This is a genomic window from Palleronia sediminis, from assembly GCF_004358695.1.
Lineage (GTDB): Bacteria > Pseudomonadota > Alphaproteobacteria > Rhodobacterales > Rhodobacteraceae > Palleronia > Palleronia sediminis.
The window spans coordinates 1-45,160 of the sequence record NZ_SNAA01000022.1; the positions used below are offsets into that span (position 1 = coordinate 1).

Consider the following 45,160-nt stretch of genomic DNA (forward strand, 5'->3'; position numbering starts at 1 on the left):
GGTCGCGGGCTGCCGGGGCGGCCGTGCCACCCGCACGGCCTGCGGGGCCGCGACCGCGGGGGCCGGTGCGGGGGCCGCGGCGGGCCTGGGGTCGGGGATGACGGGCGCCGTATCGGCGGCGGTGCGGCGCAGGGTGGGCCGCAAGCCGCAGGCCAGTTTCTTGTCGTCGGTCACGCGCGGCACCCAGATCACCGTCGGCCCCTGCCCCGCGCGCACATAGGCGCAGCCGCGGCTGTCGACATATTGGCGCGAGGTATAGCTTTCGGGCGGGAACTCGGCCGGCTGCGGCGCCTCGCTGAGGCGTTGCGCGAGGCCGGGGCCGGCGACAAGCGCCGCTGCCGCCGCGATGACGAGCGTTCTTAACATTGGCGTCCCCCCCAGGACCGTTGTATCGCCCCAAAATGGCCCATCCGGGCCGCCGGGGCAAAGGCTTACTTGGTGCCGAACATCCGGTCGCCCGCATCGCCGAGGCCCGGCACGATATAGCCCTTTTCATCGAGCCGTTCGTCCAGGGCGGCGGTGACGATCCGTACGTCGGGATGCGCGTCCTTCATGCGGGCCACGCCTTCGGGGGCGGCCAGCAGGCACAGGAACCGGATATCGGTCGCGCCGGCCTCTTTCAGCCGGTCGATGGCGGCGACCGACGAGTTGCCCGTGGCCAGCATCGGGTCGACCGCGATCACCACGCGCCCGTCCAGATCGCCCGGAACCTTGAAATAATACTCCACCGGGGTCAGCGTCGCCTCGTCGCGGTAGAGCCCGACAAAACCGACCCGCGCCGAGGGGATCAGGTCGAGCATCCCGTCGAGCAGCCCGTTGCCCGCGCGCAGGATCGAAATCAGCGCGAGCTTGCGGCCCGCCAGCACCGGGGCGTCCATCGGGCAGATCGGCGTTTCGATCCGCCGGGTCGTCATCGGCAGGTCGCGCGTCACCTCATAGGCCAGTAGCTGGCTGATCTCGCGCAGAAGCTGCCGGAACACCGCGGTCGAGGTGCCCGCCTCGCGCATGATCGACAGCTTGTGCCGGACAAGCGGATGCTCCACGACCTGGAGGTGTTGGGTCATCGGGCGATCCTTTCCAGCAATTCGCGACGGGTGTCCTCGTCGCAGAAGGCCGCGCGGGCCGCAACCTCGGCGATGCCGGCGAAAACCGCGTCGTCCCAGTCCAGCGCGCGGGCCAGCGACTGGTGCTCGCGCGTCATGGTGGTGCCGAAGAACGGCGGATCGTCGGTCGAGACGCAGAGCTTGACGCCTGCCGCGTGCAGCCGCCCGATCGGGTGTTCGTCGAGCGTGCGGAACAGGCCCAGCGCGATGTTGGATCCGGGGCAGACCTCGAGCACGATGCCCTCGTCCACGAGCCGCTCGATCAGCGCCGGATCCTCGATGGCGCGCACGCCGTGGCCGATCCGGCTGACCCGCAACCAGTCGAGCGCGGCCGCCACGTTGCCCGGCCCGCCCCATTCGCCCGCATGGGTGGTCAGCCCCAGCCCCGCCTCGCGCGCATGGTCGAAGGCCCAGGCGAAATCGCGGGTCCGCCCCGCCGATTCGTCGCCCCCCATGCCAAAGCCGGTGATGAACCCGCCCGCCGTCTCGGCCGCGCAGCGCGCCGTTTCGCGCGCGGCCTCGGGGCCGAAATGGCGGATGCAGGTGACGATGCCGCGGGCCTTGATGCCATGCGCGGCCTCGGCGCGGGCGGCGGCGTCCTCCATCGCGGCGAGATAGTCGCGCCAGGCCGACAGGTCGCGGCCGCCGCAAAAATCGGGCGACAGGAACAGCTCGGTATAGATGACGCCATGCTCGGCGCTGCGGGTCAGCACCTCGAACATCAGCGCGCCGAAATCCTCGGGCGTTTCCAGCAGCTCGCAGGCCTGTTCATAGACCCGCAGGAAATCGACGAAACCGCTGTAATTGTAGCGACCCGCCGCGTCGAAAAGATGCGAGATATCGCGCCCCTTGCGCGCGGCGAGCCCCTTCATGAAGGCCGGCGGCGCCGCGCCCTCGAGATGGAGGTGAAGCTCGATCTTGGGCTGGTCTTTCACAGGAAACTCCTTCCGGGCCCGTGCGCGGGCAGCTCGAGATGGGCGGCGATGCTGGCCGCGACATCGACAAAGGCGACATGGCCGAGCGGCCCGGCCCCCTGCCCCGCCACCAGCACCGGCACCCGTTCGCGGGTGTGGTCGCTGCCGCGCCAGGTCGGGTCGTTGCCATGGTCGGCGGTGATCGTCAGCATGTCGCCCGGCCGTAGCCCGGCCAGCAGGCGCGGTAGCCCGGCGTCGAACCATTCGAGATGGCGGGCATAGCCCTCGACATCGCGGCGATGGCCGAAAACGCTGTCGAACTCGACGAAATTGGCGAATGTCAGGCTGCCCGGCTCGGCGGTGTCGAGCCGGTCGACCAGCGCCTCGAACAGGCGGGAATCGGGGCCTTTCACGGTGGTGTCGATCCCGCGCATCGAAAAGATATCCCCGATCTTGCCGATGGCGTGAACCCGCCGCCCCGCCCCCTGCGCATGATCGCAAAGCGTGGGCGCGGGCGGCTCGAGCGCGAAATCGGCGCGGTTCGCGGTGCGGGTGAACCCCGACTCCTCGGTGCCGGCAAAGGGACGCGCGATGACGCGCCCGACCCGCATCGCGTGCAGGCGCGGCGCGATGGCGCGGCAGAGGTCCAGCAACCGGTCGAGCCCGAACCGGTCCTCATGTGCGGCAATCTGGAACACGCTGTCGGTCGAGGTATAGCAGATCGGCCAGCCGGTCCGCATATGGGCCGCGCCCTCTTCGTCGATGATGTTCGTCCCCGAGGCGAGGCGGTTGCCGAGAATGCCCTCGGTGCCGGCAAGCCGCGCGACCTCGGCCACGAGATCGTCGGGAAAGCACGGCTCGGCATTCGGGAAATAGGTCCAGGCCCAGGGCAGCGGCAGCCCCGCCAGTTCCCAATGCCCGGTGGGCGTGTCCTTGCCGGGCGAGGCCTCGGTCGCCGCCCCCCAGCGCCCGCGCGGCGCGGCGCCCATGCCCGGCGGCACCCTGCCCGACGCGAGTTCAACCGCGCGGCCCAGCCCCAGCGCATCCAGATGGGGCAGGTCGAGCGGCCGGTCGGTCCCGGCCAGCGCCTTGGCGATATGGCCCACGGTATTGGCACCAGCATCGCCGAAATCGGCGGCGTCGGGCGCGCCGCCGATGCCGACCGAATCGAGCACGACGAGAAAGGCGCGCCCGGTCATGCCACCCGCTCCAGCAGCAGGTCGCCGCGGGGCGCCGCGCCCTCGCCCATGACGATGGCCGCGCGCACCGCCGCTTCGGCGTCACGGGCGGCCTCAGGCGTGGCGGCATGGATGCGCGCCAGCGTGTCGCCCTGCTCGACTCGCGTGCCGATGCGGGCGATCTGGCTCAGCCCGACCGAGGGGTCGATGCGGTCGCGCTCGCGCCGGCGGCCGCCGCCCAGCCCGATCACCGCGCGGCCCAGCGCGGCGCCGTCGATGGACGCGACGCAGCCCGCGTCACCGGCCGTCACGGTATGCACCACGGGGGCCGCGGGCAGGCGGTCGGCCCAGCGGTCGGGGAAATCGGACGGCCCGCCCTGCGCCGCGACCATGCGCCCGAACCGCTCGGCCGCCGCGCCCGAGGCAAGCGCGTCGTCGATCCGCGCGCGCCCCTCGTCGGCATCCCCGGCCAGCCCCGCCAGCACCAGCGCCTCGCCGCCGAGCGCGACGGTGACCGCGCGCAGGCGGGGGCAGGCTGCGACGCCGGTCAGCACCTCCATCGCGGCGATGACCTCGAGCGCGTTGCCGCAGGCCGGCGCAAGCGGTTCGTCCATCGCGGTGAGCCAGGCGACCGTGGCGCAGCCCGCCGCCTGCGCGGTATCCACCAGCGCGCGGGCCAGGGCGCGGGCGGCTGCGAGATCGCCCATGAAGGCCCCGCGCCCCACCTTGACGTCGAGCACCAGCGCCCCCAGCCCGGCGGCGAGCTTTTTCGACAGGATCGACGCGGTGATGAGGTCGAGTTGGTCGACCGTGCCGGTCACGTCGCGGATTGCATAGAGCCGCCGGTCGGCCGGCGCGATCCCGTCGCCGGCCGCGACGATGGCCACGCCGCAGGCACGCATCGTCGCGCGGAACGCATCGGCGGACAGGTCCACCGCGAGGCCCGGGATCGCCTCGAGCTTGTCGAGCGTGCCGCCCGTATGGCCCAGCCCCCGCCCCGAGATCATCGGCACCGCCGCCCCGCAGGCGGCCAGCGCGGGGGCCAGCACCAGCGACACGCAATCGCCCACCCCCCCGGTCGAGTGCTTGTCGACCACGGGGCGCCCGAGATCGGACCAGTCGAGCCGCGCGCCGCCGCCGGCCATGGCGCGGGTCAGTGCCACGCGCCCGGCCTCGCCCAGCCCCGGACCGCGGCAGACCCCCATGGCGAATGCACCGGCCTGCGCGTCGCTCACCGTCCCGTCGGCCAGCCCGGCGGCGAACCCTGCCAGCGCCTCGGGCGCCGGGGTCTCGCCGCGGCGCAGGGCGGCCAGCAGGTCGGCCGTGGTACTCATTCCCGGTCCATGTGGCCCGCGCCGAAGGCGCCGGGCAGCAGCGCGCCTACGCTTGTCTCGCGGCGGGCGCCGCGGGTCGTGGCCAGCGTCACCGGCACGTCGGCGCCCGCGAACTCGGCGAGTTTCTGGCGGCACCCCCCGCAGGGCGGCACCGGCTCGGGGCTGTCGGCGATGACGGCGACGGCGGCAATGTCGCGCGCCCCCGCCGCGACCATGGCCGCGATGGCGCCCGCCTCGGCGCAGCTGCCTTCGGGATAGGCCACGTTCTCGACATTGCAGCCCGTGAACACCTGCCCCCCGGCGGTGCGGATGGCCGCACCCACCCGAAAGCCGGAATAGGGGGCATGGGCGTTTTCGCGCACCCGCGCGGCGGCATCGATAAGGTCATCCATGGGCGCGAAACTGCTATGGCCGCCGCGCAGTGGCAAGGGGAACCGCACCCCCGCCGGGCCGTTGGGCGCAGACAGAGGGAGAGAGCCATGACCGACAGCACCAAGAAGGACCCGATGGGCGCCGCCACCTTTCCGGTTGCGGGCGCCGTGGTCGAGGGGGGCGACCCCAAGGCCGACGAGCCCATGACCGAGGTTCAGGCCGCAAAACTGCGCGAACTGACCGAAAAGACCGACGAGCCCTTCGACGCGAACCTGACCCGCGGGCAGGCCGAGGCGCGGATCGAGGCACTCGAGGATCGCGCGGACGACTGAAGCGCGGCGCGGAACCGGGCGGGGCGTACGGCGTTGACGCGCGGAACAGACGGAGAACCCCAATGCCCGCCGACAAGACCGACAACGACGCCCTGAACGCCCCCAAGACCGAGGCGCCCGGCAATGCCGACAAGCCCGTGGACGACTGGGTGACGGGCGACGAACGGATGACCGGGGCGCAGGCTTCGTATCTCAAGACGCTTTGCGAGGAGGCGGGAGAAGAGTTCGACCCCTCCCTGTCCAAGGCCGATGCCTCGAAACGGATTGATACACTTCAAGGCAAAACCGGACGCGGCTGACCTCGCCAAGCCGGTTTCGGCGCTGTAAACCTCCCCCGGACATGAACCGGGAGGGGTTTTATTTGGAACGGGACTCGAACGCGAACCTGCGCGCCGCCGCGCTGGACTATCACCGCCATCCCAGACCCGGAAAGCTCGAGGTGCGCGCCACCAAGCCGCTGGCCAACGGGCGCGACCTTGCACGCGCCTATTCGCCCGGCGTGGCCGAGGCCTGCCTCGAGATCGTGCGCGACCCGAAAACGGCGCGCGACGTGACCACGCGCGGCAACCTCGTCGGCGTCGTCACCAACGGGACGGCGGTTCTGGGGCTCGGCGATATCGGCGCGCTCGCCTCCAAGCCCGTGATGGAAGGCAAGGCGGTCCTGTTCAAGACCTTCGCCAATATCGACTGTTTCGACATCGAGCTGAACCAGTCCGACCCCGAGAAACTGGCCGAGATCGTCTGCGCGCTGGAGCCGACCTTCGGGGCGATCAACCTCGAGGATATCAAGGCGCCCGACTGCTTCATCGTCGAGCGGATCTGCCGCGAGCGCATGAACATCCCGGTGTTCCACGACGACCAGCACGGCACGGCCATCGTGGTGGGCGCGGCCGCGGTGAACGCGCTGCGGCTGGCGGGCAAGGCGTTCGAGGATATCAGGATCGTCTCGACCGGCGGCGGCGCGGCGGGCATCGCCTGCCTCGACATGCTGCTCAAGCTGGGGGTGCAGCGGCGCAACGTCTGGCTCGTCGATATCGACGGGCTGGTGCATGACGGGCGCACGGACCTGAACGAGCAAAAGGCCGCCTATGCCCAGCCCGAGGGGCCCGCGGGGCTCGGCGACGTGATCGAGGGCGCGGACCTGTTCCTGGGCCTGTCCGGCCCCGACCTTCTGACCCCCGAAATGGTCAAGCGCATGGCCCCGCGGCCGATCATATTCGCGCTGGCCAACCCCAACCCCGAGATCGCGCCCGAACTGGCGCGCGAGGCCGCGCCCGATGCGATCATCGCCACGGGACGCTCGGATTTTCCCAACCAGGTCAACAACGTCCTGTGTTTTCCCTTCATCTTTCGCGGCGCGCTCGACGTGGGGGCGACGACGATCAACGACGAGATGAAGATCGCCTGCGTCGAGGGGATCGCGGCGCTGGCGCGGCAATCCTCCTCGGCCGAGGCGGCGGCCGCCTACCAGGGCGAAAAACTGAGTTTCGGGCCGGATTACCTGATCCCCAAGCCCTTCGACCCGCGGCTGATGGGCATCGTGGCCAGCGCCGTCGCCCGCGCCGCCTGCGAGACCGGCGTGGCCGAACGCCCGATCGAGGATATCGCGGCCTACAAGCGCAAGCTCGACGGCTCGGTCTTCCGCTCGGCGCTGATCATGCGCCCCGTCTTCGAGGCCGCGGGCACCACCGAGCGCCGCATCGCCTTCGCCGAGGGCGAGGACGAACGGGTGATCCGCGCGGCCCACGCCATGCTCGAGGAAACGACCGACCGCCCGATCCTCATCGGCCGTCCCGATGTCGTCGCCCAGCGGGCCGAGCGTGCGGGCCTGTCCATCGAGGTCGCGCGCGATTTCGAGATCGTGAACCCCGAGAACGACGCGCGCTATCGCGAATACTGGGGCACCTATCACGAGATCATGCAGCGCCGCGGCGTCACGCCCGATATCGCCAAGGCGATCATGCGCACCAACACCACCGCCATCGGCGCGGTGATGGTCCATCGCGGCGAGGCCGACAGCCTGATCTGCGGCACGTTCGGGCAGTTCCAGTGGCACCTGAACTACGTCTCGCAGATCCTCCAGACGCCCCGCCAGCACCCCGTCGGTACGCTGTCGCTGATGATGCTGGGCGACGGGCCGCTCTTCATCGCCGATACGCAGGTCAACAACGTGCCCACCCCCGCGCAGATCGCGGCCACGGCCATTGCCGCGGCGCGCCATATCCGCCGCTTCGGGATCGTGCCGCAGGTGGCGCTGTGTTCGCATTCGCAATTCGGCAACTCGAATTGCGACAGCGGCGTGCGGGTGCGCGGCGCGCTCGAGATCCTCGATTCCGAGCCGCGCGATTTCGCCTACGAGGGCGAGATGCATACCGATGCCGCGCTCGACCGCGAGATCCGCGAGCGGATCTTTCCCGGCTCGCGTCTCGACGGGGCGGCCAACTGCCTGATCTTTTCAGGGATCGACGCGGCCTCGACCGCGCGCAACCTGCTGAAGATGAAGGCGAACGCGCTCGAGATCGGGCCGATCCTGATGGGCATGGGCAACCGCGCCCATATCGTGACGCCCTCGATCTCGGCGCGCGGGCTGCTCAACATGTCGGCCATCGCGGGCACGCCGGTCGCGCATTACGGCTGATCGGGGGGACCGGGGCGCAGCGGCGTGAGCACCCCGTCCTCGAGCAGGAACAGCCGCTCGCACGGGGCCTCGCCGCCGCATTCGGCGGCGGGCGCCTCGATCCGCAAAAGCCGCCGGGTCTGCGCGGCGACCGCCCCCGCGAACCCGGTAAAGACGTGGCGGAACCGCCCGTCCGGCATCGCCTCGTAGAGCGAGCGGCGGCACATCCCGTCGCGGCACAGCTCGTCGGCCAAAGGGGCGCAGTCGATGGCCCCGTAATCCAGCGCGATATCCATGCCGTGCCGTCCGTCGAGGTCGATCGCCGCGACGAAATCCGCCCCCCGCGCCGCCTGCCCCCCGGCGGCCGCGCATTGCGCGCGGATCCAGGCAAAGACCTCGGCCGCGGGATCGGCCACGGGCTGCGTGCCCGGCCGCGGGCAGAGGTCGAGCGCCGCGCTCAGGATCGGCGCCGACCCGGCCAGCGGCATACGCAGGGCCTGCCGCGCGTCGCCCTGCCCCACGGCCAGCACGGCGCGGCGCCCGGTGCCCAGCGCCTCGACCAGCGCGGGGCCGGTCCGCATGTCCCAGCCCGCGCGATAGCTCAGCCCGTCGGGGCCGGGCGTCATGCGCAGGCTCGCGACCGCCTCGCCGCCCACGCGCACGCGCACTGTCCGCACCCCCTCGCCGGGCAGGGGCCGCGCCGTCGTCAGCAGGACATGGCGCGGCCGCTCGGCGTCGCAGCCGATGGCAAAGCAGAACGGGTTGACCGGGTCGCGGCCCGAACAGACCTGCGCGCCGGTGAGCGCGGCATCGCGGTCCCGCTCGACCAAAGTCCAGGCGGACTGGGCCGCGGCCGGTTGCGCGGCGCAAAGCGCGAGCGCCAGACAGAACATGCGCCACGTCTTCATGGGCGGCGACCCTTTCGATTGCGTTAACCTGCGGTCGGGCCCGCCGGCCCGGCTTGCCGCATCGCGACCGGGGGCATAACACCATGTCAGACAGGGAGGGGAAACCGATGTCTTACGCCGATGTCTATGCCGCATGGCAGGCCGATCCCGAAGGCTGGTGGATGGAACAGGCCCGCCGCATCCACTGGCACCGCTTTCCCCGGACCGCGCTGGATGCCAGCCGCGCGCCCCTTTACGAATGGTTCCCCGACGGGCTGACGAACACCTGCTACAACGCCGTCGACCGCCATGTCGCCGCGGGCCACGGCGCGCAGGCCGCGCTGATCCATGACAGCCCCGTGACCGGCACCAAGAGAACGATCACCTATGCCGAGTTGCAGACCCAATGCGCGGCGCTGGCCGGGGCATTGGCGGCACGCGGCGTGGGCAAGGGCGACCGGGTGGTGATCTACATGCCCATGGTCCCCGAGGCGGTGGTGGCCATGCTGGCCTGCACCCGGATCGGCGCGATCCACTCGGTCGTCTTCGGCGGGTTCGCCGCGGACGAACTGGCCAAGCGGATCGACGACGCCGAACCCAAGGCGGTGATCGCGGGGTCGTGCGGGATCGAGCCGTCGCGCGTCGTGGCCTACAAGCCGCTTCTGGACCGCGCCATCGCGCAGGCCGCGCACAAGCCCGATTTCTGCATCGTGCTGCAACGCGACGCCTTGCGCGCCGAGATGACCGAGGGGCGCGATATCGACTGGCACGCGGCGCTGGACGGCGCCACCCCCGCCGATTGCGTCTGGGTCGAGGGCAACCACCCCGCCTATATCCTCTATACCTCGGGCACGACCGGCAAGCCCAAGGGCGTGGTGCGCCCGACCGGCGGGCATCTCGTGGCGCTCAACTGGACGATGAAGGCGATCTACGACACCGACCCGGGCGAGGTCTTCTGGGCCGCCTCCGATGTCGGCTGGGTCGTGGGCCACTCCTATATCGCCTATGCGCCGCTCATCCACCGCAACACCTCGATCGTGTTCGAGGGCAAGCCCGTGGGCACCCCCGATGCCGGCACCTATTGGCGCGTGATCGAGGAACACGGGGTGCGCAGCTTTTTCACCGCGCCCACGGCCTTTCGCGCGATCCGCCGCGAGGATCCCGAGGCGGCCAAGCTGGCCAAATACGACATTTCGGGGCTGCGGGCGCTCTATCTCGCGGGCGAGCGTGCCGATCCCGACACGATCCAATGGGCGCGCAAGGTGCTGGGCGTGCCGGTCTACGATCATTGGTGGCAGACCGAGACCGGCTGGACCATCGCGGGCAACCCCACCGGCATCGAGAAGCTGCCCGTCAAGATCGGATCGCCCACCCTGCCCATGCCCGGCTACGATGTGCGCATCCTCGCGCCCGACGGCACCGAACAGCCTCAGGGCGAGCTGGGCGCCATCGCGATCAGGCTGCCGCTGCCGCCCGGCACCTTTCCGACGCTCTGGAACGCCGAGGACCGCTATCGCGAGGGCTATCTCTCGGCCTTTCCCGGCTTTTACGAGACGGGCGACGCGGGGATGATGGACGAGGACGGCTATCTCTGGATCATGGCGCGGACCGACGACGTCATCAACGTGGCGGGGCATCGCCTGTCGACCGGGCTGATGGAGGAAGTGCTGGCCACCCATCCCGACGTCGCCGAATGCGCGGTGATCGGCGTGCGCGACGCACTCAAGGGGCAGGTGCCGATGGGCTTCGTCTGCCTGTCCAAGGGTATCGACCGCCCCGAGGACGAGATCCGCGCCGAGCTGGTCGAGCTGGTGCGCGATCATATCGGCCCGGTCGCGGCCTTCCGGCTGGCGGTGGTGGTGGACCGGCTGCCCAAGACGCGCTCGGGCAAGATCCTGCGCCGCACGATGGCCTCGGTGGCCGATGGCGAGGCGGTCGCGGTGCCCGCAACGATAGACGACCCCGCCATTCTCGACGAGATCGCGGCACGGGTCAAAACGCTGGGCTATCCGCAGGGCTGAGCCGCCCGCGCCACGCCTTATCGCCCGGTCGCCGCATCCTCGGCGCCGGGTTCCGGCCGGTTCGATGATATGGGAAAGAGAGGCGGCGCCGCCAGTTTGGCGCGAGTCCCTCAGGGACGGGGCGTCACCCCCGGCCGTCGATCCCACCGGTGAGATCCGTGGCAGCCATGTCCGGGTCGTCAGGCCGGACGGGCCTTCCGCGGTCTCGCTGATCTTCCACTTGCGCGCAGCCCCGGTCTAGCAGCACTTCCTTGCCATTCGGTGAACGCCGCGCGCGCTTTCTCTTCTCTTTTCCAAATACCCATCCGACGCCGCGATCCGCACCCCCGCCGGAAACCGGGCGCCGTGGCGTCAGTTCACGACCTCGTCGCGGCCCACGCCCCACAGCGCCGTCTTGGGCGCCCAGCCGCCCGCGCCCTCGTGGCGGATCTCGCACCAGTCGCGGGTGCATTCCTCGACCCGCGCCAGCGCCCCGCGCCGGGCCATGGCGACCGCGCTTGCGCCCATGTCGGGGCGTGCGCGCAGGGCCAACTCGTCGGCATCGACCATCACGGTGCGCACCCCCGACAGCAGCGCGTAATGCACCCAGCCGCCCTGCCCGTCGCGATCCTGCACGCGGCGCCAATGCCCGTACTCGGCCGTGATCTTGAGCGGCAGGTCGCGGGCGCGATAGATCCAGTCGATGCGATGGCTCAGCGACGGGCCGCGCCGCACGTTGCCCTCGGCCGCCTTGAGCGACACGTAGCGCGGCAGCGGCAGGTTCGTCACCGGGCCGCGCACGTCCTGCGCCCATGCGAGATTGGTCCAGAAAAGGATGATCGCGGCGAGGCATACCGCCCCGCGGGAAAGGATGCTCATGCGTGTCCTGCCTGTTTTCGCCGTCATCGCGGCCTCTGCCCTCGACCCGGTTCGACGCGCGCCCTCGTGGCTCTTGTGCCGGGTTCTCGTAGCGGACAGTTTGCCGCAAGGCCCCGTATCTGAAAAGCCGCCAGAGGATCGTCGATGCCGCCCCGCCGCCTGACTGTTGTAATTTCACGCCAGTTGCCCGCCGGAGTCGAAGCGCGCTTGACCGATCTGTTCGACGCTGAATTGCGCGCCTGCGACTCGGCCATGACGCGGGCCGAGCTGATCGCCGCGGTCGAGCGTGCCGACGTGCTCGTGACCACGATCACCGACCGGATCGACGCGGGGATCCTGGCGCGGGCGGGGCCGCGGCTCAAGCTGATCGCGCAGTTCGGCGCGGGGGTCGACAATCTCGACGTGGCCACCGCGCGGCAGCGCGGCATCCTCGTGACGCATACGCCGGGCACGACTGTCGACGACACCGCCGACATGACGCTTGCGCTGATCCTCGCGGTGACGCGGCGCATCCCCGAGGGCCTTGCCGCGATGCAGGCCGGGGCCTGGCATGGCTGGTCGCCGACCGCGTTCCTGGGCGGGCGCATCGCGGGGCGGCGGCTTGGCATCCTGGGGATGGGGCGGATCGGCACGGCGGTCGCGCGGCGGGCCCGCGCCTTCGGGATGGCGGTGCATTACCACAACCGCACGCCCGCCCCCGAGCAGGTGACCGGTCCGCTCGGCGCGGTCTGGCACGACAGTCTCGACCACATGATTTCGCGGGTCGACGTGATCAGCGTGAACTGCCCGCACACGCCCGCGACCTTTCACCTGATGAACGCCCGGCGCATCGCGCTGATGAAGCCCGGGGCCGTGATCGTGAACACCTCGCGCGGCGAGGTGATCGACGAGAACGCACTTGTGCGCGCGCTCGAGGCGGGGGCCATCGCGGGGGCGGGGCTCGACGTGTTCGAGCATGGCACGCCGCTCAACCCGCGGCTGCGCAGCCTGCCCAATGTCGTGCTCTTGCCGCATATGGGCTCGGCCACGCGCGAGGGGCGGCGCGAGATGGGCGAGAAGGTGCTGCTCAACATCAAGACATTCGCCGACGGGCACCGCCCGCCCGACCTCGTCGTGCCGTTTCGCGGCTAGGCCCATGCCGCAGCGCGGAACAACATGCCGCGGGGCAGCGTTGTCATGGGCCGATACAGTCAGGGGGGCGCGCGATGAACTGGGATCAGATCAAGGGCAACTGGAAACACTTCAAGGGCACGGCCCGCGAACGATGGGGCCGCCTCACCGATGACGAGGTCGACCAGGCCGCAGGCGAACGCGAAAAGCTCGAAGGGCTCGTCCAGCGCAAATACGGCAAGACCAAGGAAGAGGCCCGGCGCGAGGTCGACGGCTGGATCGCCGACCAGAACTGAGCGCGCGCGCCGCCGGGGTCAGGCCCCGGTGGCGATGCGATGCGCCTCGGCCGCAAAGGCGCGCGCCATCGACTCGCGGTCGGGCGCGGCGAGGGCCTCGACCCGAAAGCCGCCCATGGGCTGGCCGTTTTCGGAATAGGCGACCTCGCCCGCGATGCGGCCCGTCGTCGTGTCCAGCGTCGTGACGGTGACGCGGACCACGCCGGTCCCACCCATGTTGAGCTGGCTGGCGAATGCGTCGAGCATCGCGAACCTCAGCGTGCGCTCGAACCCGGCCCCGCCGGGCGAACCCGCGACCTGGATATCCCGAATCCAGTTCGTTCCGATACCCGGCCGGACGCCGAAGGTGCCGCCCGTGGGCAGCGTCTCGACGCAGGCGGTCAAAAGCCCGGCGGCGGTCAGGGTGACGAATCCACGACGCTGCATGGGAAACCTCGTTCTCTCAGGGGTGCCGCGCAGCGGCGTTCGGGCGACCTTTTAGCACGGCCCGGACGCGGCGGGCCAGCCGCAACCGTGTCCCGGCGGACTCAGCGCGGCACGCGTCGGCGCGCGGGGGATCGCGGAGGGGCTGCGCCGTGCTAGTCTCGGGCCAACGAAAAGAGCAACGGCACGAGCGGTAGCCACATGAAGACCGGCGCGGCGGGCATCTTTGTCATGGCCTGGTCGCAGACGCGGCTGGACGGGCTGCGCGATGCGCCGCGCGACGCGCTGCGCCGGGGGGCCGAATGGTCCTGGACGGGCGAGGCGCTGCGCCTCGACGGCCCCGGCGCGGTGCTGCCGCTGGGCGATCCGCTGGGCGCGGCCGATGCGCGGGCGCGGGCGGGCGCGGCGGTGCGCGCCCTGCTGCGGCGCGTCGATGCGCCGTCCCGCGCCGCGCGCCCCCGGATGCCGGACGAGGCGGGCGACGATCCCGAGGGCGTCTTTCGCGTGACCGACGGGCGCCGCGTCTTCCCCGCCGCGCTGATCGAGGGGCGGCGCGGGCCGCTCGTCGTCTTTGCCGAGGGGCTTCCGCCGCGGGGGGCGCCGCTCTGGGTGGTCGATCCGCCGCAACGGCGGCGCGCGGCCTTGCACGGGGCCGAGGACCGCGTCATCTGTTTCGCGCGCGGCACCCGCATCGCCACGCCGCGCGGCCCCGTGGCGATCGAGGTGCTGCGCCCCGGCGACCGGGTGCTGACCCATGACGACGGCCCCGCCGAGGTGCTCTGGGCGGGGCACCGTGCCGTGACGGGCGCGCGGCTGCTGGCCATGCCCGCGCTGCGGCCCTTGCGCCTGCGCGCGAGCGGTCTTGGCGACGGTCTGCCCGAGGCCGATCTGCTGGTCTCGCCCGATCACGCGATGCTCATGCGCGGCGCCGAGGCGCGGGCGCTTTTCGGCACGCCCGAGGTGCTGGTGGCTGCCGCCGATCTGCGCGACGACGATGCCGTGACCGGGGCCGGGCCGCTGCATTCGGTCGTCTATCACCACATCCTGCTGCCGCCTCACGGCATCGTCTGGGCCAATGGCGTCGCGTCCGAAAGCTTCGACCCCGCCCGCCTGCCCGCGCAGGCCGTTCCGCGCGACCAGGCGGCGTCGCTGGCGCGGGCGCTGGGCGGGGATGCGGCGAATTATGGCCCGCCCGCGCGGCGCGTGCTGGACCCGTTCGAGGCCGCGATCCTGCGCGCCGGCCCCACCGGGGCGGGGCCGGGGCGGCGCGCCTTTCGCGCCGCGCGTTGACACGGGCGGGCACGGCTGTATAAGCCGCCCCTCATTGGTGTTGGTGGCCCCCGCAAGGGGATGCCTGTCGGCCGAAAGGCAGAGGACAACGCCCTTCTACATCGCAGAAGGAGATCAGCCGTGACCAAACGCACGTCTGCCAAGTACAAGCTCGACCGCCGCATGGGCGAGAACATCTGGGGCCGTCCGAAAAGCCCCGTGAACCGCCGCGAATACGGCCCCGGCCAGCACGGCCAGCGCCGCAAGGGCAAGCTGTCGGATTTCGGCGTCCAGCTTCGCGCCAAGCAAAAGCTCAAGGGCTATTACGGCGACCTGACCGAAAAGCAGTTCCGCCGCATCTATGGCGAGGCCGAGCGTCGCCGCGGCGACACGGGCGAGCTGCTGATCGGCCTGCTGGAGCGGCGCCTCGACGCGGTCGTCTACCGCGCCAAATTCGTGCCGACCGTCTTTGCCGCCCGCCAGTTCGTGAACCACGGCCACGTCATGGTGAACGGCCGCCGCGTGAACATCCCCTCCTACCAGGTCAAGGAAGGCGACGTGATCGAGGTCCGTCAGAAATCCAAGCAGCTTGCGCTGGTGCTCGAGGCCGCCGGCCTGCCCGAGCGTGACGTGCCGGATTATCTCGACGTCGACCACTCCAAGATGACGGCGACCTTCGTGCGGACGCCGGGCCTGTCGGATGTGCCCTACCCGGTGCAGATGGAGCCGAACCTCGTCATCGAATTCTACGCCCAGAACTAAGGGCGTTCCGATCCGCGATCACGGGGGGCCGGGCCGAAAGGTCCGGCCCTTTCGCTTGGCCGGGGTGTCGCCGCGCGGCCCGGCGGGCGGCCGCCGCGGCACGACGCGTCTTTCGCGCGCCGCCGCAGCCCGCTAAGGAGGGCGCAACCCCCGGAGACCGCCATGAGCCACGCCATAGATCCCAAGCCCGGCATTCTCGAGATCGCCCCCTATGTCGGCGGCGCGAGCCATGTCGAGGGCGTCCAGAACATCGTCAAGCTGTCGTCCAACGAAAACCCCGCCGGCCCGCCCGAGGCGGTGCGCGAGGCGCTGCGCCGGACCTTTCACCTGCTCAACCGCTACCCCTCGTCGGACCACCTGTCGCTGCGCACCGCCATCGGCGAGACCTACAAGCTCGACCCTGAGCGGATCATCTGCGGATCGGGCAGTGACGAGATATTCACCCTGCTCTGCCAGGCCTATACGGGCCCCGGCTCCGAGGTGATCCATACCGAGCACGGGTTCCTCATGTATCGCATCTGCGCGCTGGCCGCCGGCGCCACGCCGATCGAGGTGCCCGAGCGCGAGCGCAAGGTCGATGTCGACGCCATCCTCGAGGCCGTCAATTTCCGCACGCGGATCGTCTTTGTCGCCAACCCCGCCAACCCGACCGGCACCATGCTGGGCACGACCGAGATCGCGCGGCTGGCCGGATCGCTGCCCGAGCATGTGCTGCTGGTGCTCGACGGGGCCTATGCCGAATATGTCGACGGCTACGACGCCGGGGCCAAGCTGGTCACGCGGCGCGAGAATGTCGTGATGACGCGCACCTTTTCCAAGATCTACGCGCTGGGCGGGCTGCGCATCGGCTGGGCCTACGGCCCCGAGCGGGTGATCGACGTGCTGAACCGCGTGCGCGGGCCGTTCAACCTGGGCCATACCCAGCTTGCCGCGGCCGAGGCCGCCGTGCGCGAACACGATTTCGTCGAACGCAGCCGGACCGAAAATGCGCGGCTGCGCACCTGGCTTGCCAAGGCGCTGGCCGAGCTCGGCGTGATGTCGGACACCTCGACGGCGAATTTCATTCTCGCCCGCTTTGCCACCCCCGACGAGGCCGATGCCTGCGAGGCGCATCTGCGCGCTGACGGCATCCTCGTGCGCAAGGTCGGCGGCTACAAGCTGCCCAACTGCCTGCGGATCACCATCGGCGACGAGGCGTCCTGCCGCCGGGTCGCCCATTCGATCGGGCAGTTCAAGGGGTCCGACGGGTGATCTATGACCGGGTCTGTTTCATCGGTCTGGGGCTGATCGCGGGGTCGATGGCGCTGGCGCTGCGCGAGGCCGGGCTCGCGCGCGAGATCGTGGGCACCGCGCGCTCGGCGCGCACCCGCGAGGTGGCACTGGCGCGGGGGCTGTGCGACCGCGTGACCGCCACCGCGGCCGAGGCCGTCGACGGCGCCGATCTCGTGGTGCTGGCCGTGCCGGTGGGCGCAATGGGCGCCGTCGCTGCCGAGATCGGGCCGCATCTCGCCCCCGGTGCGACGGTGACGGATGTAGGCTCGGTCAAGCGCGCGGTGATCGACGCGGTCGCCCCGCATATCCCCGAGGGTGTGCATTTCATCCCCGGCCACCCGCTGGCCGGCACCGAGCAATCGGGCCCCGAGTCGGGCTTCGCCGCGCTGTTTCGCAACCGGTTCTGCCTGCTCATCGACGAGGGCGCCGAGGCCGGGGCGCTCGACCGGCTGACGCGGTTCTGGCAGGGGATCGGCGCGCGGGTCGAGACGATGGAGGCCGACCATCACGACCTCGTCCTTGCCGTGACCAGCCACACGCCACACCTGATCGCCTATACGATGGTCGGGGTGGCCGACGATCTCGGCCGCGTCACCGATAGCGAGGTCATCCGCTATTCGGCCGCGGGGTTTCGCGATTTCACGCGGATCGCGGCCTCGGACCCGGTGATGTGGCGCGACGTGTTCCTTGCCAACAAGGATGCCACGCTGGAAATCCTCGGGCGGTTCACCGAAGAGCTCTTCGCGCTGCAACGCGCCATCCGCACCGGCGACGGCGCGCAGCTCGAGTCCTATTTCACCCGCACCCGCGCCATCCGCCGCGGCATCGTCGAGGCCGGGCAGGATACCGACGCGCCCGATTTTGGCCGCGGCGCCAAGACCTGAGCGGGCCGAACGCTCAGACCGGGTCCTTGTGGATGATGACCTGCGCCTGCGGATAGCGGCGCAGGATCGCGCGGTGCAGCTCGGCGCCGATCTCGTGGGCGTCGCGCAGGGTGAGATCCCCGTCGATCTCGACATGCAGGTTCACGAAGACCCGGCTGCCCGCGGTCCGCGTCTTGAGGTCGTGAAAGCCGCGCAGCCCCTCGATGCCGGCGGCGATCTCGGCCACGCCCGCGATCATCTCGTCGGGCGCGGCGCGATCCATCAGCGCGTCCCACGCCCCCGCCCCGATCCTGAGCGCGCCCACCGCCAGCATCGCCGCGGCCCCCAGCGCGATCACCGAATCGAGCGCGCCGAGCCCGAAGGCCAGCGACGCCCCCAGCGCCACGATGGCGCCGAGATTGGGAACGAGATCGCCGAGGTAATGCAGCCGGTCGGCCAGAACAACGCGGTTGCCCGTCTGCCGCGCCACCCGCGTCTGGTAGGCGACGAGCCCGGCGGTCAGCGCGACCGACAGCGCCATGACCGCGATCCCCGCACTCTCGCGCGCAAGGGGGGCGGGGTCGCCCAGCCGCAGCAGCGCCGCCATGGCGATGGCGGCGGCCGAGACGAGGATGAACACGCATTGCCCCAGCGCGGCCAGATCCTCGGCCGAGGAATGGCCGAAGGCATGGTCGTCGTCGGGCGGTCTCTGGGCATAGCGCACGGCCGCCAGCCCGCCCAGCGACACCATCAGGTCGAGCCCGCTATCGGCCAGAGACGCGGCCACGGCGAGCGAGCCGGTGACGCCATAGGCCCAGAGCTTGGCCGCGACGAGGATCGCGGCGACAAGCACCGAGGCGCGCACGGCGCGCAGGTTCAGGCGGTCGGCCGACATGGGCGGGCGTCTAGGCGGGACGGCGGCGCCGCGCAAGCCCGGCCCGCCGAACGCGAAACGGCGCGCCATGGGGCGCGCCGTCCGGTCGTGTCGTCGATCGTTCCGGCGTCAGTGGACGCTGACGGGTGCGAGATCGTTCTGCCGCGCCACCACGAAGGCGAGCTTGCGGTCGCGCACCAGCGCGAGGCGGTCGCCATTGGCGGCGTGGACGGCATAGAGCTCGGTCAGGTCGCCGGCCTGTTCGCGCAGCTCGTCGGGCAGTTCATCCACGTCGACGGAGCGGACATAGACGATATTGTCGCCGTTCTCGGCGAAGAGATCATAGGCTTCGTTCATGTCAAACCCCTTTACTGGTCGCGACCGGAGGGCCGGTCGATCTGGATGGTCCGCACGACGGACTCGGGCTCGGAGCGGTGGAGATCCACGTGCAAAAGCCCGTTTTCGAGCCGCGCTCCCGATACCTCAACGCCGTCGGCCAGCACGAAGGTCCGCTGGAACTGCCGCGCCGCAATGCCGCGGTGCAGGAACAGGCGGTCGTCCTCGGGCTCGGACTGGCGGCCGCGCAGGACGAGCTGCCGATCCTCGACGGTGAGCGACAGGTCCGTTTCGGCGAAACCGGCAACGGCCAGCGTGATCCGGTAGGAGGTCGGATCGACCTGTTCGATGTTGAAGGGTGGATAACCGCCCGCATCGGATTTGGCGGTTCGTTCGACCAGCCGCTCGAGCTGCTCGAAGCCGAGCAGGAACGGATGGGATCCGAAAGCCATCTTTGTCATCTGTATGTCCTTTTTACAAAGCGACGCATCACGCGGTCGGTCCCGTTCGCGGCAACCGTCCTCGTAAGGGAAATATGGGGAGCTGGCCCTTTCCGCGCAAGCCCCGCGCGCAAGGCCCGAGCGTGGCGCGGGCACCCGGCGGCGGGGCCGGGTATTTGGAAAAGAGAAGAGAGACAGGCGCGGCGCGAGGCGCTGGACCGCGGCGCGCGGCTGGGGCAATCTGCGCGCATGAACGCGAACCCGCCCAACGATCCGCACCGGCTCGACCACGAACAGATGCTGCGCATCCGCCTCGGCGTGCTCAAGCGCGAGCATCGCGACCTCGACGAATCGGTGGTCGCGCTGCAGGAACAGGGGCGGGCCGACATGCTGACGCTGCAACGGCTCAAGCGCCGAAAGCTCGCGCTGAAGGACGAGATCGCCCGGATCGAGGACGAGCTTTTCCCCGACATCATCGCCTGATCCACGCGAGGCAGGGGTGCGGCCGGTCCGGCCGCGGCGCAATACGGAAAGGGACGGGCGGATATGGGCGAGGTCGAGGTCGGAATCATCATGGGCAGCAAGTCCGACTGGCCCACCATGCGCCACGCGGCGGATATTCTCGACGAGCTGGGCGTGGCCCACGAGACGCGCATCGTCTCGGCCCACCGTACACCCGACCGGCTGTGGAGCTATGGGCGCGATGCCGCGGGCCGCGGCCTCAAGGTCATCGTCGCGGGCGCCGGGGGGGCGGCGCATCTGCCGGGGATGATGGCCTCCAAGACGCGGGTGCCGGTGATCGGCGTGCCGATCCAGACCCGCGCCCTGTCGGGGGTCGACAGCCTGTATTCCATCGTCCAGATGCCGCGCGGCTATCCGGTGGCGACCATGGCCATCGGCGCGGCGGGGGCCGTCAATGCGGGGCTGATGGCGGCCGCCATCCTTGCCGTTCACGATGCGGCGCTGGCCATGCGGCTCGAGGCTTGGCGCGCGGCGCTGAGCGCCTCGATCCCCGAAACCCCCGAGGAGCAGGCCGATGAGTGACGCATTGCCGCCCGGCGCGACGCTGGGCATCCTGGGCGGCGGGCAGCTTGGCCGGATGCTGGCCATGGCGGCGGCGCGGCTGGGGCTCAAGACCTGCGTGTTCGAGCCCGCCGGCGATTGCCCGGCAAGCCATGTCGCGAACCACCATTTCCGCGCGGCGTTCGACGATGCCGAGGCGCTGACCCGTTTCGCCGATGCCTGCGACGTCGTCACCTTCGAGTTCGAGAACATCCCCACCGCCGCGCTCGACGCGATCGAGCGGCGCGTGCCGATCCGCCCCGGTCGCGAGGCGCTGCGCATCAGCCAGGACCGCCTGACCGAAAAGAACTGGCTGCGGGATCTTGGTCTTGCCGTGGCGCCCTTTGCGCCGGTGGACGATGCCGAGAGCCTGCGCGCGGCGCTCGACCGGATCGGGGCGCCCGCCATCCTCAAGACGCGGCGGTTCGGCTATGACGGCAAGGGGCAGGCACGGATCGCGACGCCCGACGATGCCGGCGCCGCGCTGGCCGCGATGGCCGGGGCGCCCGCCATCCTCGAAGGGCATGTGAGCTTTGCGCGCGAGATCTCGGTGATCGGCGCGCGCGGGCTCGACGGGGCGGTGGCCTGTTTCGATCCTGGCGAGAACCTGCACGAGGGCGGCATCCTGCGCACCACCACCCTGCCCGCCGCCCTGCCCCATGCGCGGGCGACCGATGCCGTGCTGATCGCGGGTCGCATCCTCACGGCGCTGGACTATGTCGGCGTGCTGGGGGTCGAGCTTTTCGTGACCGACACGGGGCTCGTCGTGAACGAGATCGCGCCGCGCGTCCACAATTCGGGCCACTGGACACAGGACGGTGCCACCATCGACCAGTTCGAGCAGCATGTGCGCGCCGTCGCCGGCTGGCCGCTGGGCGACGGGCGGCGCCATTCCGACATGGTGATGGAGAACCTGATCGGCGACGATATCGCCCGCCTGCCCGAAATCGCGCGCGACCCCGCGGCGGCGATCCACCTCTACGGCAAGGCCGAGGCGCGGCCGGGCCGCAAGATGGGGCATGTCAACCGCCGCACCGGCCCCGCCGCCTGACCGGGCGCCGCGCCCGCCGCCCCTGCGCGCGCCCCGCGCATGAAAAAGGGCGCGCCCCGAAGGACGCGCCCCGATCGTTCGGTCGGATGACCGGACGGCTGATTACATCATGCCGCCCATGCCGCCCATGCCGCCCATGTCGGGCGCGCCGGCGCCTTCCTTCTGCGGCTTGTCGGCGATCATCGCCTCGGTCGTGATGAGCAGGCCGGCCACCGAGGCCGCATCCTGAAGCGCGGTGCGCACGACCTTGGCGGGGTCGATCACGCCGAACTTGAACATGTCGCCATATTCTTCGGTCTGGGCGTTGAAGCCGAAGGACTTGTCGGTGGATTCGCGGATCTTGCCCGCGACGACCGACCCGTCGACGCCCGAGTTCTCGGCGATCTGGCGCAGCGGCGCCTCGAGCGCGCGGCGCACGATCGAAATGCCGACATCCTGGTCGCTGTTGGCGCCTTCGAGACCGTCGAGCGCCTTGGCACCCTGGATCAGGGCGACACCGCCGCCGACGACGACACCTTCCTGCACCGCGGCGCGGGTGGCGTTCAGCGCGTCGTCGACGCGGTCCTTGCGCTCCTTCACCTCGACTTCGGTCATGCCGCCGACGCGGATGACGGCGACGCCGCCGGCCAGCTTGGCGACACGCTCCTGCAGCTTTTCACGGTCGTAATCCGAGGTGGTTTCCTCGATCTGCTGCCGGATCTGGGTGACGCGCGACTCGATCTCGGCCTTGTCGCCGTGACCGTCGACGATGGTCGTCTCGTCCTTGGTGAGCGAGATGCGCTTGGCGGTGCCCAGCATGTCCATCGTCACGTTCTCGAGCTTCATCCCGAGATCTTCCGAGATCACCTGGCCGCCGGTCAGGATCGCGATGTCCTGCAGCATGGCCTTGCGGCGATCGCCGAAGCCCGGCGCCTTGACGGCCGCGACCTTGAGGCCGCCGCGCAGCTTGTTCACGACGAGCGTGGCCAGGGCTTCGCCCTCGACATCCTCGGCGATGATGAGCAGGGGCTTCTGGCTCTGGATCACCTGCTCGAGCAGGGGAACCATCGGCTGCAGCGACGAGAGCTTCTTCTCATGCAGCAGGATCATGCAGTCTTCCAGCTCGGCGACCATCTTGTCCGAGTTGGTGACGAAATAGGGCGACAGGTAGCCGCGATCGAACTGCATGCCCTCGACCACTTCGGTCTCGGTCTCGAGGCCCTTGTTCTCTTCGACGGTGATGACACCCTCGTTGCCGACCTTCTGCATCGCGTCGGCGATCTGGCGGCCGATCTCGGCCTCGCCGTTGGCGGAGATGGTGCCGACCTGCGCGACCTCGTCGGAGTTCTCGACCTTGCGGGCCGCGGCCTTGATGGCCTCGACGACCTTGGAGGTGGCGAGGTCGATGCCGCGCTTGAGATCCATCGGGTTCATGCCGGCGGCGACCGACTTCAGGCCGCCCTGGATGATCGCCTGGGCGAGAACGGTGGCGGTGGTGGTGCCGTCGCCGGCCTCGTCATTGGTGCGGGAAGCGACTTCCTTCACCATCTGCGCGCCCATGTTCTCGAACTTGTCCTCGAGCTCGATCTCTTTCGCGACCGTCACACCGTCCTTGGTGATGCGGGGCGCGCCGAACGATTTCTCGATGACCACGTTGCGGCCCTTGGGGCCGAGTGTCACCTTGACCGCGTTGGCCAGGGTGTTGACACCGCGCAGCATGCTGTCGCGGGCCTTGGTTTCGAACTTGACGTCCTTGGCAGCCATAATGCGTGCTCCTCGTCGTTAAGTTAAGCTTGCGGAAATTCGGCGGGTGCCGGGGATCAGGCGGCCTTGGAGGCCGCGTCGCCCGAGATGATCCCGAGGATGTCGGATTCCTTCATGATCATCAGCTCTTCGCCGTCGACGGTCACTTCGGTGCCCGACCACTTGCCGAACAGGATGTGATCGCCGTTCTTGACGCCCATGGGGATCAGCTCGCCGGAATCCTTGCGGCTGCCTTCGCCGCAGGCGACCACAACGCCCTCGGCGGGCTTTTCCTTGGCGCTGTCGGGGATGATCAGGCCGCCCTTGGTCTTCTCGTCGGACTCGACGCGGCGAACCAGCACGCGGTCGTGCAGAGGGGTGAAAGCCATCTTGAACGCTCCTTGGTTCATGTCTGTCTGGTGTTGGCACTCACACTGAGAGAGTGCCAATGACGCCGATCTAGGGACCGCCCGGCGGCGTGTCAACGGGGGCGTGATCGCCGCGCGGCGATATTTCCGCCCGGCCGCGCGGGCTCAGCCCGTAGACGCCGCGCGACACCCGTTCGAACCAGCCATAGTGATTGTCGGCCAGCATCCGCGTCGCCGCCGCGACCCCCGTCGCGCGCGCCAGGTCAGCCCCGCGCGCGGGCCCCGCGCAAAGCGCGCGCGCCAGCCGGATCGCGTCCTGCCGATAAGCCGTGACCAGCCCCCGCCGCTGCCCGCCGCCGGTGTTCGGGTCGCCCTCGAGCCGCGCGAATTCGCGCAGGAGCCGCCCCGTGCGCGCGGGAAAGCGTCGCGGCGCATAGGGCGCGGGGTCGCACAGCACGGTCACCAGCCCGTCGGCGGCACGCACGGTCATCATCCCCAGCCCCAGCCGCCGGCATAGTGCCAGATTGGCCTTTTGCGCGCGCCCCTTGCCCGGCGGCACGGCAAGATAGACGTGATCGCTGAGCGCCTGCCGCGCCACGCCCTGGTGCACCAGCGCCAGCGAAAAGGCGCATTTGAGCTCGACCAGCACGGGCGGCTCGGCGCCGCGGCAGGCGACCACGTCGACGGCGCCGACCTCGCCCTTGACCTCGTAGCCCTGCGCCTGGAGGAACGCCTTGACGGGCGGATAGAGGTCGGTTTCGCGCAGGGACATGCCGCCTGATAGCCCGCCCGTGCGCCGCGAAAAAGCGCGCAGGGCGGTGACAAGGACCGGGCGCGTCCATATAAGCGCGCGCGATTGCAGTTTTCCGGGACAAACCGACATGACCACCCTCGTTTTCGGCCACAAATCCCCCGACACCGATTCCACCGGCTCGCCCATCGTCTGGGCCTGGTACCTGACCGAGATCCGCGGCCACACCGCCGAGGCGGTGCTGCTGGGCGACCCCAACACCGAGGCCGCGTGGATGCTGTCGCGCTGGGACCTGCTGCGCCCGCGCATCATCGATACGCTCGAGCCCGAAACGCCGGTCGTCATCGTCGACACCAACAACGCGGCCGAGCTGCCCGACACGATCGGGCAGGCCGACATCCAGGCGATCATCGACCACCACCGCCTGACCGGTTCGCTGCAGACGCGGGGGCCCATCGACATCACGATGCGTCCGCTGGCCTGCACCGCGACGATCATGCACGACCTGATGGGCGAGGATGCCGCGCGGATGCCCGACGAGATCAAGGGCGCCATGCTGACCTGCATCCTGTCGGACACGCTCGAGTTCCGTTCGCCCACCACGACCGATGCCGACCGCGACCTGGCCGAGCGCCTGGCCGAGGATCTCGATATCCGCATCCCTGCCTATGCCGCCGAGATGTTCGCGGCCAAGTCCGACGTCTCGGCCTTTTCGGATGTCGAGCTTCTGCGCATGGATTCCAAGGAGTTCGAGACCGGCGGCGTGACCATGCGCGTCTCGGTGCTCGAGACCACGTCGCCCGACACGATCCTCGCGCGCAAGGACGCGCTGGTCGCCGCGATGGAGACGGTCAGGACCGAGGACGGCGTCGACGAGGTGCTGCTTTTCGTGGTCGATATCCTCGAGGGGCAGGCGACGCTGCTGGTGCCCAACGACCGCGTGCGCAAGATCGCCGAAAAGAGCTTTTCGACCGTCTGCGGCGCGGACACGGTGGTTCTGCCCGGCATCGTCAGCCGCAAGAAGCAGATCATCCCCAACCTCGCGGTCTGAGCGCCGCACCCGTCCGCCTGCGCGGATTGCGGGCGGGGCATGGGTATTTGAGAAAGAGAAGACGGGGGCGGCGCGAGAAATCGGCCGCCCTTAGTCTTTCGTCAAGATTCGGCCGGCATGATCGGTCCCGCGGTACAGGCTGGGGAGCCGATGACCGCAAGAGGAGACGCCGCTCCGCCGGACGCCAGGCTCGACCGATCCGGCGGGGCGTGCGCTCCCCCTGTATCTTCTCTTTCTGAAATACCCATGGCGCGACGGGCCGGGCCTTTGCACCGCGCGCCGCTTCGTGGCACGAGGGCGGCTGGTTTCCCCTTTGCGAAAGCGCGCGCGACATGACCCGAATCGTCCCCTCCCTCGCCGAGATATCGGGCCAGTACGACGCCCTGTTCTGCGATCTCTGGGGCTGCGTGCATGACGGGATAAGGGCCCACCCGGAGGCGGTGGCGGCGTTGCAGGCGTTCCGGCGCGGCGGCGGGGTCGTGGTGCTGCTGACCAATTCGCCGCGCCCCCGCGCGGGCGTGGCCGAGCAGGTGGCCGGGCTGGGCGTGCCCGACAACGCCTGGGACGCCATCGCCACCTCGGGCGACGCGGCACGCGCGGCGATGTTCCGCGGGGCGGTCGGCCGGCGCGTCTATCATATCGGCGAGCCGCGCGATCTGTCCTTTTTCGAGCCGATGGGCCTTGTCGGCGATCCGGTCGAGATCCGGCGCGTGCCGCTGGACGAGGCCGAGGGCATCGTCTGCACCGGCCTGTTCGAGGCCGACCAGCACCCCGACGCGCTGCGCCCGCAGCTCTTGTCGGCCAAGGCGCGGGGGCTGACGCTGCTCAACGCCAATCCCGATATCGTCGTCGACCGGGGCGAGACGCGCGAATGGTGCGCGGGCGCGGTGGCGCGGCTTTACGACGAGATGGGCGGGCCGACGCTTGCCTTCGGCAAGCCGCACCCGCCGATCTATGCGCTGGCGCGCGACCGGCTGGCCGAGGCCGGCGGCGGCGAAATCTCCGACGACCGCATTCTCGCCATCGGGGACGGCATCGCCACCGATATCGCGGGCGCCATGGGCGAAGGAATCGACGCGCTTTTCGTCAGCGGCGGGCTCGCCGCGGCCGAGACCGGAACGACGGAGGCGGGGCCCGATCCCGACCGGCTGGCCGACTGGCTGAAGGCGCAGGACTGGGCGCCGCTCTACGCCATCGGCAAGCTGGGCTGAGCGCGCGCGATGCGCGGCGATCGGCCCGCGCGGGGCCGCGGCGACGCCCTTGCACCCGTGGGGCGGCGGGGCTATCCGGCGGCCATGCGACGGCTCCGCTCCTTTCGGGATCTCGACGACACCGATCGCGGCGCCAGCGCCGCCATCGGCAATTTCGACGGCGTGCACCTGGGTCACCAGGCCGTGATCGCCCGCGCCGCCGCCGTTGCGCGCGACCGCGGCGCGCCGCTGGGCGTCGTCACCTTCGAGCCGCATCCGCGCGAGGTCTTCGCGCCCGACGCCCCGCCCTTTCGCCTGACCGGGCCCGATACCCGCGCGCACCGGCTTGCGCGGCTGGGGGTCGACCGGCTTTACGAACTGCCCTTCGACGCGGCGATGATCGCGCTCAGCCCCGAGGATTTCGCGCGCGAGGTTCTGGCCGAGGGGCTGGGCCTTTCCCATGTCGTGATCGGGCGCGATTTCCGGTTCGGCAAGGGCCGCGCGGGCGGGGCCGACGAGCTTGTCGCGCTGGGGCGCGACCTGGGCTTCGGGGTCACGGTGGCCGATCTCGACGATGCCGATGGCGAGGCCATTTCGTCGACGCGCATCCGCGCCGCGCTGAGCGCGGGCGAGCCGCGTCTGGCCGCGCGGCTGCTGGGCCATCTGCACCGCATCGACGGCCCGGTGATCCATGGCGCGAAACGCGGCCGGGCGCTGGGCTATCCGACCGCCAACATGGCGATGGAGGGGCTGCACCTGCCCCGGCTGGGGGTCTATGCCGTGCGGGTCGACCTGCTGGACGGGCCGCAGGCGGGGGCCTATGGCGGTGTCGCCTCGCTCGGGGTGCGGCCCATGTTCGGCGAGAACGCCCCCAATCTCGAGACCTTCCTTTTCGATTTCGACGGCGATCTCTACGGGCGCGAGCTGTCCGTGGGGCTGGTCGAGTTCCTGCGCGGCGAAGAGCGGTTCGACAGCGTCGAGACGCTGGTCGCGCAGATGGACCGCGACGCGGCGCGGGCGCGCGCCATACTCGCCGCGGATTCCGCGTGACGCGGCGGCCCCGCCCCCGGCGCGGGCGCGACCCGATCCGGCGCGATGTCGGCCGCCCCCGCTTTTGGGAGACGGTGCCCCTGGCCGAGATGACGCCCCCCGAATGGGAGGCGCTATGCGACGGCTGCGGCAAGTGCTGCCTCAACAAGCTCGAGGACGAGGACACGGGCGAGATCGCCCTGACGCGCGTCGCCTGCCGGCTGTTCGACGACGCGACCTGCCGCTGCGCGCAATATCCCGTGCGGCGGCAATTCGTGCCCGAATGTGTCTCGATCTCGGCCGAGAGCCTGCCATCCATCGCCTATTGGCTGCCGCAGACCTGCGCCTACAGGCTGCTGCACGAGGGGCGCGAGCTGTTTCACTGGCATCCGCTGATCTCGGGCGATCCCGAAACGGTCCACGCCGCCGGGGTCTCGGCGCGCGGCCTCACGGTCCCCGAGTTCGAGGTCGACGAAGAGGATTGGGAGGATCACATCATCGAGGAGCCGACCTGATGTATTTCGCCTCGGACAATGCGGGCCCCGCCCATCCGCGCGTGATCGAGGCGCTGGCGGCGGCCAATGACGGCTATGCCATGCCCTATGGCGTCGATGCGTCGATGGAGCGGGTGCGCGACCGGCTGCGCGAGATCTTCGAGGCGCCCGAGGCGTCGGTGCATCTCGTGGCGACGGGCACCGCCGCCAACGCGCTGGCGCTGGCCTGCATGACCCGGCCTTGGGAGACGGTGTTCTGCACGCGCATGGCCCATATCGAAGAGGACGAATGCGGCGCGCCCGAGTTCTACACCGGCGGCGCCAAGCTGACGCTGGTGGACGCGCCCGACGGCATGATGACGCCCGACACGCTGGCCGCGGCGGTCGATCCGCTGATGGGGCGCGCTGTGCACAACGTCCAGCCGGGGCCCGTATCGCTGACCACCGTGACGGAACGCGGCTCGGTCTATCCGCTCGACCGGATCGCGGCGGTGGCGGACGCGGCGCGCGCGCGGGGGCTCAAGGTGCATCTCGACGGCGCGCGATTCGCCAATGCCTGCGCCGCGCTGGGTTGCACCCCGGCCGAGCTGAGCTGGCGCGCGGGCATCGACGCGTTGAGCTTTGGCGGCACCAAGAACGGGCTACTGGGTGTCGAGGCGGTGATATTCTTCGATCCCGCCGTCGCGCGCGAGTTCGAGCTGCGGCGCAAGCGCGGCGGGCACCTGTTCTCGAAGCACCGCTATCTTTCGGCCCAGATGGAGGCGTATCTGGCCGATGACCTCTGGCTGACGATGGCGCGCAGCGCCAATGCCGCCTGCGCGCGGCTCGTCGCGGGGCTGAGCCGGCTCGATCATGTCACGCTGCTGCACCCGGCCGACGCGAATATCGTCTTTTGCCGCTTTCCCCGCGCGCTGCATCGTCGCGCGCATGAGGCGGGCGCGGCGTTCTACTCTCTCGACCCCATCGAGGGCGAGGGCGACGCCCGTGCGCGGCTGGTCTGCGACTGGTCGGCCAGCGACGAGAACACCGACCGGTTCCTGTCGCTGCTGGCATGATTGATCCGTAGGCCGGGGGCGGAACGCACGACTCCCGCGGGCGCGACCGGGTCGCGCGGGGCCTCGGGCGTCATTTTCCTGCGCAGGCCGCCATGCCGACTTGCCTTATCCGTCAAAAGCATAGCCCCTGATTCGCGGATCCGAACGCTTTTACCCATACTAAAAGTTCTTGACGGGACGGCATTCTCCCGCTCAAAGTTTTAGTCATGGTAAAAGTTTCACCCACTCCGACCCAATCCGTCCTCGGCGCGGCACTCAGAAAACGGCGCAAGAGCCTCGCCCTGCCGATGCAGTCGGTGGCCGATGGGACGGGTCTTTCGGTCGGGTTCATCAGCCAGGTGGAACGCGGGCTGACGACGCCATCGCTGTCGTCCCTCGTCGCCATCGCCGAGGTTCTCCAGACGCCGATCTCGGAGTTCCTCAGCCAGCCCACCGCCCATGGCACGACGCGGCAGGGCGACCGGGTCCAGTATTCCGTCGATACCGAGGGGCCACGCTACGAGCGGCTCTCGTCCAGCTTTCCGGGCTCGAAACTCTATTCGGTCATCATGCACGAGCCGCCCGGCCACCGCGCCGAGCCCATCAGCCACCGCGGCGAAGAGATGTTCTTTGTCCTAAGCGGCGAGGTCACGGTCGAGATCGAGGGCAAGGTCGAGATCCTGAAAGCCGGCGATTCCAAGCATTTCGACAGCACGCGGGTCCATTCGACCTGGAACCACACGACCGAGACGGTCTCGATCCTGTGGGCCGGCACGATGGACATATTCGGCGACGCCCCCGCACCGATCCACAACAGCACCTCGGTCAACGAGGACGATCCCACACATCCAGCAGGAGACTAGAATGACCAGAACGACCCTACTGGCCGCGACACTGACCGCGGCGACGGCCCTCACGCCGGTCTTCGCGCAAAGCGTGCTGCGCCTCGACGAAGTCGCGGTGGGCGAGCTCGACCCGGCCAAGGCCTCGGACTACGCCGACAGCATCCTGATGTTCAACGTCTACGACACGCTCGTGCTGCCCAAACAGGGCGAGCCCGGCCACGAGGGGCACCTGGCCGAAAGCTGGGAAGTGGACGGCGCGACCTACACGTTCACCCTGCGCGACGGCATCGCGTTCCAGTCCGGCAACCCGCTGACCGCCCAGGACGTCGTCTATTCGCTCGAGCGGATGCAGGCGGTCGGACAGGGGCTGTCGCATCTCTTCGGCGGTGTCGCGGCCGAGGCGGTCGACGAGAAGACCGTCCGCTTCACCCTCGAAGAGCCCTATGCGCCCTTCGTCGCGTCGCTGGTGCGCCTGCCCATCGTGGACAAGGCGCTGGTCGAGCAGAACGCCACCGAACAGGACCCCTGGGGCGAGGCGTTCCTGTCGGGCAACGCCGCCGGAACCGGCGCCTACCGCGTCACCGCGCACAACCCGCAGGCCGAGACGCGCATGGCCCGCAACGAGGATTATTTCGGCGAGATCAAGGACGCCGCCCCGGACGAGGCGGTACTGCGCTACTCGCTCGAGGCCGCGACCGTCCGCACCCTGCTGGCGCAGGGCGAGCACGATATCTCGAGCCAGTGGTTGCCGCCCGAGGTGATGCGCGCGCTGGCCAATGACGGCGCGCAGCTTTTCACCGAAAGCGGCACCGGCGCCTTCTACATCAAGCTGAACACGGCCAAGCCGCCGCTCGACCACGTGAATTGCCGCCAGGCGCTCGCCCATGCCTTCGACTACGGCACCGCGCTGCAAATGGTCGCGATCACCGAGGACGTATCCTCGGGCTCGGCCCCGACCGGCGCGATCCCGGTGGGCATGTTCGGCGCCAACCCCGCCGAAGAGGCCCTGGCGCGGGACATGGACAAGGCGCGCGAATACCTCGCCGACTGCCCGACCCCGCCGGAGGACTGGGATCTCGAGATCTCGTGGATCGCCGAGGTGCCGCTCGAAGAGCGGTTCGCCCTGCTGATGCAGGCCAATTTCGCCGAGCTCGGCATCTCGAGCAAGATCGAGACCCTGCCCTGGGCGCTGTTCACCGAGCGCGTGGCGAGCCCCGAGAACACGCCGCATATCAGCCAGATCTTCGTGAACGCCGTGACAGGCGACCCCGATACCCTGCTCTACGGCATGTACCATTCCTCGACCCCCGGCACTTGGCAATCGCCGGAATATCTCGACGATGCCGAGGTCGATGCGGCGCTCGAAGCCGGCCGCCGCGGCCCCGGCGAGCAGGAGCGCGAGGAGGCCTATTCCGCGCTCAACGACCGGCTGATGGAGCTTGCGCCGACGATCTACGGCTATGACCGGCAATCCGTCTTTGCCGCCTCGGATCGCGTCAGCGCCCCCGCCCTTTCGGACCCGTCGCAGGCCTTTGGCGTCGATGGCATGGGGTTCAGCTTTCGGCTGATGGAAATGACCGACTGAGCCGGTCCGCCGCGCCTGCCGGGTCCGCGCCCTTCCGCGCGGACCCGGACCCTGACCCCCAATCCGGGATAGCCCCATGTCCTCTGTCTTTCGCATATTGCTGAGACGGCTCGGAATCTCCGTGATCGTGCTCATCGGTGTCTCGATGCTGATCTTCGCCATCGCCCGCGTCATTCCGGGCGATCCGGCGCGGATCGCGCTCGGGCCCAACGCCACGGCCGAGCAGGTGGCGGCCATCCGCACCGAGATGCATCTCGACGAGCCGATCGTGGCGCAGTACGGCCATTTCGTGACCGACGTGCTGCGGGGCGATCTCGGGACGTCGCTTTATACGAACCGCCCGGTCACGCAGGACATCGTCGAGTTCCTGCCCGCGACGCTCGAACTGGTGATCTTTGCCGGGCTCCTGATGGTCGCGCTGGGCCTGCCGCTCGGCATCCTCGCCGCCCGCCACCGGGCACGCTGGCCCGATCACGTCGTTCGCGTGCTCACCCTGCTGACAGTTTCGGCCCCCAGCTTTGTCTGGGCGGTGATCCTGATGCTGGTCTTTGCCTTCTACCTGCCGCTCTTTCCCGTGGCCGGCCGCATCGACGACAGCTACGAGATCGCCCGCGTCACCGGCTTTCTGACCGTCGACACGCTGATCGCGGGCCGCTTCGACGCCTTTCTCGACGTGCTGCACCACCTCGTCCTGCCCGCCGTGGCGCTGGCGCTGTCGGGTATCGGGCAGGCCGCTCGGTTGACCCGCGCCAACATGGTCGAGACATACGACAAACCCTATATCGAGATGGCGCAGGCCTATGGGTTCGCGCCGGGCAGGATCGCACGGCGCTATGCGTTCAAGCCGTCGCTGATCCCGTCCCTGACCATCATCGGGCTCGATTTCGCGGCGATGCTGGGCAATGCCTTTCTGGTCGAGGCCGTCTTTGCCTGGCCGGGCCTGTCGCGCTACGGCGTGGCCGTGATCCTGCGCAAGGATCTCAACGCGATCATGGGCACCGTCCTCGTCATCGCCCTGACCTTTCTCATCATCAACATCATCGTCGATCTGTTGATCGCGTTCCTGAACCCGCGCATCCGCCATTCGACGAGGGCCGCCACATGACCCGCGCCCTGCGTATCCTCGCCTCGAACCCGCTGTCGCTGATCGGGCTGATCCTCGTGTCGGGCATCGTCCTCGCCGCGCTGCTGGCGCCGTGGATCGCCCCCTTTCCGACGCATAACTCGGCCGTCATCGACTTTGCCCATGCGAACCAGGCTCCGACGGCGCGCAACTGGATGGGAACGGATCTCGTCGGGCGCGATATCTTTTCGCGCATCCTCTACGCCTACCGGATCAGCCTCGGGCTGGGCATCGTCGTGCTGGTCATCGCCACCCCGATCGGCACGGTCGTCGGGCTGCTCGCGGGCTACCTGGGCGGCTGGACCGAAAGCGTCCTCATGCGGCTCGTCGATGTCTTTCTGTCGATCCCGCCTCTGGTGCTGGCCATCGCCGTGCTCGGCGTGCTGGAGCCGACTTTGACCAATGCCATGATCGCCGTCACCGTCATGTGGTGGCCGTGGTATGCGCGGCTGGTCTATTCCATCGCCCGTTCCGAGCGCGAAGAGGGCTACGTGCTGGCCGCCGAGGTCATCGGCGCGCCCACCCCTCATATCGTCTTTCGCGAGATCCTGCCCAACTGCCTGCCGGCGATCATCACCAAGATGACCCTCGACATGGGCTTTGTCATCATCATCGCCTCGTCGCTGTCCTTTCTCGGGCTCGGCGTGCAGCCGCCGACCCCGGATCTCGGCTCCATGGTGGCCGAGGGCGCGCGCTACCTGCCCGACAGCTTGTGGATGACCGTCTTTCCGGGGCTCGCCATCCTGCTTGCCGTCTTCGGCTTCAACCTGCTGGGCGACGGGCTGAGGGAAGTGCTGGGGGTGGACGAATGACCGATCTTCTCGACATTCGCGGCCTGACCCTCGGGTTCAGGGGGCTGAACGGCTATACCGAGGTGCTGCACGGCATCGACCTGTCGATCGCGCGCGGCGAACGCGTGGCGCTGGTGGGCGAAAGCGGCTCGGGCAAATCCGTCACCGCGCGGATCATCCTCGGCCTTTTGCAGGAAACCCGCACCGCGCGAGTCGCGGGCCGGGTGAATTTCGACGGGCGCGATATCTCGTCCATGCGGGCGCGGCCGCGCGCCGCGCTGCGCGGAACCGACATGTCGATGATCTTTCAGGATCCGACATCCTCGCTGAACCCGACCTTCACCATCGGCCGCCAGTTCGCCGAGGTCATGCGCCGCCGCGAGGCCGGGCTGAGCCAGAAGGCGTGCGAGGCCCGCGCGACCGCAATGCTCGAAGAGGTCTCGATCCCCGATCCGGCCCGCGTCCTCTCGGCCTACCCGTTCCAGCTATCGGGCGGCATGAACCAGCGGGTGATGATCGCCATGGCGCTGGTCAACAATCCCAAGCTGCTGCTGGCCGACGAGCCGGGCACGGCGCTGGACGTGTCGGTTCAGGCCCAGACCCTGACCCTGATGCAGGATCTCGTGGCCCGGCATAACACGGCCGTCCTTCTCATCTCGCACAATCTCGGCGTGGTGCGCGAGTTCGCGGACCGGGTCTATGTCATCTACCGGGGCCGTATCGTCGAGACCGGACCGACGGCCGCGATCTTCGACCGGCCCGGCCATGCCTACACGCGCGCCCTGATGGCCGCGGTGCCGCGCATCACCGGCGCGGGGCTGCCCGAGGTGCCCGAGGTCTCGGACGATTTCCTCGCCCCCATGGTCACGCACCCGGAGGCTACGTAATGGCCCTTTTGAGCGTCGAGAACCTGTCCAAAACCTTCCAGACGCCGCGCGGCGCGGTTCACGCCGTGCGCGACGTCTCTTTCGCCGTGGCACGGGGCGAATGTCTTGCCGTGGTCGGCGAGAGCGGATCGGGCAAGACCACCATCGCCAACATGATCCTCGGCATCCTCGCCCCGACGCAGGGCGCGATCCGCTTCGACGATCATGCGCTTCCCTCGCGGCGGCGCCCGGAGCATAGGCAGGCGATCCAGCTCGTGCAGCAGAACCCGCTATCCTCGCTCAACCCCAAGCGCAGCATCGGCGCGTCGGTGCGGCTGGGGCTGGACACCTACGGGATCGGCGACCGCGCCGGGCGCTGGGACCGGGTCGCCGCGGCGCTGGAGGAGGTGGGCCTGCCGCCCGAGATGCGCCGCCGCGCGCCATCCGCGCTTTCGGGCGGGCAGCGGCAGCGGGTGGGCATCGCCCGCGCGCTGGCCTGCGAGCCCGAGCTCCTCGTGCTCGACGAACCGACCTCGGCGCTCGACGTGCTGGTGCAGGCGCGGGTGTTGCGGCTGCTGAACGACCTGAGGGCGCGAAAGCAGCTCACCTATATCTTCATCACCCACGATCTCGCCGTGGTGCGCAACGTCGCCGACCGCGTCGCCGTGTTCAAGGCGGGCGAACTCGTCGAGCTGGGCGAGACCCGGCAGATCTTCACCGCCCCCGCCCACCCCTATACCCGCGGCCTGATCGGCGCGGTTCCGGTGGTGGATGCGGAGGAACTCCACCTCAGGAACACACTCGCCGGAGAGAATTGATGGACTACACGCAGGCCCTGGCCGCCAAGGACCAGCCCGAGACGACATTCGCCGCCCTTGCCGATCTGGTCCGGCAAACGGTCGGCGCCAAGCTGTTCACGACGATGTCCATCGACCGCGACCGCGGGGTGGCGCGTCGCAACTATACCACCATGCCCGACGCCTATCCGGTTTCGGGCGAAAAGCCGCTCAACAAGGATCGCTGGGGCGATATCGTCGAGGGACAGCACAAGACCTTCGTCGCCAATTCCATCGAAGAGATCGCCGACGTGTTTCCCGATTGGGAACTGATCCGGTCGCTGGGCTGCGAAAGTTGCATGAACGTGCCGGTGGTGATCGGCGGGCAGGTGCTGGGCACGCTGAACTGCCTGCACGATGCCGGCCACTACACGCCCGAGCGTGTCGCCGCCGCCGAAAACCTGAAACTGCCCGGCGCGGCGGCCTTCCTGCTCCATGCCAAACTCGAGAAAGGGGCCTGACATGGCCGATACCATTCGCCGCGTGGCAACAGATGTGGGCGGCACATTTACCGACCTCGTCGCCTTCGAGACCCACCCCGACGGGACGATGGAGATCATCACCGCCAAGTCCGACACCACGCCCCCCGATTTCGAGAACGGCGTGCTGAACGTGTTGAAAAAGGGCGGCATCGACCCGGAAACGGTCGGCTTCATGGCCCATGGCACCACCGTCGTCATCAACGCCCTGACCGAGCGCAAGGGCGTCAAGGTCGGGCTCATCACGACCGAGGGCTTTCGCGACGTGCTCGAGATCGCGCGCGGCAACCGGCCCGATTTCTTCAACCTGCACTATGAAAAGCCCGCGCCCTTCGTGCCCCGCCGCCTCAGGGCCGAACTGCCGGGGCGCGTCACCTACCAGGGCACCGAGCGCACGCCGCTGGACCTGTCGGGGCTGCCCGCGATCCTCGATCATTTCCGCGCCGAAGGGGTCGAGGCGATCGCCGTGTGCCTGCTGCACGCCTATGCCAACACCACCCACGAAGAGGCGGTGCTGGAGCGCATCCGCGCCGAATGGCCCGGCGTCTCGGTCGTCGCGTCCCACCAGATCACGCGGGAATGGCGCGAGTACGAGCGCACGAACACCGCCGTCCTGTCGGCCTATGTGCAACCGGTGGCGGCGCAATATCTCGGCAAGCTCGATGCCGGGCTGAAATCGCAGGGCCTACCGAAAAGCCCTTATATCATGCAATCGAACTGCGGCGTCGACAGCCTCGAGGCCACCTCGGCGGTGCCGATCAACATGGTCGAAAGCGGCCCGGCCTCGGGGTTTTGGGGCGCGGCCGAGCTGGGCAAGCTGATCGGAGAGCCGAACGTGCTCGCCCTCGATATCGGCGGCACCACGGCCAAGTGTTCGCTCATCGAAGGCGGCGAGGTCCGCATCATGACCGACTACTGGATCGAGCGCAGCCGCAAATCCGCGGGCTACCCGATCATGGTGCCGGTGGTCGACCTGGTCGAGATCGGCAATGGCGGCGGCTCGATCGCCTGGGTCGACGATTTCGGCAAGCTGCATGTCGGCCCGCAATCGGCGGGCGCCCTGCCCGGCCCGGCCGCCTATGGCAAGGGCGGGCGCGACGCCACCACCACCGACGCCAACCTCTGGCTCGGGCGCATCAACCGCGACTATTTCTGCGGCGGCGAGGTCGAGGCCGACATGGCCGCCGCCGAGACCGCGCTTGCCGCGATCGGCGCGCGGCTGGGCGTGTCCACCGACGAGGCCGCGCAGGGCATCGTGCGGATTGCCAACAACAACATGGTGAACGCGCTCAAGCTGGTCAGCCTCAACCGCGGGCATGACACGCGCGACTTCACGCTCGTGGCCTTTGGCGGCGGGGGTGCCATGCACGCCGCGGCGCTGGGCCAGGAGCTTCAGGTCAAGAAGGTCGTCGTTCCGGCCGCGGCGTCGGTGTTCTCGGCCTTCGGGATGATGATGTCGGACCTCAGGCGCGATTATTTCGTGACCCAGCTCGTCGATCTCGACGCGGGGGCCGGCGACGCCATCGAGGCGATATTCGCCCAAGCCGAGGACCAGGCCCGCGCGACTTTCGAGGCCGAAGGCGTGGACCCCGGACAGGTCGCCTTCCTGCGTTACGGCAAGTTCCGTTACCAGAACCAGGAGCATACGACCGAGGTACTGCTCGACGGCGAGGTGAGCGATGCCGCGCTCGGCCGGATCGCCGACGATTTCCACGAGGCCTACGAGCGCGAATATACCTATCGCCTCGACGCGCCGGTCGAGATGGTGGGCGTCCACCTCGTCGCCCGCGCCGAGATCGGCAAGCTCGAGATGCAGCCCGCCGAGATCGGCCCCGCCGATGCGAGCCCCGCCCTCAAGGGCCGCCGCGAGGTCGATTACGCGCTCGAGGGCAGGCACGAGGCCGATATCTATGACGGCGACAAGCTGGCCCCCGGCATGAGTTTCGCCGGTCCCGCGATCGTCGAGGATCCGGGCACCACCATCGTGATCCACCCCGGCAACCGGGTGGAGATCGACGCCTACCGCAACACCCACATCCACCTGGGAGAGCGCTCATGAGCGGCGACGACCCGATCACCCTCGAGATCATCCAGAACTCGCTTCAGGCGGCGGCGGACGAGATGTTCGCGGCGATGCGCAAGACGGCCATGTCCTCGATCATCTACGAGGTGCTCGACATGGGCACCGGGATCACGGATGCGACCGGGCGCATCGCGTCCTCGGGCGCGGGCATCCCGGCCTTCATCGGGGTGCTGGACAAATCGGTGCGGTTCATCGTCGGCAAGTTCCCCGCCGACGAGATCCGCCCCGGCGATGTCTTCATCACCAACGATCCCTGGCACGGGGGCGTCACCCATCTCAACGACCTCGTGCTGGCGATGCCGGTCTTTGCCGATGGCCGCCTGATCGCGTGGACGGCCAATATCGCGCATAACTCGGACGTGGGCGGCATGGCGCCGGGTTCGCTTTCGGGCGATGCGACCGAGATCTGGCAGGAGGGCCTGCGCCTGCCCGCCGTCAAGATCATCCGCCAAGGGGTGATGGATGACAGCGTTCTCGACATCATCACGGCCAACAGCCGAATGCCCGATTTCCTCAAGGGCGATGTCTGGGCCGCCATCGCCTCGGTCCGGGTCGGGGCGCGGCGCCTCGAGGGGCTGGCCGGGAAATACGGCATCGAGACATTCCTGCGGGCCATCGACCATTTCATGGATTTCGGCGAACGGGCCGCGCGGGCCGAACTGGCGCAGTTGCCGCACGGCACCTTCGAGCTGAGCGAGGAACAGGACGACGGCCGTATCTTCAACGTCAAGGTGACGATCGGGCCGGACGAGTTCCTCGTCGACCTGCGCGACAATCCCGATCAGGACACCGGGCCCACCAATGCGTGCAAGGACGGCACGATGATCTGCGCCCAGATGGTGTTCAAATCCCTGACCGGCGCGGACAGCCCGGCCAATGACGGCAGTTTCCGGCCCCTCAAGGTGCTGACGCGCGAAGGGTCGATCTTCGACGCGCGCGAAGGCTCGGCCATCGGGTTCTATTTCGAGACCGAGGTTCGGATCTATGACCTGATCTGGCGCTGTCTTGCGCCGCATATCCCCGAACGCCTGCCTGCCGGGCATTTCAGTTCCATCTGCGGAACCTTCATCGGCGGCATCCATCCCGATACGGGGCGGCAATACACCATCGTCGAGCCGCAGATCGGCGGATGGGGCGCCTGGGAAGGGCGCGACGGCAACCCCTGCATCTTTTCGGGCTTCCACGGCGAGACCTACAACACGCCCGCCGAGATCTCGGAGGCGCGCAACGGCCTTTTCGTGGACCGCATGGCGCTGAACACCGCGCCGGGCGGCGAGGGCCGTTGGAACGGCGGGCGGGGGCTGATCCTCGAATACCGGATCCGCACCGAGACGGGTTTCCTGACCGCGGGCTATACCCGGTCCCGGATCAAGCCCTGGCCCTTGCAGGGCGGCGAGGAAGGTTCGGGCAATTTCGTCGAGGTGCACAAGGCCGACGGCAGCGCGGCGACCTACAGCTTCGTCTCGGGGCTGTCGCTGACGACCGACGATGTCGTTCGCGTCGTGACCTCGTGCGGCGCCGGATACGGCGACCCCAAACAGCGCGATGCCGAAGCGGTCAGACGGGATATCGAGGACGGGCTCATCACGCCCGAACGCGCCCACGAGATCCACGGCGTCGCGATCTGACGAAACCGGGGGGAGGAGAGGCGATGACGAGTTTATATCGCCTCCCCTCCCCGAGACGGAAATGCGGGGACCGGCCGTTTCGACCGCGACCCCGCCCCTGGCGGCCGGGTCGCGGTCGCAGCCGCAATGGAAAGAGAGACCCCATGACCCAGACAAAAGACAGGCTGAACGCCCTTCGGGCGAGGATGGACGAGACCGCGACCGACCTCGTGGTGCTGGCGCCGGGGGCGCATCTGGGATGGCTGCTGGGCGTCCGGCCCCACGCGGATGAACGCCCCTGCCTCGCCTTCGTCACGCGGACCGGCGCGGCGTTCCTGATGCCCGCGCTCGAGGCCGAGAGCGTGCGGACCCAGACCGATATGCCGTTCTTCGAATGGTCCGACGATACCGGGCCCGAGGCGGCGCTCGGATCGCTCGTGAAAGAGCTGGGCGCGGGCTCGGCCCGTTCGCTGGTTCTGGACGAGACGATGCGCGCCGATCACGCCGCGCTCGTGACCGATGCCCTGCCGGACGCCAGCCGCCGTTTCACGGCCGATACCGTCGGCGCCCTGCGGATGCGCAAGACCGACGAGGAATATGCCGCGCTCAAGCACAATGCCGAAATCGCCGACCGTGCGATGCGGGCCGGCTGGGCCGCGATGAAGCCGGGCATGACCGAAACCGAGGTCGCGGACGTGATCCGCGCCACCTTCGCCGAGGCCGGCGCGCGCCCCCTGTTCAGCATCGTCGGCGCCGGGCCGAACGGCGCCTTTCCCCACCACCAGACCGGCGAGACGCGGCTTAAGGACGGCGATGCCGTGGTGATGGACCTCGGCGGCGGCGCGAGGGGATATTCGTCGGACATCACCCGCATGGCCATCCTCGGCACGCCGCCCGAAGGCTATGACGCGATCCACGAGATCGTCGAGCGTGCCGTGCAGGCCGCGCTCGAGGCGGCGCGGCCCGGCGTCAAGGCCCGCGAGGTCGACGACGCCGCCCGCAGGGTCATCGCCGAAGCGGGCTATGGCGACTATTTCGTGCATCGCACGGGCCACGGCCTCGGCACCGAGATCCACGAGCCGCCCTACATCACGGCGAGCTCCGACACGATCCTCGACGAGGGCATGGTCTTTTCCATCGAGCCGGGGATCTACCTGCCCGGCCGGTTCGGCATCCGCCTCGAGGAGATCGTGATCCTGCGCGCCGATGGCCCCGAGATCCTGTCGGCGCTGCCGCGCAAGCCGGTCACGATAGATGTCTGACCCGTTCACGATATCCGTCGTTCAGGCCGCGCTCGACAGCGCGGCCGAAGAGATGTTCGAGGTTCTGCGCAAGACCGCCATGAGCCCGATCATCTACGAGGTGCTGGATGTCGGCACCGGGATCACGGCGGCCGACGGCGAACTGGTCAGCTCGGGCGCCGGGATCCCGTCATTCGTCGGGGTGCTCGACAAGTCGGTCAAGGCCATCCTCGCCAAGCAGGGCGACCGGATCGCCGAGGGCGACGTGTTCCTGACCAACGATCCGAATTTCGGCGGCGTGACCCATCTCAACGATGTCGTGGTGGCCGAGCCGGTCTTTTACGACGGCGCATGCGTCGCCTGGGTCGCCTCGATCGCCCATTGGGGCGATATCGGCGGCTCGACTCCGGGTTCGATGGCAACCGATGTGACCGGCATCGTGGCCGAGGGGCTGCGCCTGCCCATCGTCCGGCTCTTCGACAAGGGCACCCGGAACGCCGCGGTGGCCGATATCATCGCGAGCAATTCCCGCCTGCCCGATTTCGTGACCGGCGATCTCTGGGCACAGGTTTCCGCCGGGCGCCGCGCCGCCGGCCTGATCCGGGCGCTGTGCGCGCGCTATGGCGCGGCGACGATCCGCGCCGCCATCGAGGACGCCCATGACACGGGCAGGGCGCGCGCCTTGCAGGGGCTCGCGGCTCTGCCAAGGGGCAGTTTCGACGTGGAGGGGCCGCAGGACGACGGCACCGTCTGGAAGGCGCGGATCACCATCGCCGAGGATCGTTTCGTCGTGGACCTGCGCGACGCCCCCGATCAAAGCAACGGCCCCTTCAACACCTGCCGCGACGGCGCATTGGTGGCCTGCCAGATCCTCTTCAAGGCGCTCACCGACCCCGAGCGCTATGCCAATGCCGGCTCCTTTTCTCCGCTCGAGGTTCTGACGCGGCCCGGGTCGCTGTTCGATCCCTCGCCCGACGCGGCGCACGGCTATTACTTCGAGACCCGGATCCGGCTCATCGACATGCTCTGGCGCGGGCTGGTCGAGAAGGCCGGCGTGGATCTGCCGGCGGGCAGTTTCGCCTCGATCTTCGGCGTGGTCATCGCCGGGACGCATCCCGTCACGGGTCGGCGCTATACCATGGTCGAGCCGCAGATGGGCGGCTGGGGCGCGACGCCCGAGCGCGCGGGCAACGACGCGATGTTCTCGACGAACCACGGCGACACCTTCAACTGCCCGGTCGAGGTCGCCGAGGCGCGCTATGGCTTCGAGGTCCTGGCGAAACATCTGGGCGAGGCCCGCCCCGCACCCGGCGAACGAGCCGGCGGGCGGGGGGTGCACACGCGCTACAGGATGCAGGGGCCGGCCGTGATGTCGGCGGGATTCTCGCATGGCACGGTGCCGGTCTGGCCCCTGCCCGGCGCGACCGAAGGCGGGCTGAACGCCCTGATCCTCGAACGCGACGACGCGGAACGACCCCAACCGACCTTTGTCAGCAAGCTGGCCCTGAGGGCCGGCGACGAGGTCGAGATCGCGACGGCACGCGGAGGCAACGCGCGGGCACGAGACGGCGGACCGCCGCGAGAGGCACGGAGCGGGTAGGACGCGGCGGACCCGGCGGGGGGGGGGGTGGTCCGTGACCGGCGACCCTCAGAGATTGGTCGCCAACAGGATCTCGATGCGGATCCGCTCTTGCGACTGAACCGTATGGACCCGGTCCGCCATGGCGCGCAACTTGCGGATCGCGCTTCGGACGAGGTGCCCCGGATCCTGGGCGATGACCGCGCTAAGCGTTCCGTCGGCAAGCGCCGCCTCGGTTATCGGCGTGCGCTCATGCGCAATCGTCACCGGGCTGCCCGAAAGGTTCATCCTCTTCGCGATCGAGAGCGGCACCCGCGCTTCGGAGGACAGGATGTAGATCGCCACGATATCGGGGTTGCACGCGACGGCGCGGGGAATGATCGCGGAAGCACGGGCCTCGGACCCGTAGGTTTCCAGCGAGGGCAGCGCGACGAGATGCGGGAAATCACGGGCGAGAACCTCGTCGAAACCGTGGCGCCGCTCGAGGCTGTCGCGTGATTGCATGCTTTCGGAGACGACGAGCACGCGACCGCGCTCGGCGTCATTGAACCGCCCGATCAGGGTCGCTGCCGTCCGCCCCGCCGCGCGGTCGTCGATCCCCACCCAATCCGCATCCGGGATCGCCTGATTCGAGACGAACGGCAGAGCGCGGATCCCGCGCTCCTCGAGCCTGAGGATGGCGTCGCGGACCTGTGGCGTCTGTGGTGCCATGATGGCGATGCCATCGACAGCGTCGGGTGACAGCCCCGAAAGATGCGCGGCGATCCGGTGCGGGTCGTTCTCGTCCAACCGATGGGCATCTATCCGGACCATGTCAGTCGCAAAGGCACGGCCGGCCTCGTCGACATGGTGGAGGATCTGCTCGAGGAACGCGTCGCCGGATCGCGGCAGGACGAACTGGAACCGGTAGGTTCGCTGTTTCGCGAGGTTGGCCGCCGAAATGTTGCGCACGAACCCCAGATGATCGATGGCGGCATTCACCTTGTCGACGGTTTTCTGCCTCACGCCATCGCGCCCGTTAAGCACCCGGTCAACGGTCGCGCGGCTGACACCCGCCGCTCGGGCGATATCCTTTGTCGTCGGTCGGTCGTGCTCCCACCCAGTCGGGCCCGCATTTTTTTGCATGATTTCGGGTGCTTCTCGATCCATTGCCCGATTGTCATAGCACAGGGTGAGACACGTGCATCAGAAATATCTTGTTTTGCGACACGTGCCTCAATAACGATGGACCACGAACGAGATTCGCGCCGAGGGAGAAGCGGCCAACGCTATCAAGGGAGGAGACCCAAGATGACACTCAGAAAGATGACGACCACTGCCGCCACCGCACTTCTCGCCATGGGGGGCGTGGCAACGGCGCAGGCCGAGGAGCTGACGCTATGCTGGGCCGCATGGGACCCGGCCAACGCCCTGATCCAGCTCGGCAAGGATTTCGAAGAGCAGTCGGGCCATACCATGAATTACGAATTCGTCCCGTGGCCCAACTTTGCCGATCGCATGCTGAACGAGTTGAATTCCGGCGGGCAGCTTTGCGATCTCATGATCGGCGACAGCCAGTGGATCGGCGGCGGCGCTGAATCCGGCCATTACGTGAAGCTGAACGATTTCTTCGACGCCGAAGGCATCACGATGGACGACTTCATTCCCGCGACCGTGACGGGATACGCGGAATGGCCCAAGGGAACGCCGAATTACTGGGCTCTACCGGCTTTTGCCGACGTCGTCGGCTGGACCTACCGCCGCGATTGGTTCGAGCGCCCCGAACTGCAGCAGGCCTTCATGGAAGAGTTCGGCCGCCCGTTGGACGTTCCCGCCACACTGGCCGAACTGAAGGACATCGCGACCTTTTTCCAGGGCCGTGAGATTGACGGCAATACGGTCTATGGCGCCGCGATCTATACCGAGCGGGGCTCCGAAGGCATCACCATGGGCGTGACGAACGCGCTGTACAACTACGGTTTCCAATACGAAAACCCGGAAAACCCCTATGAGCTCGAGGGTTACGTCAATTCCGAGGGTGCGGTCGAAGGTCTGGAATACTACAAGGATCTTTACGATACGGGCACGCCTCCGGGCTCGTCGAACTGGTACATGTCCGAGAACATCGACGCCTACAAATCCGGCCAGGTCGCGATGCAGATGAACTTCGCCTTCATCTGGCCCGGCGTGGACTCGGATCCGAATGTCGGCGGCGACAAGTCGGGATATTTTCCCAACCCGCCCGGCCCCTTCGGACAGTTCGCCCAACTGGGCGGTCAGGGCATCTCGGTGGTTTCCTACTCGGACAAGCAGGACGCCGCGCTGGAATACATCAAGTGGTTCGCCCAGCCCGAGATCCAGTCCAGGTGGTGGGAACTCGGTGGATATTCCGCGCTGAGGGCCGTGGTCGAGGAGCCGGGCTTCGCCGAAAGCCGTCCCTATGCCCAGACGTTCCTGGACAGCATGGCCATCGTCAAGGATTTCTGGGCCGAGCCGGCCTATGCCGATCTCCTGCTGGCGATGCAGGATGAGGTCCACGATTACGTCGTGGCCGGCAACGGCACCGCGCAGGAGGCGCTCGACGACCTCGTCGAGGAATGGACCATCATCTTCGAGGATGAAGGCAAGCTGTGAACCGGCAGCCGATGCGACCCCGGAGGCGATCCGGGGTCCCGTAACCCGCGGCGATCCGGCCCGTCCGGATCGCCCGTCACCCTGGCCGTGCCATTACCGCCCAGATCCTCGAGGTCGCAATGTCCGACACCGTCGCCACACGCGCCGCCAGAGCCACGCCCGAACCGATCGCCCGTCGCATCCGCGGGCTGTCGGACCGCGCGATCGCCTGGATATTCGTCGCGCCGTCGATCTTTCTGCTGCTCGCGGTGAACATCTTTCCACTGATCTGGACGATCCGGCCGAGTTTCACCGACTATCGCGTGAACCGCGCAGGCCGCGAGGTGGATTGGGTGGGGCTGCGCAATTACGAACGCATCCTGACCGATGACGACGTCTGGGCCACGGAAGTTCGACACTTCCGGGGGTGATTTTCGGCTGCTGCGCATCGGCCAAGACGAAGAATCAATGAGTTAGGCTGAGCGCAAGGTGCAATCCGCGCGGATTTTGTCGTCACACG

Annotated in this window: 45 protein-coding genes and 2 pseudogenes; 31 read left to right on the top strand and 16 right to left on the bottom strand. The window is 69.0% G+C overall.

Going from position 1 to position 45,160, the window contains the following annotated elements:
* The 6 genes and pseudogenes from E2L08_RS15205 to E2L08_RS15230 all read right to left on the bottom strand — a co-directional run.
* Nucleotides 1-366: pseudogene (locus E2L08_RS15205) on the bottom strand (SPOR domain-containing protein); the annotation flags it as partial.
* 65 nt (nt 367-431) lie between these two features.
* The gene (upp, locus tag E2L08_RS15210) at nt 432-1,064 is read right to left on the bottom strand and encodes a uracil phosphoribosyltransferase (protein ID WP_133397952.1); all 633 of its coding nucleotides are present in this window, start codon (nt 1,062-1,064) and stop codon (nt 432-434) included.
* Nucleotides 1,061-2,038, bottom strand: coding sequence for an adenosine deaminase (locus tag E2L08_RS15215; protein WP_133397953.1), 978 nt, complete (start codon nt 2,036-2,038; stop codon nt 1,061-1,063). The genes upp and E2L08_RS15215 overlap by 4 nt, the downstream gene beginning before the upstream one ends.
* The gene (locus E2L08_RS15220) at nt 2,035-3,216 is read right to left on the bottom strand and encodes a phosphopentomutase (RefSeq protein WP_133397954.1); all 1,182 of its coding nucleotides are present in this window, start codon (nt 3,214-3,216) and stop codon (nt 2,035-2,037) included. The genes E2L08_RS15215 and E2L08_RS15220 overlap by 4 nt, the downstream gene beginning before the upstream one ends.
* Complete coding sequence (locus E2L08_RS15225) at nt 3,213-4,529, bottom strand: thymidine phosphorylase (protein ID WP_133397955.1); 1,317 nt, start codon at nt 4,527-4,529, stop codon at nt 3,213-3,215. Before E2L08_RS15225 ends, E2L08_RS15220 begins: the two co-directional genes overlap by 4 nt.
* Nucleotides 4,526-4,921 (bottom strand): cytidine deaminase, encoded by a 396-nt coding sequence (locus tag E2L08_RS15230; protein WP_133397956.1) that lies wholly within the window; start codon nt 4,919-4,921, stop codon nt 4,526-4,528. Before E2L08_RS15230 ends, E2L08_RS15225 begins: the two co-directional genes overlap by 4 nt.
* Nucleotides 4,922-5,008: 87 nt before the next feature.
* On the opposite strand from E2L08_RS15230, the gene E2L08_RS17055 reads away from it, so the two are divergent.
* From E2L08_RS17055 to E2L08_RS15245, 3 genes are all read left to right on the top strand, one after another.
* Nucleotides 5,009-5,233, top strand: coding sequence for a DUF3072 domain-containing protein (locus E2L08_RS17055; RefSeq protein ID WP_168771175.1), 225 nt, complete (start codon nt 5,009-5,011; stop codon nt 5,231-5,233).
* A 62-nt stretch (nt 5,234-5,295) separates the two neighbouring features.
* On the top strand, nt 5,296-5,532 hold the full coding sequence (locus tag E2L08_RS15240) for a DUF3072 domain-containing protein (protein ID WP_133397958.1): 237 nt from the start codon (nt 5,296-5,298) through the stop codon (nt 5,530-5,532).
* 62 nt (nt 5,533-5,594) lie between these two features.
* Nucleotides 5,595-7,871, top strand: coding sequence for an NADP-dependent malic enzyme (locus E2L08_RS15245; RefSeq protein ID WP_370450694.1), 2,277 nt, complete (start codon nt 5,595-5,597; stop codon nt 7,869-7,871).
* Here E2L08_RS15245 and E2L08_RS15250 read toward each other — a convergent pair.
* A complete protein-coding gene (locus E2L08_RS15250) occupies nt 7,862-8,758 on the bottom strand; it encodes a hypothetical protein (RefSeq protein ID WP_133397960.1) in 897 nt (298 codons plus the stop codon). The two genes, E2L08_RS15245 and E2L08_RS15250, sit on opposite strands and share 10 nt — an antisense overlap.
* A 107-nt stretch (nt 8,759-8,865) precedes the next feature.
* On the opposite strand from E2L08_RS15250, the gene E2L08_RS15255 reads away from it, so the two are divergent.
* Nucleotides 8,866-10,758 carry an AMP-binding protein gene (locus E2L08_RS15255; RefSeq protein ID WP_133397961.1) on the top strand — a complete coding sequence of 631 codons (1,893 nt, stop codon included), beginning with the start codon at nt 8,866-8,868 and terminating at the stop codon, nt 10,756-10,758.
* 351 nt (nt 10,759-11,109) lie between these two features.
* Here the strand turns inward: E2L08_RS15255 and E2L08_RS15260 are convergent, their stop codons facing one another.
* Nucleotides 11,110-11,616 (bottom strand): SH3 domain-containing protein, encoded by a 507-nt coding sequence (locus E2L08_RS15260; RefSeq protein WP_133397962.1) that lies wholly within the window; start codon nt 11,614-11,616, stop codon nt 11,110-11,112.
* A 144-nt stretch (nt 11,617-11,760) separates the two neighbouring features.
* On the opposite strand from E2L08_RS15260, the gene E2L08_RS15265 reads away from it, so the two are divergent.
* Together E2L08_RS15265 and E2L08_RS15270 are read left to right on the top strand one after the other, a co-directional pair.
* Nucleotides 11,761-12,747 (top strand): 2-hydroxyacid dehydrogenase, encoded by a 987-nt coding sequence (locus E2L08_RS15265; protein WP_133397963.1) that lies wholly within the window; start codon nt 11,761-11,763, stop codon nt 12,745-12,747.
* 74 nt (nt 12,748-12,821) lie between these two features.
* A complete protein-coding gene (locus E2L08_RS15270) occupies nt 12,822-13,022 on the top strand; it encodes a CsbD family protein (RefSeq protein WP_133397964.1) in 201 nt (66 codons plus the stop codon).
* 18 nt (nt 13,023-13,040) lie between these two features.
* Here E2L08_RS15270 and E2L08_RS15275 read toward each other — a convergent pair whose 3' ends face one another.
* Nucleotides 13,041-13,448, bottom strand: a complete 408-nt coding sequence (locus E2L08_RS15275; RefSeq protein WP_133397965.1) for a hypothetical protein — start codon at nt 13,446-13,448, stop codon at nt 13,041-13,043.
* Between the two features lie 198 nt (nt 13,449-13,646).
* On the opposite strand from E2L08_RS15275, the gene E2L08_RS15280 reads away from it, so the two are divergent.
* The 4 genes from E2L08_RS15280 (at nt 13,647) to E2L08_RS15295 (ending at nt 17,632) form a co-directional block, all read left to right on the top strand.
* Nucleotides 13,647-14,735, top strand: coding sequence for a Hint domain-containing protein (locus E2L08_RS15280; RefSeq protein WP_133397966.1), 1,089 nt, complete (start codon nt 13,647-13,649; stop codon nt 14,733-14,735).
* Between the two features lie 120 nt (nt 14,736-14,855).
* A complete protein-coding gene (gene rpsD, locus E2L08_RS15285) occupies nt 14,856-15,476 on the top strand; it encodes a 30S ribosomal protein S4 (RefSeq protein ID WP_133397967.1) in 621 nt (206 codons plus the stop codon).
* Between the two features lie 162 nt (nt 15,477-15,638).
* Nucleotides 15,639-16,727, top strand: coding sequence for a histidinol-phosphate transaminase (gene hisC, locus E2L08_RS15290; RefSeq protein WP_133397968.1), 1,089 nt, complete (start codon nt 15,639-15,641; stop codon nt 16,725-16,727).
* On the top strand, nt 16,724-17,632 hold the full coding sequence (locus E2L08_RS15295) for a prephenate/arogenate dehydrogenase family protein (protein WP_133397969.1): 909 nt from the start codon (nt 16,724-16,726) through the stop codon (nt 17,630-17,632). Before hisC ends, E2L08_RS15295 begins: the two co-directional genes overlap by 4 nt.
* A 13-nt stretch (nt 17,633-17,645) precedes the next feature.
* Here E2L08_RS15295 and E2L08_RS15300 read toward each other — a convergent pair whose 3' ends face one another.
* The 3 genes from E2L08_RS15300 to E2L08_RS15310 form a co-directional block, all read right to left on the bottom strand.
* Nucleotides 17,646-18,506 carry a cation diffusion facilitator family transporter gene (locus tag E2L08_RS15300; RefSeq protein WP_133397970.1) on the bottom strand — a complete coding sequence of 287 codons (861 nt, stop codon included), beginning with the start codon at nt 18,504-18,506 and terminating at the stop codon, nt 17,646-17,648.
* Between the two features lie 108 nt (nt 18,507-18,614).
* Entirely contained in the window at nt 18,615-18,842 is a 228-nt protein-coding gene (locus E2L08_RS15305) for a DUF1150 family protein (RefSeq protein WP_133397971.1), read from the bottom strand.
* Between the two features lie 11 nt (nt 18,843-18,853).
* Nucleotides 18,854-19,282, bottom strand: coding sequence for an Hsp20 family protein (locus E2L08_RS15310; RefSeq protein ID WP_133397972.1), 429 nt, complete (start codon nt 19,280-19,282; stop codon nt 18,854-18,856).
* A gap of 228 nt (nt 19,283-19,510) precedes the next feature.
* Here E2L08_RS15310 and E2L08_RS15315 point away from each other — a divergent pair, with 228 nt between their 5' ends.
* The 3 genes from E2L08_RS15315 to E2L08_RS15325 all read left to right on the top strand — a co-directional run bounded on the left by E2L08_RS15315 (nt 19,511) and on the right by E2L08_RS15325 (nt 21,374).
* The gene (locus tag E2L08_RS15315; RefSeq protein WP_133397973.1) at nt 19,511-19,744 is read left to right on the top strand and encodes a YdcH family protein; all 234 of its coding nucleotides are present in this window, start codon (nt 19,511-19,513) and stop codon (nt 19,742-19,744) included.
* Between the two features lie 63 nt (nt 19,745-19,807).
* Nucleotides 19,808-20,305: a 5-(carboxyamino)imidazole ribonucleotide mutase gene (gene purE / locus E2L08_RS15320; protein ID WP_133397974.1), complete on the top strand. Its 498-nt coding sequence runs from the start codon at nt 19,808-19,810 to the stop codon at nt 20,303-20,305.
* Nucleotides 20,298-21,374 carry a 5-(carboxyamino)imidazole ribonucleotide synthase gene (locus E2L08_RS15325; protein ID WP_133397975.1) on the top strand — a complete coding sequence of 359 codons (1,077 nt, stop codon included), beginning with the start codon at nt 20,298-20,300 and terminating at the stop codon, nt 21,372-21,374. Before purE ends, E2L08_RS15325 begins: the two co-directional genes overlap by 8 nt.
* 102 nt (nt 21,375-21,476) lie before the next feature.
* On the opposite strand, the gene groL is transcribed toward E2L08_RS15325, so the two are convergent.
* From groL to E2L08_RS15340, 3 genes are all read right to left on the bottom strand, one after another.
* A complete protein-coding gene (gene groL / locus E2L08_RS15330) occupies nt 21,477-23,117 on the bottom strand; it encodes a chaperonin GroEL (protein ID WP_133397976.1) in 1,641 nt (546 codons plus the stop codon).
* 56 nt (nt 23,118-23,173) lie between these two features.
* A complete protein-coding gene (locus E2L08_RS15335) occupies nt 23,174-23,485 on the bottom strand; it encodes a co-chaperone GroES (protein ID WP_133397977.1) in 312 nt (103 codons plus the stop codon).
* A 70-nt stretch (nt 23,486-23,555) separates the two neighbouring features.
* The gene (locus tag E2L08_RS15340; RefSeq protein ID WP_133397978.1) at nt 23,556-24,236 is read right to left on the bottom strand and encodes a DUF2161 domain-containing phosphodiesterase; all 681 of its coding nucleotides are present in this window, start codon (nt 24,234-24,236) and stop codon (nt 23,556-23,558) included.
* A 109-nt stretch (nt 24,237-24,345) separates the two neighbouring features.
* Here E2L08_RS15340 and E2L08_RS15345 point away from each other — a divergent pair, with 109 nt between their 5' ends.
* From E2L08_RS15345 to E2L08_RS15420, 16 genes are all read left to right on the top strand, one after another.
* The gene (locus E2L08_RS15345; RefSeq protein WP_133397979.1) at nt 24,346-25,266 is read left to right on the top strand and encodes a manganese-dependent inorganic pyrophosphatase; all 921 of its coding nucleotides are present in this window, start codon (nt 24,346-24,348) and stop codon (nt 25,264-25,266) included.
* A 332-nt stretch (nt 25,267-25,598) separates the two neighbouring features.
* Nucleotides 25,599-26,477, top strand: coding sequence for a TIGR01459 family HAD-type hydrolase (locus E2L08_RS15350; RefSeq protein ID WP_133397980.1), 879 nt, complete (start codon nt 25,599-25,601; stop codon nt 26,475-26,477).
* An 84-nt stretch (nt 26,478-26,561) separates the two neighbouring features.
* On the top strand, nt 26,562-27,506 hold the full coding sequence (locus E2L08_RS15355) for a bifunctional riboflavin kinase/FAD synthetase (RefSeq protein ID WP_133397981.1): 945 nt from the start codon (nt 26,562-26,564) through the stop codon (nt 27,504-27,506).
* The gene (locus tag E2L08_RS15360) at nt 27,503-28,000 is read left to right on the top strand and encodes a YcgN family cysteine cluster protein (protein WP_276321536.1); all 498 of its coding nucleotides are present in this window, start codon (nt 27,503-27,505) and stop codon (nt 27,998-28,000) included. The genes E2L08_RS15355 and E2L08_RS15360 overlap by 4 nt, the downstream gene beginning before the upstream one ends.
* Complete coding sequence (locus E2L08_RS15365; protein ID WP_133397982.1) at nt 28,000-29,034, top strand: threonine aldolase family protein; 1,035 nt, start codon at nt 28,000-28,002, stop codon at nt 29,032-29,034. Before E2L08_RS15360 ends, E2L08_RS15365 begins: the two co-directional genes overlap by 1 nt.
* Nucleotides 29,035-29,240: 206 nt before the next feature.
* Nucleotides 29,241-29,876, top strand: a complete 636-nt coding sequence (locus E2L08_RS15370) for a helix-turn-helix domain-containing protein (RefSeq protein ID WP_133397983.1) — start codon at nt 29,241-29,243, stop codon at nt 29,874-29,876.
* Nucleotide 29,877: 1 nt separating this feature from the next.
* A complete protein-coding gene (locus E2L08_RS15375; RefSeq protein ID WP_133397984.1) occupies nt 29,878-31,443 on the top strand; it encodes an ABC transporter substrate-binding protein in 1,566 nt (521 codons plus the stop codon).
* A gap of 76 nt (nt 31,444-31,519) precedes the next feature.
* The gene (locus E2L08_RS15380; RefSeq protein WP_133397985.1) at nt 31,520-32,548 is read left to right on the top strand and encodes an ABC transporter permease; all 1,029 of its coding nucleotides are present in this window, start codon (nt 31,520-31,522) and stop codon (nt 32,546-32,548) included.
* Complete coding sequence (locus E2L08_RS15385; RefSeq protein ID WP_133397986.1) at nt 32,545-33,378, top strand: ABC transporter permease; 834 nt, start codon at nt 32,545-32,547, stop codon at nt 33,376-33,378. The genes E2L08_RS15380 and E2L08_RS15385 overlap by 4 nt, the downstream gene beginning before the upstream one ends.
* Entirely contained in the window at nt 33,375-34,244 is an 870-nt protein-coding gene (locus E2L08_RS15390; RefSeq protein ID WP_133397987.1) for an ABC transporter ATP-binding protein, read from the top strand. The genes E2L08_RS15385 and E2L08_RS15390 overlap by 4 nt, the downstream gene beginning before the upstream one ends.
* The gene (locus E2L08_RS15395; RefSeq protein WP_133397988.1) at nt 34,244-35,041 is read left to right on the top strand and encodes an ABC transporter ATP-binding protein; all 798 of its coding nucleotides are present in this window, start codon (nt 34,244-34,246) and stop codon (nt 35,039-35,041) included. Before E2L08_RS15390 ends, E2L08_RS15395 begins: the two co-directional genes overlap by 1 nt.
* Entirely contained in the window at nt 35,041-35,520 is a 480-nt protein-coding gene (locus E2L08_RS15400; protein WP_133397989.1) for a GAF domain-containing protein, read from the top strand. Before E2L08_RS15395 ends, E2L08_RS15400 begins: the two co-directional genes overlap by 1 nt.
* 1 nt (nt 35,521) lies before the next feature.
* The gene (locus tag E2L08_RS15405) at nt 35,522-37,597 is read left to right on the top strand and encodes a hydantoinase/oxoprolinase family protein (protein ID WP_133397990.1); all 2,076 of its coding nucleotides are present in this window, start codon (nt 35,522-35,524) and stop codon (nt 37,595-37,597) included.
* Entirely contained in the window at nt 37,594-39,249 is a 1,656-nt protein-coding gene (locus tag E2L08_RS15410; protein WP_133397991.1) for a hydantoinase B/oxoprolinase family protein, read from the top strand. The genes E2L08_RS15405 and E2L08_RS15410 overlap by 4 nt, the downstream gene beginning before the upstream one ends.
* A 143-nt stretch (nt 39,250-39,392) precedes the next feature.
* Nucleotides 39,393-40,490 (top strand): M24 family metallopeptidase, encoded by a 1,098-nt coding sequence (locus tag E2L08_RS15415; protein WP_133397992.1) that lies wholly within the window; start codon nt 39,393-39,395, stop codon nt 40,488-40,490.
* Nucleotides 40,483-42,069 carry a hydantoinase B/oxoprolinase family protein gene (locus E2L08_RS15420; protein WP_133397993.1) on the top strand — a complete coding sequence of 529 codons (1,587 nt, stop codon included), beginning with the start codon at nt 40,483-40,485 and terminating at the stop codon, nt 42,067-42,069. The genes E2L08_RS15415 and E2L08_RS15420 overlap by 8 nt, the downstream gene beginning before the upstream one ends.
* Before the next feature lie 48 nt (nt 42,070-42,117).
* Here the strand turns inward: E2L08_RS15420 and E2L08_RS15425 are convergent, their stop codons facing one another.
* On the bottom strand, nt 42,118-43,173 hold the full coding sequence (locus E2L08_RS15425; RefSeq protein ID WP_168771176.1) for a LacI family DNA-binding transcriptional regulator: 1,056 nt from the start codon (nt 43,171-43,173) through the stop codon (nt 42,118-42,120).
* 165 nt (nt 43,174-43,338) lie between these two features.
* Between E2L08_RS15425 and E2L08_RS15430 the strand changes: the two genes are divergently transcribed.
* Both E2L08_RS15430 and E2L08_RS15435 read left to right on the top strand, forming a co-directional pair.
* Nucleotides 43,339-44,661 (top strand): ABC transporter substrate-binding protein, encoded by a 1,323-nt coding sequence (locus E2L08_RS15430; protein WP_133397995.1) that lies wholly within the window; start codon nt 43,339-43,341, stop codon nt 44,659-44,661.
* Between the two features lie 119 nt (nt 44,662-44,780).
* Nucleotides 44,781-45,047 (top strand): annotated as a pseudogene (locus E2L08_RS15435) (sugar ABC transporter permease); the annotation flags it as partial.
* Nucleotides 45,048-45,160 lie beyond the last annotated feature (113 nt).

Excerpts from the sequence above, each read along its gene's own strand:
- upp (WP_133397952.1), bottom strand. The coding sequence starts at position 1,064 with ATGACCCAACACCTCCAGGTCGTGGAGCATCCGCTTGTCCGGCACAAG.
- E2L08_RS15220 (WP_133397954.1), bottom strand. The coding sequence starts at position 3,216 with ATGACCGGGCGCGCCTTTCTCGTCGTGCTCGATTCGGTCGGCATCGGC.
- E2L08_RS15225 (WP_133397955.1), bottom strand. The coding sequence starts at position 4,529 with ATGAGTACCACGGCCGACCTGCTGGCCGCCCTGCGCCGCGGCGAGACC.
- E2L08_RS15230 (WP_133397956.1), bottom strand. The coding sequence starts at position 4,921 with ATGGATGACCTTATCGATGCCGCCGCGCGGGTGCGCGAAAACGCCCAT.
- E2L08_RS17055 (WP_168771175.1), top strand. The coding sequence starts at position 5,009 with ATGACCGACAGCACCAAGAAGGACCCGATGGGCGCCGCCACCTTTCCG.
- E2L08_RS15240 (WP_133397958.1), top strand. The coding sequence starts at position 5,296 with ATGCCCGCCGACAAGACCGACAACGACGCCCTGAACGCCCCCAAGACC.
- E2L08_RS15250 (WP_133397960.1), bottom strand. The coding sequence starts at position 8,758 with ATGAAGACGTGGCGCATGTTCTGTCTGGCGCTCGCGCTTTGCGCCGCG.
- E2L08_RS15255 (WP_133397961.1), top strand. The coding sequence starts at position 8,866 with ATGTCTTACGCCGATGTCTATGCCGCATGGCAGGCCGATCCCGAAGGC.
- E2L08_RS15260 (WP_133397962.1), bottom strand. The coding sequence starts at position 11,616 with ATGAGCATCCTTTCCCGCGGGGCGGTATGCCTCGCCGCGATCATCCTT.
- E2L08_RS15265 (WP_133397963.1), top strand. The coding sequence starts at position 11,761 with ATGCCGCCCCGCCGCCTGACTGTTGTAATTTCACGCCAGTTGCCCGCC.
- E2L08_RS15270 (WP_133397964.1), top strand. The coding sequence starts at position 12,822 with ATGAACTGGGATCAGATCAAGGGCAACTGGAAACACTTCAAGGGCACG.
- E2L08_RS15275 (WP_133397965.1), bottom strand. The coding sequence starts at position 13,448 with ATGCAGCGTCGTGGATTCGTCACCCTGACCGCCGCCGGGCTTTTGACC.
- E2L08_RS15280 (WP_133397966.1), top strand. The coding sequence starts at position 13,647 with ATGAAGACCGGCGCGGCGGGCATCTTTGTCATGGCCTGGTCGCAGACG.
- hisC (WP_133397968.1), top strand. The coding sequence starts at position 15,639 with ATGAGCCACGCCATAGATCCCAAGCCCGGCATTCTCGAGATCGCCCCC.
- E2L08_RS15300 (WP_133397970.1), bottom strand. The coding sequence starts at position 18,506 with ATGTCGGCCGACCGCCTGAACCTGCGCGCCGTGCGCGCCTCGGTGCTT.
- E2L08_RS15305 (WP_133397971.1), bottom strand. The coding sequence starts at position 18,842 with ATGAACGAAGCCTATGATCTCTTCGCCGAGAACGGCGACAATATCGTC.
- E2L08_RS15310 (WP_133397972.1), bottom strand. The coding sequence starts at position 19,282 with ATGACAAAGATGGCTTTCGGATCCCATCCGTTCCTGCTCGGCTTCGAG.
- E2L08_RS15315 (WP_133397973.1), top strand. The coding sequence starts at position 19,511 with ATGAACGCGAACCCGCCCAACGATCCGCACCGGCTCGACCACGAACAG.
- purE (WP_133397974.1), top strand. The coding sequence starts at position 19,808 with ATGGGCGAGGTCGAGGTCGGAATCATCATGGGCAGCAAGTCCGACTGG.
- E2L08_RS15325 (WP_133397975.1), top strand. The coding sequence starts at position 20,298 with ATGAGTGACGCATTGCCGCCCGGCGCGACGCTGGGCATCCTGGGCGGC.
- groL (WP_133397976.1), bottom strand. The coding sequence starts at position 23,117 with ATGGCTGCCAAGGACGTCAAGTTCGAAACCAAGGCCCGCGACAGCATG.
- E2L08_RS15335 (WP_133397977.1), bottom strand. The coding sequence starts at position 23,485 with ATGGCTTTCACCCCTCTGCACGACCGCGTGCTGGTTCGCCGCGTCGAG.
- E2L08_RS15340 (WP_133397978.1), bottom strand. The coding sequence starts at position 24,236 with ATGTCCCTGCGCGAAACCGACCTCTATCCGCCCGTCAAGGCGTTCCTC.
- E2L08_RS15345 (WP_133397979.1), top strand. The coding sequence starts at position 24,346 with ATGACCACCCTCGTTTTCGGCCACAAATCCCCCGACACCGATTCCACC.
- E2L08_RS15350 (WP_133397980.1), top strand. The coding sequence starts at position 25,599 with ATGACCCGAATCGTCCCCTCCCTCGCCGAGATATCGGGCCAGTACGAC.
- E2L08_RS15355 (WP_133397981.1), top strand. The coding sequence starts at position 26,562 with ATGCGACGGCTCCGCTCCTTTCGGGATCTCGACGACACCGATCGCGGC.
- E2L08_RS15365 (WP_133397982.1), top strand. The coding sequence starts at position 28,000 with ATGTATTTCGCCTCGGACAATGCGGGCCCCGCCCATCCGCGCGTGATC.
- E2L08_RS15370 (WP_133397983.1), top strand. The coding sequence starts at position 29,241 with ATGGTAAAAGTTTCACCCACTCCGACCCAATCCGTCCTCGGCGCGGCA.
- E2L08_RS15375 (WP_133397984.1), top strand. The coding sequence starts at position 29,878 with ATGACCAGAACGACCCTACTGGCCGCGACACTGACCGCGGCGACGGCC.
- E2L08_RS15380 (WP_133397985.1), top strand. The coding sequence starts at position 31,520 with ATGTCCTCTGTCTTTCGCATATTGCTGAGACGGCTCGGAATCTCCGTG.
- E2L08_RS15385 (WP_133397986.1), top strand. The coding sequence starts at position 32,545 with ATGACCCGCGCCCTGCGTATCCTCGCCTCGAACCCGCTGTCGCTGATC.
- E2L08_RS15390 (WP_133397987.1), top strand. The coding sequence starts at position 33,375 with ATGACCGATCTTCTCGACATTCGCGGCCTGACCCTCGGGTTCAGGGGG.
- E2L08_RS15395 (WP_133397988.1), top strand. The coding sequence starts at position 34,244 with ATGGCCCTTTTGAGCGTCGAGAACCTGTCCAAAACCTTCCAGACGCCG.
- E2L08_RS15400 (WP_133397989.1), top strand. The coding sequence starts at position 35,041 with ATGGACTACACGCAGGCCCTGGCCGCCAAGGACCAGCCCGAGACGACA.
- E2L08_RS15405 (WP_133397990.1), top strand. The coding sequence starts at position 35,522 with ATGGCCGATACCATTCGCCGCGTGGCAACAGATGTGGGCGGCACATTT.
- E2L08_RS15410 (WP_133397991.1), top strand. The coding sequence starts at position 37,594 with ATGAGCGGCGACGACCCGATCACCCTCGAGATCATCCAGAACTCGCTT.
- E2L08_RS15415 (WP_133397992.1), top strand. The coding sequence starts at position 39,393 with ATGACCCAGACAAAAGACAGGCTGAACGCCCTTCGGGCGAGGATGGAC.
- E2L08_RS15420 (WP_133397993.1), top strand. The coding sequence starts at position 40,483 with ATGTCTGACCCGTTCACGATATCCGTCGTTCAGGCCGCGCTCGACAGC.
- E2L08_RS15425 (WP_168771176.1), bottom strand. The coding sequence starts at position 43,173 with ATGCAAAAAAATGCGGGCCCGACTGGGTGGGAGCACGACCGACCGACG.
- E2L08_RS15430 (WP_133397995.1), top strand. The coding sequence starts at position 43,339 with ATGACACTCAGAAAGATGACGACCACTGCCGCCACCGCACTTCTCGCC.